This window comes from Marinobacter sp. AN1, from assembly GCF_026013985.1.
Taxonomy (GTDB): domain Bacteria; phylum Pseudomonadota; class Gammaproteobacteria; order Pseudomonadales; family Oleiphilaceae; genus Marinobacter; species Marinobacter segnicrescens.
In genome coordinates this window covers 1,779,066-1,835,764 of sequence record NZ_CP110342.1, presented here as the reverse complement: position 1 = coordinate 1,835,764, position 56,699 = coordinate 1,779,066, and the positions used below count along the sequence as shown (strand labels likewise).

Annotated in this window: 53 protein-coding genes, 3 tRNA genes and 1 pseudogene (2 of these 57 cut by a window edge); 25 read left to right on the top strand and 32 right to left on the bottom strand. The window is 58.0% G+C overall.

The genetic code is table 11. The annotated features are described in order from the left end of the window. Positions 1-937, bottom strand: partial view of a copper resistance system multicopper oxidase gene (locus LJ360_RS08415; RefSeq protein ID WP_264995833.1) — the 5' portion only. It extends 845 nt beyond the left edge of the window; only the first 937 of its 1,782 coding nucleotides appear in the window; the start codon lies at positions 935-937; its stop codon lies beyond the left edge, outside the window. A gap of 89 nt (positions 938-1,026) precedes the next feature. Then, positions 1,027-1,560, bottom strand: a complete 534-nt coding sequence (locus tag LJ360_RS08410; RefSeq protein ID WP_091855151.1) for a plastocyanin/azurin family copper-binding protein — start codon at positions 1,558-1,560, stop codon at positions 1,027-1,029. Positions 1,561-1,763: 203 nt separating this feature from the next. On the opposite strand from LJ360_RS08410, the gene LJ360_RS08405 reads away from it, so the two are divergent. The 3 genes from LJ360_RS08405 to dmeF all read left to right on the top strand — a co-directional run bounded on the left by LJ360_RS08405 (position 1,764) and on the right by dmeF (position 4,829). Continuing rightward, entirely contained in the window at positions 1,764-2,432 is a 669-nt protein-coding gene (locus tag LJ360_RS08405) for a response regulator transcription factor (RefSeq protein ID WP_264995832.1), read from the top strand. Then, entirely contained in the window at positions 2,416-3,780 is a 1,365-nt protein-coding gene (locus tag LJ360_RS08400) for a sensor histidine kinase (protein WP_264995831.1), read from the top strand. Before LJ360_RS08405 ends, LJ360_RS08400 begins: the two co-directional genes overlap by 17 nt. Positions 3,781-3,905: 125 nt before the next feature. Continuing rightward, complete coding sequence (dmeF, locus tag LJ360_RS08395; RefSeq protein WP_264995830.1) at positions 3,906-4,829, top strand: CDF family Co(II)/Ni(II) efflux transporter DmeF; 924 nt, start codon at positions 3,906-3,908, stop codon at positions 4,827-4,829. A 30-nt stretch (positions 4,830-4,859) separates the two neighbouring features. Here dmeF and LJ360_RS08390 read toward each other — a convergent pair whose 3' ends face one another. Continuing rightward, the gene (locus tag LJ360_RS08390) at positions 4,860-5,138 is read right to left on the bottom strand and encodes a metal-sensing transcriptional repressor (protein WP_264995829.1); all 279 of its coding nucleotides are present in this window, start codon (positions 5,136-5,138) and stop codon (positions 4,860-4,862) included. A 513-nt stretch (positions 5,139-5,651) separates the two neighbouring features. Between LJ360_RS08390 and LJ360_RS08385 the strand changes: the two genes are divergently transcribed. From LJ360_RS08385 to LJ360_RS08365, 5 genes are all read left to right on the top strand, one after another. Next, positions 5,652-6,386 carry a HupE/UreJ family protein gene (locus tag LJ360_RS08385; RefSeq protein WP_413774407.1) on the top strand — a complete coding sequence of 245 codons (735 nt, stop codon included), beginning with the start codon at positions 5,652-5,654 and terminating at the stop codon, positions 6,384-6,386. A gap of 15 nt (positions 6,387-6,401) precedes the next feature. Continuing rightward, on the top strand, positions 6,402-7,094 hold the full coding sequence (locus tag LJ360_RS08380) for a hypothetical protein (protein ID WP_264995828.1): 693 nt from the start codon (positions 6,402-6,404) through the stop codon (positions 7,092-7,094). Between the two features lie 728 nt (positions 7,095-7,822). Continuing rightward, positions 7,823-9,466, top strand: coding sequence for an LTA synthase family protein (locus LJ360_RS08375; RefSeq protein ID WP_264995827.1), 1,644 nt, complete (start codon positions 7,823-7,825; stop codon positions 9,464-9,466). A 113-nt stretch (positions 9,467-9,579) separates the two neighbouring features. After that, positions 9,580-10,608, top strand: a complete 1,029-nt coding sequence (locus LJ360_RS08370; RefSeq protein WP_264994463.1) for an IS630 family transposase — start codon at positions 9,580-9,582, stop codon at positions 10,606-10,608. Between the two features lie 114 nt (positions 10,609-10,722). After that, positions 10,723-11,148, top strand: a complete 426-nt coding sequence (locus LJ360_RS08365; protein WP_264995826.1) for a hypothetical protein — start codon at positions 10,723-10,725, stop codon at positions 11,146-11,148. A 6-nt stretch (positions 11,149-11,154) separates the two neighbouring features. Here LJ360_RS08365 and LJ360_RS08360 read toward each other — a convergent pair whose 3' ends face one another. From LJ360_RS08360 to LJ360_RS08330, 7 genes are read right to left on the bottom strand one after another with little or no spacing between them, the layout of a single operon-like run. Further along, on the bottom strand, positions 11,155-12,066 hold the full coding sequence (locus LJ360_RS08360) for a sensor histidine kinase (RefSeq protein WP_264995825.1): 912 nt from the start codon (positions 12,064-12,066) through the stop codon (positions 11,155-11,157). Further along, positions 12,036-12,443, bottom strand: a complete 408-nt coding sequence (locus LJ360_RS08355; RefSeq protein WP_264995824.1) for a hypothetical protein — start codon at positions 12,441-12,443, stop codon at positions 12,036-12,038. Before LJ360_RS08355 ends, LJ360_RS08360 begins: the two co-directional genes overlap by 31 nt. Beyond that, positions 12,440-13,162, bottom strand: coding sequence for a response regulator transcription factor (locus LJ360_RS08350; RefSeq protein ID WP_091855134.1), 723 nt, complete (start codon positions 13,160-13,162; stop codon positions 12,440-12,442). Before LJ360_RS08350 ends, LJ360_RS08355 begins: the two co-directional genes overlap by 4 nt. Next, positions 13,152-13,601, bottom strand: a complete 450-nt coding sequence (locus LJ360_RS08345; protein WP_264995823.1) for a hypothetical protein — start codon at positions 13,599-13,601, stop codon at positions 13,152-13,154. The genes LJ360_RS08350 and LJ360_RS08345 overlap by 11 nt, the downstream gene beginning before the upstream one ends. Positions 13,602-13,621: 20 nt before the next feature. Continuing rightward, positions 13,622-14,647, bottom strand: a complete 1,026-nt coding sequence (locus tag LJ360_RS08340) for an ArnT family glycosyltransferase (RefSeq protein ID WP_264995822.1) — start codon at positions 14,645-14,647, stop codon at positions 13,622-13,624. Further along, a complete protein-coding gene (locus tag LJ360_RS08335) occupies positions 14,631-15,659 on the bottom strand; it encodes a glycosyltransferase family 2 protein (RefSeq protein WP_264995821.1) in 1,029 nt (342 codons plus the stop codon). The genes LJ360_RS08340 and LJ360_RS08335 overlap by 17 nt, the downstream gene beginning before the upstream one ends. Beyond that, the gene (locus LJ360_RS08330; RefSeq protein WP_264995820.1) at positions 15,643-16,206 is read right to left on the bottom strand and encodes a GtrA family protein; all 564 of its coding nucleotides are present in this window, start codon (positions 16,204-16,206) and stop codon (positions 15,643-15,645) included. The genes LJ360_RS08335 and LJ360_RS08330 overlap by 17 nt, the downstream gene beginning before the upstream one ends. A 184-nt stretch (positions 16,207-16,390) precedes the next feature. Between LJ360_RS08330 and LJ360_RS08325 the strand changes: the two genes are divergently transcribed. Beyond that, complete coding sequence (locus LJ360_RS08325; RefSeq protein ID WP_264995819.1) at positions 16,391-17,083, top strand: VIT family protein; 693 nt, start codon at positions 16,391-16,393, stop codon at positions 17,081-17,083. 15 nt (positions 17,084-17,098) lie between these two features. Here LJ360_RS08325 and LJ360_RS08320 read toward each other — a convergent pair whose 3' ends face one another. The 4 genes from LJ360_RS08320 to LJ360_RS08305 all read right to left on the bottom strand — a co-directional run bounded on the left by LJ360_RS08320 (position 17,099) and on the right by LJ360_RS08305 (position 21,631). Continuing rightward, positions 17,099-19,315, bottom strand: coding sequence for a PepSY domain-containing protein (locus LJ360_RS08320; RefSeq protein ID WP_264995818.1), 2,217 nt, complete (start codon positions 19,313-19,315; stop codon positions 17,099-17,101). A gap of 19 nt (positions 19,316-19,334) precedes the next feature. Further along, on the bottom strand, positions 19,335-19,808 hold the full coding sequence (locus tag LJ360_RS08315; RefSeq protein WP_091849731.1) for a DUF2271 domain-containing protein: 474 nt from the start codon (positions 19,806-19,808) through the stop codon (positions 19,335-19,337). A 55-nt stretch (positions 19,809-19,863) separates the two neighbouring features. Then, complete coding sequence (locus LJ360_RS08310; RefSeq protein ID WP_091849729.1) at positions 19,864-20,250, bottom strand: PepSY domain-containing protein; 387 nt, start codon at positions 20,248-20,250, stop codon at positions 19,864-19,866. Between the two features lie 76 nt (positions 20,251-20,326). Next, the gene (locus LJ360_RS08305) at positions 20,327-21,631 is read right to left on the bottom strand and encodes a ferric reductase-like transmembrane domain-containing protein (RefSeq protein ID WP_264995817.1); all 1,305 of its coding nucleotides are present in this window, start codon (positions 21,629-21,631) and stop codon (positions 20,327-20,329) included. A 167-nt stretch (positions 21,632-21,798) separates the two neighbouring features. On the opposite strand from LJ360_RS08305, the gene LJ360_RS08300 reads away from it, so the two are divergent. Further along, on the top strand, positions 21,799-22,464 hold the full coding sequence (locus tag LJ360_RS08300; RefSeq protein WP_091849778.1) for a response regulator transcription factor: 666 nt from the start codon (positions 21,799-21,801) through the stop codon (positions 22,462-22,464). Next, positions 22,454-23,773, top strand: a complete 1,320-nt coding sequence (locus LJ360_RS08295) for an ATP-binding protein (protein WP_091849725.1) — start codon at positions 22,454-22,456, stop codon at positions 23,771-23,773. The genes LJ360_RS08300 and LJ360_RS08295 overlap by 11 nt, the downstream gene beginning before the upstream one ends. 270 nt (positions 23,774-24,043) lie before the next feature. On the opposite strand, the gene LJ360_RS08290 is transcribed toward LJ360_RS08295, so the two are convergent. The 3 genes and pseudogenes from LJ360_RS08290 to LJ360_RS20015 form a co-directional block, all read right to left on the bottom strand. Beyond that, on the bottom strand, positions 24,044-24,937 hold the full coding sequence (locus tag LJ360_RS08290) for an HAD-IC family P-type ATPase (RefSeq protein ID WP_264995816.1): 894 nt from the start codon (positions 24,935-24,937) through the stop codon (positions 24,044-24,046). Beyond that, the gene (locus tag LJ360_RS08285; RefSeq protein ID WP_264995815.1) at positions 24,913-26,109 is read right to left on the bottom strand and encodes an HAD-IC family P-type ATPase; all 1,197 of its coding nucleotides are present in this window, start codon (positions 26,107-26,109) and stop codon (positions 24,913-24,915) included. The genes LJ360_RS08290 and LJ360_RS08285 overlap by 25 nt, the downstream gene beginning before the upstream one ends. Before the next feature lie 27 nt (positions 26,110-26,136). After that, positions 26,137-26,277: pseudogene (locus tag LJ360_RS20015) on the bottom strand (hypothetical protein); the annotation flags it as partial. A gap of 287 nt (positions 26,278-26,564) precedes the next feature. Between LJ360_RS20015 and LJ360_RS08280 the strand changes: the two are divergent. Then, positions 26,565-27,530: a calcium/sodium antiporter gene (locus tag LJ360_RS08280; RefSeq protein ID WP_264995814.1), complete on the top strand. Its 966-nt coding sequence runs from the start codon at positions 26,565-26,567 to the stop codon at positions 27,528-27,530. A 50-nt stretch (positions 27,531-27,580) separates the two neighbouring features. Here the strand turns inward: LJ360_RS08280 and LJ360_RS08275 are convergent, their stop codons facing one another. From LJ360_RS08275 to LJ360_RS08260, 4 genes are all read right to left on the bottom strand, one after another. Next, positions 27,581-29,197, bottom strand: coding sequence for a methyl-accepting chemotaxis protein (locus LJ360_RS08275; protein ID WP_091849717.1), 1,617 nt, complete (start codon positions 29,195-29,197; stop codon positions 27,581-27,583). Positions 29,198-29,306: 109 nt separating this feature from the next. Further along, positions 29,307-29,804: a shikimate kinase gene (locus LJ360_RS08270; RefSeq protein WP_264995813.1), complete on the bottom strand. Its 498-nt coding sequence runs from the start codon at positions 29,802-29,804 to the stop codon at positions 29,307-29,309. A gap of 7 nt (positions 29,805-29,811) precedes the next feature. Further along, positions 29,812-31,035 carry a serine/threonine transporter SstT gene (gene sstT, locus LJ360_RS08265; RefSeq protein ID WP_264995812.1) on the bottom strand — a complete coding sequence of 408 codons (1,224 nt, stop codon included), beginning with the start codon at positions 31,033-31,035 and terminating at the stop codon, positions 29,812-29,814. A 218-nt stretch (positions 31,036-31,253) separates the two neighbouring features. Next, the gene (locus LJ360_RS08260) at positions 31,254-31,853 is read right to left on the bottom strand and encodes an outer membrane beta-barrel protein (protein WP_264995811.1); all 600 of its coding nucleotides are present in this window, start codon (positions 31,851-31,853) and stop codon (positions 31,254-31,256) included. A gap of 145 nt (positions 31,854-31,998) precedes the next feature. On the opposite strand from LJ360_RS08260, the gene LJ360_RS08255 reads away from it, so the two are divergent. Continuing rightward, complete coding sequence (locus LJ360_RS08255; protein ID WP_264995810.1) at positions 31,999-33,405, top strand: amidase; 1,407 nt, start codon at positions 31,999-32,001, stop codon at positions 33,403-33,405. A 60-nt stretch (positions 33,406-33,465) separates the two neighbouring features. On the opposite strand, the gene LJ360_RS08250 is transcribed toward LJ360_RS08255, so the two are convergent. Both LJ360_RS08250 and LJ360_RS08245 read right to left on the bottom strand, forming a co-directional pair. Further along, on the bottom strand, positions 33,466-34,845 hold the full coding sequence (locus tag LJ360_RS08250; RefSeq protein ID WP_264995809.1) for an NAD-dependent succinate-semialdehyde dehydrogenase: 1,380 nt from the start codon (positions 34,843-34,845) through the stop codon (positions 33,466-33,468). A gap of 146 nt (positions 34,846-34,991) precedes the next feature. After that, entirely contained in the window at positions 34,992-35,546 is a 555-nt protein-coding gene (locus tag LJ360_RS08245; RefSeq protein WP_264995808.1) for a DJ-1 family glyoxalase III, read from the bottom strand. 98 nt (positions 35,547-35,644) lie between these two features. Between LJ360_RS08245 and LJ360_RS08240 the strand changes: the two genes are divergently transcribed. Then, entirely contained in the window at positions 35,645-36,466 is an 822-nt protein-coding gene (locus tag LJ360_RS08240) for a zinc-dependent peptidase (RefSeq protein ID WP_264995807.1), read from the top strand. Between the two features lie 75 nt (positions 36,467-36,541). Here the strand turns inward: LJ360_RS08240 and LJ360_RS08235 are convergent, their stop codons facing one another. Together LJ360_RS08235 and LJ360_RS08230 are read right to left on the bottom strand one after the other, a co-directional pair. Continuing rightward, entirely contained in the window at positions 36,542-38,236 is a 1,695-nt protein-coding gene (locus LJ360_RS08235; RefSeq protein WP_264995806.1) for a long-chain-fatty-acid--CoA ligase, read from the bottom strand. Positions 38,237-38,291: 55 nt separating this feature from the next. Next, the gene (locus LJ360_RS08230; RefSeq protein ID WP_264995805.1) at positions 38,292-39,059 is read right to left on the bottom strand and encodes an SDR family NAD(P)-dependent oxidoreductase; all 768 of its coding nucleotides are present in this window, start codon (positions 39,057-39,059) and stop codon (positions 38,292-38,294) included. A gap of 173 nt (positions 39,060-39,232) precedes the next feature. On the opposite strand from LJ360_RS08230, the gene LJ360_RS08225 reads away from it, so the two are divergent. Continuing rightward, on the top strand, positions 39,233-39,880 hold the full coding sequence (locus LJ360_RS08225) for a hypothetical protein (protein WP_264995804.1): 648 nt from the start codon (positions 39,233-39,235) through the stop codon (positions 39,878-39,880). 12 nt (positions 39,881-39,892) lie between these two features. Here the strand turns inward: LJ360_RS08225 and LJ360_RS08220 are convergent, their stop codons facing one another. Further along, positions 39,893-40,519, bottom strand: a complete 627-nt coding sequence (locus LJ360_RS08220; RefSeq protein ID WP_264995803.1) for an L-threonylcarbamoyladenylate synthase — start codon at positions 40,517-40,519, stop codon at positions 39,893-39,895. Beyond that, entirely contained in the window at positions 40,516-40,842 is a 327-nt protein-coding gene (locus LJ360_RS08215; protein ID WP_264995802.1) for a BolA family protein, read from the bottom strand. The genes LJ360_RS08220 and LJ360_RS08215 overlap by 4 nt, the downstream gene beginning before the upstream one ends. Before the next feature lie 152 nt (positions 40,843-40,994). On the opposite strand from LJ360_RS08215, the gene LJ360_RS08210 reads away from it, so the two are divergent. From LJ360_RS08210 to LJ360_RS08195, 4 genes are all read left to right on the top strand, one after another. After that, positions 40,995-43,199 (top strand): DNA topoisomerase 3, encoded by a 2,205-nt coding sequence (locus LJ360_RS08210; protein ID WP_264995801.1) that lies wholly within the window; start codon positions 40,995-40,997, stop codon positions 43,197-43,199. 155 nt (positions 43,200-43,354) lie between these two features. Next, the gene (locus tag LJ360_RS08205) at positions 43,355-44,071 is read left to right on the top strand and encodes a response regulator transcription factor (RefSeq protein ID WP_264995800.1); all 717 of its coding nucleotides are present in this window, start codon (positions 43,355-43,357) and stop codon (positions 44,069-44,071) included. 15 nt (positions 44,072-44,086) lie between these two features. After that, positions 44,087-45,742 carry a FecR domain-containing protein gene (locus tag LJ360_RS08200; RefSeq protein ID WP_264995799.1) on the top strand — a complete coding sequence of 552 codons (1,656 nt, stop codon included), beginning with the start codon at positions 44,087-44,089 and terminating at the stop codon, positions 45,740-45,742. 68 nt (positions 45,743-45,810) lie between these two features. Further along, complete coding sequence (locus LJ360_RS08195; protein ID WP_264995798.1) at positions 45,811-48,414, top strand: CHASE2 domain-containing protein; 2,604 nt, start codon at positions 45,811-45,813, stop codon at positions 48,412-48,414. Here LJ360_RS08195 and LJ360_RS08190 read toward each other — a convergent pair. From LJ360_RS08190 to LJ360_RS08170, 5 genes are all read right to left on the bottom strand, one after another. Next, the gene (locus LJ360_RS08190; protein ID WP_245742508.1) at positions 48,411-48,827 is read right to left on the bottom strand and encodes a fibronectin type III domain-containing protein; all 417 of its coding nucleotides are present in this window, start codon (positions 48,825-48,827) and stop codon (positions 48,411-48,413) included. The two genes, LJ360_RS08195 and LJ360_RS08190, sit on opposite strands and share 4 nt — an antisense overlap. A 204-nt stretch (positions 48,828-49,031) precedes the next feature. Further along, positions 49,032-49,107 (bottom strand) — tRNA-Val (locus tag LJ360_RS08185). Between the two features lie 12 nt (positions 49,108-49,119). Next, positions 49,120-49,196 (bottom strand) — tRNA-Asp (locus LJ360_RS08180). Positions 49,197-49,267: 71 nt separating this feature from the next. After that, positions 49,268-49,343: transfer RNA gene (locus LJ360_RS08175), tRNA-Val, on the bottom strand. Positions 49,344-49,523: 180 nt separating this feature from the next. Next, positions 49,524-50,498, bottom strand: a complete 975-nt coding sequence (locus tag LJ360_RS08170) for a hypothetical protein (RefSeq protein ID WP_264995797.1) — start codon at positions 50,496-50,498, stop codon at positions 49,524-49,526. A 266-nt stretch (positions 50,499-50,764) separates the two neighbouring features. On the opposite strand from LJ360_RS08170, the gene purE reads away from it, so the two are divergent. The 6 genes from purE to LJ360_RS08140 form a co-directional block, all read left to right on the top strand. Then, entirely contained in the window at positions 50,765-51,253 is a 489-nt protein-coding gene (gene purE / locus LJ360_RS08165) for a 5-(carboxyamino)imidazole ribonucleotide mutase (RefSeq protein ID WP_091849684.1), read from the top strand. Positions 51,254-51,309: 56 nt separating this feature from the next. Beyond that, positions 51,310-52,431, top strand: coding sequence for a 5-(carboxyamino)imidazole ribonucleotide synthase (locus LJ360_RS08160; RefSeq protein WP_264995796.1), 1,122 nt, complete (start codon positions 51,310-51,312; stop codon positions 52,429-52,431). A 215-nt stretch (positions 52,432-52,646) separates the two neighbouring features. Next, on the top strand, positions 52,647-53,225 hold the full coding sequence (sodB, locus tag LJ360_RS08155; protein ID WP_091849680.1) for a superoxide dismutase [Fe]: 579 nt from the start codon (positions 52,647-52,649) through the stop codon (positions 53,223-53,225). A gap of 259 nt (positions 53,226-53,484) precedes the next feature. Further along, entirely contained in the window at positions 53,485-55,575 is a 2,091-nt protein-coding gene (locus LJ360_RS08150; RefSeq protein WP_264995795.1) for a putative bifunctional diguanylate cyclase/phosphodiesterase, read from the top strand. 23 nt (positions 55,576-55,598) lie between these two features. After that, a complete protein-coding gene (locus LJ360_RS08145) occupies positions 55,599-56,186 on the top strand; it encodes a LemA family protein (RefSeq protein ID WP_091849676.1) in 588 nt (195 codons plus the stop codon). A gap of 178 nt (positions 56,187-56,364) precedes the next feature. Further along, positions 56,365-56,699: the 5' portion of a M48 family metallopeptidase gene (locus LJ360_RS08140; protein WP_264995794.1), read on the top strand. 1,663 nt of this gene lie beyond the right edge of the window; the window shows 335 of its 1,998 coding nt (coding positions 1-335); its start codon is at positions 56,365-56,367; its stop codon lies off the right edge, out of view.

The window sequence follows — 56,699 nt, the reverse complement described above, 5'->3', positions numbered from 1 at the left end:
AACGTCCCATGGATTCGGCGAAGATGGTGTACGCCTGCTCATCCTTCGGACGTACGATCACGTCGTAGGTTTCCGCTACACCAATCCGGAATTCATCGACACTAACGGGCTGAACGTTGTTGCCATCGGCCTGAACGACGGTCATATCCAGACCAGGAATCCGGATATCAAAGTAGGTCATGGCCGAAGAGTTGATGAATCGCAGCCGGATGCGTTCGCCCGGCTCAAAAAGCCCAGTCCAGTTCTGGTCCGGCCCCTTACCGTTGATCAGACCCGTAAAGCCTTGCAGGTCCTCAACGTCCGCTTTCATCATGCGCATGTCGCCCCAGGCCATCCGGTCTCGGACCGTATTCATCAGGCCATTCTTTGACGCGTCCGAGAAAAACTCGCCCACGGTTTGCTGCTCGCGGTTGTAATAGTCCGGCATCATTTTCAGGTTGCGCATGATGCGGTCACCGGAATGGGGGTGTTTATCAGTCAGCTGTACCACGAATTCACGATCGTAGCGGAACGGCTCACGGCCCTCGGGCTCAATGACAATGGCACCATAGGCCCCGTCTGGCTCCTGAAAACCAGAGTGGCTATGAAACCAGTAGGTGCCTGCTTGCTGGATAGGGAATTCATAGGTGAACGTTTCACCCGGCTTGATGCCAGGGAAACTGATACCTGGCACACCGTCCTGATTGAAAGGCAGGATCAGACCGTGCCAGTGAATGGACGTCATCTCATCCAGGTTGTTGGTCACATTGATCTTGACGGTTTCACCTTCCTTGAAGCGCATCACCGGTCCCGGAGATGCACCGTTATAGCCAATACCTTCTTTCACGAAATCGCCGGTATCAATTTCGACCCGATCAACCGTGAGATCATATTCGCCGGCCATAACCGATGTAGACATCAGCAGGCTTAACAACACCGAACCTAAACGGCTTTTCATGCTTGTTACTCCAAATAGCACTGCACCAAGGACCCCACAGGAGAAATACCTGTAGGCCCTCTGCTTCAACGCTTTACTAGTGAGCTGAGTTACTGAACCTTAACGTCACCGTACATCCCTGCCTGGTAATGACCCGGCACATTGCAGGCGAACTCGATATTGCTGTTATCGGAAAACTTCCAGATGACTTCCTGGCTCTGGCCCGGTTCCAGCAGGACGCTGTTGGGGTCGTCGTGTTTCATGGACTGGCCGTTCCCCATGTCCATTTCCATCATGTCGTGGTTGAGTCTTCCGCCCTGGATGACGCCATGCTCGACCATCATCATCATTTCCTCCTGATGGCCCTCGTGCATCTCTGGGGTGCCGATGTTGAATTCGTGAACGAGGTTCCCTTTGTTCTCCACCATGAACCGCACCGTTTCCCCGGGGCTTACGGTGATTGATTCCGGTTCATAGTAGTTGTCGTACATTTCGACTGTTATGGTTCGGCTGACCGCTGAGGCTTTGCCGGGCTCACCACTCGCAGCGCCGTGACCATGGCCTCCACCATGGGTTCCAGCGGCAAAGGCGGTCGCCGACAATGAGATAGCCGCAGCAGCAACGAGAAATTTTGATATGGTCATATATCTTCTCCCTTGAACAGATTTGGCCCTGGAGGCCGGGTTGTCTCACTCAAAACTTGAGCAATATCCAGAAACGGTTGCTACCATCGCTCAGCAACCTGAATCCATGCTGAAAATCGGAATTATTTTTCGTTCAGGCACGATTCAGCTTGGGCAGCAACACTGACGAGCTTTGAGGCTCAATTTGGGAAGGCAGATCAGGAATGCGATTACTTCTGGTGGAAGATGATCCCCTACTGGCGAACGGGCTAAGCGCCCAGCTGGAAAAGGCCGGTTTCAGCGTGGATACCGCCAGTACCGCACGGGACGCCCGGCAACTCGGGCAGCAGGAAAGCTACCGGGCCGGTATTCTTGACCTGGGCCTGCCCGACGGCAACGGTCTGGACGTACTGAGGCAGTGGCGGACGCATAAGGTCAGCTTCCCGGTGCTGATCCTGACCGCCAGAGGAGACTGGCAGGACAAGGTCAATGGACTGAAGGCCGGCGCCGATGATTACCTCGCGAAACCTTTCCAGACGGAAGAACTGATTGCCCGGCTTCACGCCATCGTCCGTCGAAGCGAAGGCCGAATAATGGACACACTGACAGCGGGCCAATTCGAGCTGGACGAAAATCGTCAGACGTTAAGAGCCGGTGACAACATCGAGCATAGCCTGACCGGTACGGAATTCCGTTTGCTCCGCTGTCTGATGAGTCGTCCCGGGCAGGTTTTCTCGAAAGAACAGCTACTGGACCAGCTATACAGCCTCAACGACACACCCAGCGAGAATGTTATCGAAGCCTACGTGCGGCGTCTCAGGAAGCTGGTGGGTCCGGACACCATAAAGACCCGACGTGGTCAGGGGTACCTGTTCGATGCCGATAGCCGCTAGACCTCGTTCAGTCAGGGGGATGCTCCTGATTCTGCTGCTTCCGGCCGGTATTGGCCTGATGGCGCTGGCCTGGATCATCCATGGGGCCTTGCTGGAGAGGATGTCCACGGACTTTGTAGAAAGCCGCCTGAAAGACGAGGTGGCTTTTCTGGAACACCAGATCCGCCAGTCCGGCGGCCGGATTGACACACTCCAGACCGGCGACTACTTCCAGGAAGTGTTCCACCACGCCTTCGCCATTGCCTCTCCGTCCCGGCAGTCCATTTCACCGGAAACCTGGACTCCGGTGCTGAGGCCGTTGCTCTCGTCCGAGCAGGAGGGAGCCGTAAGAGTCCGGGATGCTGAGGTACCCGCTGCGCCCTCCGAGATGCTTGGCTATCGCCGAGCCTTCACGGTCGACGGAAACTCCTTCGTGGTCATTGTTGCCGAGGATATGGAGGCACTTCAGCAAAGTCAGGCCGAACTCCACACCTGGACTGCCGTCGTCTCGTTTTTACTGGTCATTCTGATGGTCGGAAGCATATGGGTGGGCATCACTCTGGCCCTGCGGCCTGTAGTGGGCCTTCGGGCGAGCCTGAAAAAGCTTCAGTCAGGCGATATCTCCCGTATTAACGCAGACGGCCCGGAGGAGTTCCGGCCCCTCGTTCAGCAACTCAATCAGCTGCTGGATTCACTGGATGACCGGTTGGAGCGCTCCCGTGACGCCCTTGCCAACCTTTCTCACAGCGTGAAAACGCCCATAGCGGCTGTCAGACAGATCCTGGAAGACACCAGCCGCCCGCTCGATGAGAACCTGAGACGGGAAATGGCGTCGCGCCTCGACGACATAGATGCTCAGCTGGAGTCAGAAATGCGGCGAAGCCGGTTTGCAGGTCCACAGGTCGGTCAAAGTGCCTGCCCGGTCAAACAGTCCCGGGACCTGCTGTGGATGCTCGGCCGCCTCTACCCCGATAAATCTTTTGAACTGTCAACGGATCTGCCTGAACACCATCGCTGGCCTGTTGAGGAGCATGATCTGAACGAAATCCTTGGCAACTTGCTGGATAACGCAGGCAAATGGTCATCCCGCTGGGTGGAACTCACGCTGGGTGAAGATCAAGGCCGGTTAAAAATCATCATCAGCGACGACGGGGCCGGCGTCTCAGAAACAGCCCGGTCACAATTGGGCAAGCGCGGACTGAGGCTCGACGAACAAACACCCGGTCATGGACTGGGGCTGGCTATTGTCCACGCGATAGTTGAGCGTTATCAGGGGCAGGTTCATTACACGTCCAGTAAGGCGGGAGGTCTTACTGCTGTTGTTGAAATCCCTGGTTCCGATCGATTCGGCAGCCGATCAGGCAACTGACACCTCAACACCTCACTTGCAGCCGCGATTGCGGTGGCGTAGCATTTACCTATCCCCCCCGGGGGGATGTAAATTAGTTAATCGCTACAAAACCTTCCCTCCGCTTTTTTCTCAGGAAGTCTTCTGTGCATCACGAACGATTGAACCACTGGCAACACGATCACACTTTCGGTCAGGACCTGAAGCGCTCCGGTGAGACCCGAACACTCATTGTGGTTGGCCTGACACTGACAATGATGGTCTGGGAAATCCTGGCGGGGATCGTATATGGCTCAATGGCGTTGCTGGCCGATGGCCTACACATGGGGTCCCACGCGGTTGCTTTGGGCATTGCCGCGTTCGCGTACGCGTATGCCAGGAAAAACGCAGGTAATGCCAGGTTCTCTTTCGGCACGGGGAAGGTCAACGCTTTGGGCGGGTTCACCGGTGCGGTTCTGCTGGCGGTCTTCGCGCTCTACATGGTTATTGAGAGCATTGGGCGTTTTATACAGCCGGTCCCGATTTCATTTAACGGCGCAATTTTCGTGGCCATCATCGGCCTGGGCGTCAACGGGGTATCAGCCTGGATACTCGGGGATGCGGGACATGACCATGGCCACAGCCACGGACATGATCACCACCATCATCACCACGACCACAACCGCCGGGCCGCCTACCTTCATGTGCTGGCCGATGCGCTGACATCCGTGCTGGCTATTATTGCTCTGCTGGCTGGTAAATATGCGGGCTGGAACTGGATGGACCCGATGATGGGTATTATCGGGGCCATTCTGGTGACACGCTGGTCATGGCAGCTGTTGAGAGACACCTCCAAAGTCCTTCTCGACGAGCAGGATCAGGACATGGAAGAAGCCGTCAAGCAGGCGGTTGAAGGCGATGAAACCAAAGTCAGTGATTTACATGTGTGGGCGATCGGCCCAGACATCCATGCGGCGATTGTCTCGGTGGTGTCGCACCAGCCCGACTCACCTTCTGCTTACAAGGAGCGTATTCAGGCCCGTTGCCAGTCCCTGGTCCACGTGACGGTGGAAACTCTTCAGTGTGATTAACGGGAATAGCACCGTTTAGGCCCTAACGGGTTAAAGATACCGGGCGATTGCCTTGAATTCATCGACGCGGCGCTGCTGCTCTGGCTCCAGTTGTCCGATGGCGTCGTCCAGGCAATGCTCAATGTGGTCCTGCACCAGTACGCGCTTGGCTTGCTGAATGGCTTTTTCCACAGCGTGAAGTTGTTGCGCCAGTTCCAGGCAGGGTTTTCCCTGGTCCATCATGCCAATCACGCTCTCGAGATGGCCCCTGGCCCGCTTCAGGCGTTTGATAATGTTTGGGTGCGATTGATGCTTGTGATCATTTACCATGTGTAATTCCTATCCCCCATAGGGGGATGGTATCCTCTGCCTTCGTTGAAATCCAACTACCGATTCGACCCACTGAGATTGATGGTTTCGGACCTCCACCAAAGAAAACTGCTTCCGACGCTCCTCATGCTGTTCGCATTGGCGGGGCTGTCACTTTCGGTGATTGGCGAGTCGTTCTCTCACGGCGTGGCTGAGTTGGCTGGTGATGGGGAGTCTGCACTCACCCACCATTCTGTAAGTCATGACGGGCATGGACACAGCCACGATTTTGACGAAGAGCCAGAGGCGTCGTCACTACACCACGACGCTGGAAACCACACCCATGAGACCGCGGACCAGGTAGGGGTACCACTGGTTTCCCAAAGTCTTACCGTTCTCCGGCAACCGGTGCCGTTTGCTGGTGGATCCCCTCGCAGTTTGCGCTACCGACTGGAACGCCCTCCCAAAGCACTCCTTCACGCTTGATTCTTGCCGCTTTCGCGGCCCGAGAAAACAAATTCGATTGGAGTCTTTATGTTGCCAAGCTTACTTGGCGGCTGCTGCGGTGTGTCCTTCACGGGCCCAGGCAGTCGTCTCTTCTGGATATTTCTGACATTGGGCTTGCTGGGTCTGAGCACGGATGTGTTGGCCCATGCTGTCGCCCAGGGCGATAAGGGGTACATCCAGGAAACTACCGGGATAAACCTTATTGCGTTCATCTATCTGGGGGCCAAGCACATGGTCACCGGCTATGACCACCTGCTGTTCCTGCTGGGTGTTATCTTCTTCCTCTACCGCATGCAACACATCGCAATCTACGTGAGCCTGTTTGCGCTGGGGCACTCCACCACCATGCTGCTGGGCGTCTACTTCAACGTGGGCATCAACAGCTACATCATTGATGCGATCATCGGTCTCTCCATCGTCTACAAGGCTCTGGACAACATCGGGGCCTATCAGCGGTGGTTTGGCTTCCAGCCCAACACCAAGGCCGCCACGCTGATCTTCGGGTTTTTCCATGGCTTCGGCCTGTCCACGAAGATCATCGAATACGACATCTCGCCGGACGGCCTGATCCCGAATCTCCTCGCGTTCAACGTGGGCGTGGAAATCGGACAGCTCATTGCCCTGGCCATGATCCTGATCGTCATCAATTTCTGGCGAAAAACCAACGGCTTCTTCCGCCATGCCTACACCGCCAATGTGGCCATGATGAGCGCAGGCTTCCTGCTCTTTGGCTATCAGCTCACCGGTTACTTTGTCGCCTGATTCTGGAGATTCGCAATGTACAACACTGATATACCCAAACGTGAAGAACTGCCCAGCACTGCCAAGCTGATTCGATCCACCATCATCGCAGCCATTGTCGCTCTGGTACTGCTGGTTACCGTCGTCATGCCAGCAGAGTATGGCATAGACCCCACCGGAGCTGGCCGGGCACTGGGGTTGACCGAAATGGGCGAGATCAAGGAGCAACTGGCTGATGAAGCCGCCGCTGACGAGGAGGCGCAGATGGTTGCCGTGCAATCCCCGAGTGATCAGCAGGAGACCGAAACAGTAAACCCTGAAGAACCCACTCAGGAAAAAGCCTCGGCCCCGGAGCCAGTAACATCGGCCGAGGAAGAGCCACAAGTGTCTGAAGCAGTACAAACAGAAAAACCACAATGGCAGGACGAAGTGCGAGTGGTTCTCACGCCTGGCGAAGGTACTGAGTTCAAGCTCACCATGGAGGAAGGTGCTGTCGCTCGGTTCTCGTGGATATCCGAGGGCGGCCCCATCAACTATGACACCCATGGCGACGGAAGCGGCCAGTCAATTTCCTATGAGAAAGGCCGGGGCGTTCCGGAAGACGAGGGCGAGCTGGAAGCTGCTTTCACCGGTAACCATGGATGGTTCTTCCGCAATCGGAACGACAACGATATCACGCTGGTGCTTCGTACTGACGGGGATTACGGCGAGCTGAAAAAAATGCTGTAATACAGATCACCTGCAAGGGGCCGGCTCTGTGCCAGCCCCTTGCTCATCTGGTTTGGCACTCCGCCACTTCAATGCGTCAACCACAAGATAGCTTCCTACGACAACGGCTCAATTGGGAATCACTCCCAGGTACAGAAAATAGTCTGGGGGTACAAATGGGGGCATATATCAAGACAAAAACATTTAATAAAACATATAAAACAAGTTCTTGCGTATACTTATGAGTCCTGCCGGGGGGTACCATTTACCCTTCCGCATCGACCCAGAAGAAACCTCAACCAGCAGTTTTAAAAAATCTTTATTGAACAACGGCGTCCTTATCAGGCCACACTTCGTCACTGAAAATCTGTGCATTCCGGCCCTCAGATTCTTAACACCCTGTTTACCGACATGCTCAACGTGCTAGTAGGACTTTTGACAAATTCCTGACATTTCCACGACCCCTCCCTGACGAACATCCCTCTATCCTTCACGCCTCCGCTCCAGGCCGATTTCTTCCGCTTTTACTTACGAGTGCAGTCATGACGTCATTGTTCATCAGAAAGCAATCCCTCCCCGCTCATGTATATCGTTGGTTCAATTGGGCGGGAGCCTATGCCCCGATACTGATGCTGTTCTGCTCGGTCCTTATTATCGGGGGGCTATCCCGTGCCCTTTTGGTCGCGTGGCAATTTGATCGAGTCCAGCCAACCCCCGTGTGGCCAGACATTTTTCTTCACGGTCTGCGAGTGGATCTGATCATGGCCGGTATGGTGGTAGCACCATTGGTATTGCTCCTGCCGATTATGGGCCACCGGTACAGCTGGGCACTCTGGAAGCGCCTCACGATGCTCTGGGCACTGGTCGTGGTTTTTGCATTTCTGTTCATGGAACTGGCCACGCCGACCTTCATTGCCGAATACGATTCCCGACCCAACCGGCTCTTTATTGAGTACCTGAACTATCCGCGGGAGATTCTGAGCATGCTCTGGGAGGGCTATCTGCCCACCGTCCTGCTGGGCTCTTTCCTGGTCATGGGGTTGACAGCCCTGTTCGCCTGGCTGATGGGAGCATGGGTACGGCAGGCCCGCCCAGGCAACTATCGTAAAATGTTACTGGTGTGGCCGATAGTGGTGGTCCTGGTGTTCATTAGCATCCGATCCACCACGGGCCATCGCCCCGCCAACCCCGCCATGTTCGCACTAACCTCTGACGCCCTGGTGAACTCGCTGATTCTCAACTCAAGCTGGTCCGTTGCGTTCGCGGTCTACAACCTCAAGCATGAGGCGGACGCCAGTGACCGTTATGGCACTATGGAATTATCCGAGATAGTGGACGAAGTACGCGATGAGCCGTGGCTGCGCAATACGCAGTTCAGTTCCGGGCAATATCCGACATTGCACCACCAGACCCCGGCACGAACCCGGCCGCGACCACTTAACCTGGTGATTGTGCTGGAGGAGAGCCTTGGTGCGACCTTTGTTGAATCCCTGGGTGGCCGACCGGTGACCCCGCGCCTGGAAGCCCTGAAGGGTTCGGGCTGGTGGTTCGAGAACCTTTACGCCACTGGAACAAGATCCGTTCGCGGCATCGAGGCGGTGGTTTCTGGCTTCCTACCCTCGCCGGCACGCAGTGTCGTAAAGCTGTCCCTGTCCCAGACCGGGTTCTTTACGCTCGGGGAATTGTTGAAAAGAGAGGGCTATGACACTGGATTCATATACGGCGGGGAGGCGCATTTCGACAACATGCGCAGCTTCTTTACCGGCAACGGTTTTGACTCCATTGTCGACCAGCAGGATTACGTTGACCCGGTGTTTACTGGCAGTTGGGGAGTCAGCGATGAAGACCTGTTTGAAAAGACCCACCAGGACCTCAAGCAACTCCATGCTTCGGGGAAGCCTTTCTTCCGTCTGGTGTTTTCGTCCTCGAACCACACCCCTTTCGAGTATCCCGACGGACGCATCGATCCCTATGACGCGGAAAAAAACACCGTCAATAACGCTGTCAAATACGCGGACCATGCCCTGGGTGAGTTTATCGAATCCGCCAGGAACAGTGCCTACTGGGAAGATACGCTATTCCTGATCGTTGCCGACCATGACGCAAGGGTGTGGGGTGACGAACTGGTACCCATCAAGAACTTCCAGATTCCGGGCCTGATACTGGGCGCCGATATTGAAAGCAGGCGCATCAGGACAGTTACCAGCCAGATCGACCTTGCGCCGACGCTGCTATCACTCATGGGCATAGCGAGTGAACATCCCCTGGTGGGCCGTGACCTGGCAGCGTTTCCGGACGAGCCCGGGCGGGCAATGATGCAGTTCAACGATTATTATGCATGGATGGACCAAGACTTTAACGTAACTGTGTTAGACCCGATCAGAGGCCTTTAGCTGGTGTTTATTCCAATCAAAGCGAACAGACCACTTACTAATGGGTACAAAAGTAAGCGAACATCATTTATAATGTAGCGGTCGTTTGCCAAGCTTATCGGATATCTACACACATGCGCCACGATGACGGTCGTAAACTTGATCACAAAACATTAGAAGCCATTCGCGTTCGCGCCGTTCAACGAGTCATGGATGGCGAGAGCCCGGAAGTCGTCATCAAAGCGCTTGGCATGAGCCGGGCACGAATTTACGAATGGCTGGCTGCCTACCGAGAGGGTGGCTTTGACGCACTTAAGGCCAAGCAAATTTCTGGTCGCCCCAAAAAGCTGAGCGGCGCTCAGATCCGGGAGCTGTATACCTGGATAACAACCTTTACGCCGGACCAGCTGAAGTTTGATTTTGCCCTGTGGACCCGGGGTCGTGTGCGTGAGCTCATCCGGCAAAAGTTCAACGTCCGGTTAAGCGATGTCTCGGTTGGTCGTCTGCTTCGAAACCTGGGGCTGACGCCCCAGAAACCACTGCATAGGGCTTACCAGCAAAAACCAGAGGCCGTGAAGCAGTGGAAAGAAGAGACCTACCCGGAAATCCGCAAGGAAGCCAAAAAAGTCGGTGCCACCATCTACTTCGGTGATGAAGCCAGTATCCGGTCTGATTATCACAGTGGCACGACCTGGGCGCCCAAGGGTGAAACTCCGATCATCCGCAATACCGGCAGTCGCTTCAGCATCAATCTGATCTCGGCCATCTCACCTCGCGGTGAGCTTCGCTTCAAAACGATTCAGGGCACCATGAACACCGATGCGTTTCTCGGTTTCCTCAAGGCTCTGGTGCAAGACGCTGACAAGCCGGTTTTCCTGATCCTCGATAACCACCCGGTTCACCATGCTCGTCGCGTTCGCGAGTATGTCGAGAGCCTCGACGGCAAGCTCAGGCTGTTCTTCCTGCCGCCGTACTCGCCGGAGCTGAACCCTGATGAGTCTGTTTGGGGCTACATCAAATACCACCACGTCGGTAAAAAGATCATCAACAGTAAAGAACAACTTCGGAGCATTGTTTACCGGCAGCTTCGGCGCTTGCAGAAATTGCCAAAGCTATTGAAATCGTTTTTTGGTCATCCGGACCTGGCTTATATCTCTGGATGATGTTCGCTTACTTTATTTCGGGTTAGTATGTTGACTTGGAACCGCCTGCAAGCCTGGTTGACAAAGCTCTGGCCCATGCCCTCCTGCCATTGAGACTGTACAGTAACCGCTCATATGGACTACCTACCCACCAACAAGGGTCCGATGATGATTAAATTGAATGCCACATTAGCGGTGTTCTTTCTGGGAGTGGCGGTCGTCAGCCAGACCCCGGCGTTCGCCAGTGAGGGTAGTTCAACCAAGGATGCCGAGGAGCAATACCTATACCACCCAAAGCACCAGCAGACTAACTTCGACACGGACGTTACGCCTCTGCACCCTGGTTCGCTACAAGGATTCGACTGCATGGACCAGAACGGCGATGGCTATTTGACGATTAAGGAACTCAGCCGCCGGAATGATTGCGTTGAAGATGCCAGCGATAGAGGCCTGGAGTCTTCAACCCGAACAACGCTGATCCTCGATCACCTGGATGCCGACCGGGACCTGAAGGTGAGCAAACGGGAATTCAGCATCTGGAATGAAATGCAGAAACAGTAAAACTGATCACCCCCGGTTGCCGATCTCAATCATGAACTCGGTGCCCCGGTCATCTGACTGTGTAACCTGGAGCCCCCAGCCGAGCCGTTCACAGACCAACCGGACAATGAGCAAACCGAAGGTTGTATTGTTGAGTTGGTCTGCTCTGGGCAAGCCGCCGCCGGTTGCACGCGAGACCCTCAGTTTTTTTACCACTGCGTCAGGAAGACCTGAACCAAAATCCTTTACCAGAATCCCGTTCGACAGCATATGCACCTCAACAGGTGACCTGGTATGGCGCAGCGCATTCTGCAACAGGTTGCGCATTAGCATACGCACCAATACGGGATAGGTTCTGACTCTCACATCCGGATTATCTTCAAATAGCGTAATGCGCCCAGCCTGGTCGGGATGCCCATGCTCCAGATCGTCAATAGTGGCCCGGACGATCTCACTCACCTTAACCATCCTGGAGCCTTCGCTCGAAGCCTCGCTGCGGGCAAGCTCCAGCAGAACATCCATGTCGTCGCGCATGGTCTGCATGGCCCTGCGCAGGCGGGCCAGGGTCTTCTGATCAGCTTCCGACAGGTTTTGGCGTTGCTCCAGCACATTGAGTGCTCCATTCATCACCGCCAGGGGCGTACGCATTTCATGACTGGCCAGCTTTACAAAGGATTTCTCTCTCTCAATGTGGTGCTCTAGCTCTGAGAGAAAGCGGTTGAAAGCCTCGGCGATGTCGCAAAATTCCTGATCGCGATAACTCGTGTTGATTCGCGGCACCGACGTTCCAGGTACCGCACCCAGCACCTCACGGGTCAATTTTCTGAACGGACGCACCAGATAGCGGGCACTCCCACGAGCAATAAAATAGCCGATCAGGAGCATACCAGCCGCCACGCTGATCAGGATCAGCTGAACCAGGAACTCACGATTCTCCATGATGGTAATATCCTGGGCCAGGAAGAGTTTTCCATTGGGTTCCTCAAGTCGTTCACCGACAATAAGCAGGGTCGTCTCGCCGACTTCGATTTCCCGGGAAATGGCAGGGTGCGTGCTTGGAAATACGTCGGCAGCACCGCCTCAGTCTCTCCCTCAGGCAGGAATACGGCTTCCAGCCGTGCCGTTTTTACAGGCTGGAATTCATCGTTGCGAAGCCGCTCCTTGAAATACTCAGCGTCCGCTTTCAGTTCAAGATCCAGAATGGTGTCTTCTACATCATCGACAAACTGCTCAACAATGAATATGGACACCGCCGCAGTGGCGGCAATAAGTAGAAACAGGGTTCGGGTGAGCCTGGCCGTCAACGAGGACTTCATGATGTCGTCCGGTCGCCATCTTCGGGAGACTCCAGACGATACCCCCGCCCATGAACCGTTTTCACCAATCCGTTGCCAAGGTCTGCCGCCAACGATTTTCGAAGCGTGTAGATATGGGTACGCAGACTGTTACCCTCGGCATCCCCGTAGCGGGCACCCCCCCATAAGGCATCGCTGAGCGCCGTATGACTGAGAAAATTCGGGTAAGCTCGTATCAGCAATTCGAATAACCGGGACGACGTGCCGGAAAGCGTGGTTTTCATTCCACGCAGTTCGACTTCCAGGGTGCCAGGGTTGAACCGGATCTCCCCAGCCTGAAGAACCGGCTTCATCGGTGAATGGCGCCGGTGAAGCGCCTCGATTCTCAACTGGAGTTCCCGCAATTCAAACGGTTTTACGAGATAATCGTCCGCACCGCACTCAAAGCCTTTTTCCTTGTCGTTGAGCGCACTGAGGGAGGTCATCAGAATGATGGGGGTCTGACACTGCAGGTCCTGTCGGATACGACGGCAAACATCGAAGCCATTCACGCCCGGCAGCATCAGGTCGAGTACGATGACGTCGTAGCTCTCGGTGGCCAGTAGGTGTAAGGCAGTCAGACCATCAGCCGCGAAATCAAGCGAATAGCGGTCCTCACCCAGGAACTCGAAAAGATTCTCCGCAAGGTCCACCTGATCTTCCACGACCAGTAGCCTTAGAGGCGGCCTGTTAGCTGTCATTCAATAGGGCTCCATCAGCACTCGACGCCGATTGCAGTTTTCGAACAGGGGTCTCTATAGCGAGTAACTGGTAGCGGCGGTTCCTGAGAACCTTGTCAGCTGACGACGATAGCACCGCGATTTCCCGGTCCGACCAGTCTTCGGGAACAGCTACATAGAATCGTCGTACTCCATCGCGCTGCCGCAGTTCCTTCCAATCGTCCTCCGAAATTTCCATAGCCGTTCCGCGCGAGTAATATCTGGCCGAGAATGGCAGATCATCCAGGTAGAGCAATGGGCTGTCGCCAGGCTCTCTGACCTGCAGGTAATAGCTTACCAGTTCTTTTTCCGTCTTGAACGGTTTCAGGCCTACCGTAGTCAGCCCCACGAAAACAGTCAGCAGCACGGGCACCAATCCCACCAACAGCGGCCTCATTGCGAAAAGTCTTGCGGAATCCATGTCTGAAATCCAACGACCGATCAGCATGGCTGTAAATGGCAAGGATGGCAGCACATAGGTCCAGAGCGTGTTACCCGCGGGGGTAAAAACAGCATTGGCGCCAGCGCACTGACAAAAAGAAAGCAGGAGCCAGGATGTGACAGCGGCAGCCGAATGCGACCTGTCCCTCGACCACCGAGCCAGCCGGCAATCACGCCCACCAGTGCAACAATTCCCCAGGGGAACGATGCCCACAACCAGAACAACCAGATCATACCTTTGGGCTGATCGTGAGCACTGCCGTACAGATCGCCGGTCCATCCGGGATCCAGGAAGCGGCGAATATGCTCCCCTACGATAAAATAATCCAGAAACCCGGGTGTCTTGAGTTCAGCCAGCAGATACCAGGGGCCAGCCAGAAACGCCGTCAGTAAAGCCCCCCTCCACCACGGAAATTTTCGCAGGCTGGCGGCCTCGTGTTTGAAAAGGAGCAACCACAAAACGATTGGAATACCGACCAGTACGACTGCCAGCGGGCCCTTGGACAGTAGCCCGATCACCAGTCCGATGAAGAAAAGCCAGCGCCAGGGGCCGTCCTCTCCCGACATCACCAGACAGAAGCTGACCAGTGTTAGCGTCGTGCCCAGGGCCAGGAACGAATCGGTCATCACGGCACCGGCACTGATGTAGGTCAGCGCCATGGTGGCGAACACCAGGCTACTCCACAGTGCCGCCTGGACATTCCAGAGCTGCTTCGCCAGCCGCCAGACCAGCCAGACCATCGCCAAGGTTGTCAGCCAGGACGGCAGGCGCAATGAAAACTCCGAGAGGCCGAACACCTTGATGGCCAACGCCTGGGCCCAGAAAGACAACGGTGGTTTGCCCCAGAAAGGCACACCCGGCTCAAACCAGGGGGTGATCCAGTCACCGGTTTCGGCCATCAGGCGGGCAATTTCCGCGTAGCGAGGTTCGGTGGTATCGGCAAAAGGGAACAGCGCCATGCCGATAAGGCGGCTGACCAGGACCGCTGCCAACGCCAGGAACCAGATGTCAAATCGCTTTGACATGACGCGCCTCCGCCAGCCGCGTATTTAAGGGCTGACTGACACCAACCGGACTTTCCAGCACCTCCTCGGCCAGGTAGACCGGTCGCTGCTTCGTTTCCAGATAGGTTTTACCGACATACTCCCCGACAATACCGATGCTCAGTAGCTGGATGCCACCGAGAAAGCTGATGATGGCAACCAGTGACGGATAGCCGCTGGTTGCATCGCCCAGCATCATGGCCTTGATCACGATCCAGAGCCCGAACAGGGCTCCAACACTCGCGGCAAACAACCCGATGGCGGTCGCCCAGCGCAATGGTGAGACGGAAAATGAGGTCAGACCCTCCAGCGCCAGGCCAACCAGTCCGGGGTAATCCCACTTCGTTTCTCCGGCAGCCCGGGGTTCCCGGTCATACTGGATGACACGGGTCGGCAGGCCGATCCAGGCAAACAGTCCTTTCATGTACCGGTTACGTTCGTTCAGAGTCAGTATCGCGTCTACGGCCTTACGGCTCATCAACCGGAAATCGCCGGTATCCACGGGAATATCGGTCCGGCTGGTCCGGTTCAGCAACCGGTAAAAGAAGTGCGCGCTCCAGCGTTTGACCACGGTTTCCCCAGCTCTGGAACGACGCTGCATCAACACAACGTCTGCCCCGGACTGCCAGGATTCGATCATGGCGGGGATCTGCTCAGGCGGATCCTGCAGGTCCGCATCGAGAACGATCACCGCGTCGCCCCTGGCATGCTCCAGCCCTGCCGTTACCGCCGCCTCCTTGCCGAAATTCCGACTCAGTTTGACCAGGCGGAGGCCTGGCGTTCGCTTTATCTCATTACGAACATAACCAGCGCTGCCATCCTCACTGCCATCGTCCACGAACACAATTTCGTGACGCAGGTTGACCGCGGCAAGCACGGGCAGTACCCGGTCAAAAAACAGCGGCAGCATGGCTCGCTCGTTATACACAGGTACCACCAGGGAGATAAGGCGGTCATCTGGCGGCACGACGTGGACATCAAGGGATTTGTTCATAAAACACCAGCCTCTTGTAGACGATGTAATTCAGAGCAGCTACGAGACCTGTCGTGACAAGCTGCGAGAGCGTGACCGGCAAGGTAAGAATGTGATGTAGCAGGTAGAAAAAAGCGAGATTGCAAAGCCAGGCGCAAATGCAGGACACCAGGTAGCGCCAGGCGGTCAGGCGGTGAGGGCCTGCATTGCGGAATGCCAGACGACGCTGGAGCCCATAATTCATAACTGCACCGGACAGGCTTCCGCTTGCGGTGGCCAGCATGGCATCAACCCCCGCGCCGGTCAGAGCCGCCATGACAAACCAGTGGAATAGTGTGGCAAGGCCACCGGCAGCAATGAATCCTTGCAACTGAACGGTTAAAAGTTTGCTCATAAGGGAAACAGCCACAATGACAACCGGCAGCTCCGGCCCGACCTGATGAATCGATAGATTAGCCAATCCGGTGTCATGGCTTTGTCGGCGTTTCATCAGGAAAATGTCAAAGCAGTGGATGTATGAGAGAGGTTCGATCTGACTGTTGCGGTGTCTTATGCAATGCTTGGTCAAGATCCCGCTTCACCAGGAATAGTGCGATTGCTCTGGGCACTGCTCACCGGGATAGCTATCTTTTACCTAGTCATGCAAACATGAAGCACCCGGACAGGCTTGAATCATTTACTACTCAAGCTCCGGAACATTGGTAAAACTGATCATCAACCGTCGACTCAGTGAAGATGATGGGATCCCCGCGATGAAACATAAGGAACAGCACAAAACCCACCGGACAGGTTGGCTCCGAGCCGCCGTACTCGGTGCAAATGACGGCATTGTCTCCACCGCGAGCCTTGTTCTTGGCGTTGCTGCCACGGGCGCAAGCGCCGAAAACATCCTGGTTGCCGGTGTCGCGGGGCTCGTCGCCGGTGCCATGTCCATGGCCGCCGGAGAGTATGTCTCGGTCAGCTCTCAGGCCGACACCGAACGCGCTGATTTAAGGCGAGAACAAACGGAGTTGGAGAATAACCCGGAGTCTGAACAGGCAGAATTGACGGCGATATACATCAAGCGCGGGCTGGATGCGGAGCTGGCCTCTACGGTTGCCAGTCAGTTGATGGAACATGATGCGCTTGGCGCACATGCACGGGACGAGCTGGGCATTTCCGAGGCCCTGGCTGCACGCCCGGTGCATGCAGCTTTGGCATCAGCTGGCACCTTTGCCGTGGGCGCTGCCCTGCCCTTGCTGATGGTTCTGATCGTTCCGGCGTCTCTGGTTATGTCGGCGGTCTCAGTCAGTTCACTAATATTTCTGGCGTTACTGGGTTCGTTATCAGCGAAGGCGGGCGGCGCCCCGGCATTTCTGGCCGCCCGACGCGTCACCTTCTGGGGCGCATTGGCCATGGCGCTCACAGCTGGAGTAGGGACGCTCTTCGGGGTGGTTGCTGGTTGAAGAGGAAGGGGCCCTTCAGTAAACATCTTCCAGATATCGACCATCCGCTCTGAGCGCTTCCACATCGGTTGCCAGCGGCTTCAGAATCTCATCAATGACCTGCTTTACCCCTGCGGCCATATCCTTGCCACCGCATACCAGAATCTGGGCACCGGCGTTCACCATCTGGCGCACCGCCGACTCATCCTGTTTTAGCTTATCCTGAACATAAGCCCGTTCGTCCGACCGGGAAAATACCGTATTCAGCGCCGTCAGCCGATGGTCATCCAGATAACGACCCAGTTCCGGCTGGTAGAGAAAATCCGATTGCGAACTACGCCCGCCCCAATACAGGTACATGGGATTGCGACTGGCATTCTTCCTGATAAAACCGGCCAGTGGCCCAATCCCGGCACCGGCGCCAATCAATATCACCGGGTTGCTACCGGTTGCCGGTCGGAAGCCCGGGTTATGGCGAATGAAGCTACTGATTCGATTGCCTGGCTTCAACTCATACAAATAGCCGGAGCAAAGCCCTCGAGGCTGCTTGCGCACGCATATCTCCACAACACCGTCTGTGGCAGAGGAAGCCAATGAGTAAAACCGCGGAGCCTGCCCGTTCGGGGGCACAACGCCGAGCAGGTCACCGGCTTCAAATGAAGGTGCCTTACGGTTGCCGGGCACATACCTTCTCCATCCGCCCTGCTCAACCACTTTGAAACGCAGGATGCTGGTAGGCGCCTCCACAGAGAGGCCATAATCCGCCCGCTCTACTAATTCCAACTCTACCGAGGCTGGCGGCAACGGGTTGTAATCCAACCCAAGCGGTGTCCCGATAGTCTCACCGATTTTGTCTCCCCATTTGCTGAATTGTGAAGTGGAGCACCGATCAATCCGCTCAATGCTGTGCAGACGCTTCAGCCCTTTACCAGCGAGCGCCTTATCCACATCTACCGCAAATTTGCAGAAGTTGGGAAACTGGCGGTCACCAAAGCCCAGTACCGCGAAAGTCAGGGCTTTGCCGGGGCGGAAATTATCAAGCCTGGCCATAAAGCGCCGGGCCGAGGCGGGTGCATCGCCATCACCGTAAGTGGAGGTCAGCACGAAAAGCCTGGAGGCCTGTGGATAATGCTCGGCCAGGGCATTCATCTCACTACAATGCACCTTGAATCCCACCTTGCCCAGACTGGCATGCAGTTCCCGGGCAAAGCCCCGGGTGGTGTTCCCTTCAGAGCCTACCAGGATAACTGTATCCGCCCGGGCGGCACCGATATTGTCAGGCAACTTCCCTGACGAGCGGCGGCGTTGCCACCAGATGGTTATTCCGGTCACCGAAAGTACCGGCACGATCAGTGCGGCAGCCCCGAGAAACAGGCCCAGCCACCATAACCCCTCGCCAGTGTGCAAACTCACAATCCACTGCTGCACCACGCTGCCCTTAGCTAGTGGCTGATACTGCAGCAACTCGCCCGTAGCCTGATCCACAAAACCAGAGCCGCCGGAAGTTGTCAGGGAATAAACATCCTGTGGGTCACCGGGATAGGGAAACACCAGTTCACGAAGTCCGCCAAGATCAACATTACCGAGCGCTTTCAAACTACCCACCGGGGCAGGTTGTCCGCCCGAGACCTCAGCCGGAAACCTCGGCCCGATTTCGGGCGCTTCCGGCAGCAAACCAAAGCGCTGAGCCGACATAAAGGTGCCGGTCAGAGCCGATAACAACAAGCCCAGTACGGCAAACCGGGCTAGCTCGGCATGAATTCGTTTACTGCCAGAGCCGGAAAGCGGCCTTAACAAATTCGCCCAGCCACCGGTACGTCGGGCCAGCAAAAACATTCCTGAAATACACAGAATAAGCATAAAAACAGCGAGTACTCCGGCCATCGCCCTTCCAGCATCATCCAGCATAAACGCGCGATGCAGGTCCTTGACCCAGCCGAAAAAAGCCGAGGACTCGTAGGGTGCAATGCCCTCACCAGTCAGTGGGTTAACCAGGTCCGCACCGGCCTGGCCATCTCGGCTGTAATAAACGATGACGTTGCCGGAAGAGGTCCGGACAATCTGTTCGGTCTGCGGGTAATGGGCAACTATCCGGCCAGCCAGCTCGGCAACACTGACTTGGCCGGCACCTGGAATGACCGCGGAGGCTCTATCGAGCGCAGGTGCCAAAGCCAACACAGCACCCGTAACTGAGAGGACTATCAGAAACAGCCCTGCAAACAGGCCCGGTAAGCCGTGAAACTTGCGCAACATGGTGTTAACTCCTGCCGGCTTATTGAAGATCGTAGGTGAGAGAGCGCACATACCCGCGCCCGGAAACCGGCTTGCCCGAACCTTCCGTGGTCAGAGGGGCCACGACATCTGCCCTGATATCGCGCATATCCTCAACGGCAGAGTCAACCCGGACCTCATAGCCGTTGTCGATCAACGAATCATCCAGGTTCAGTGTAATTTTAAGGGTGCGGCCACTGGTGACACTGGCACCGGTCAGGCCATCATACTCCGCCGGATTTAGTCCACTGCCGCGGGCCCAGCCACCCAAGTGCTTGTAGTATTTTGATTTTTTACCCGAAACCCAAAGGGTGCCCTGGTACTCGCCGGCCGCATCCGTAAGATACAGAGCCAGATAGGCTCCATCGCCGTTGTAACTCTGTAACTCGGTCGTGAATGTCACGTCACGGGCCTGGGCGTAAGCGGGTAAAGCCAGAGCGGTGAAAAGACTGAAAGCCAGAACGAACTTTTTCATAACTTGTCTCCGATAAACCGGCGTAATACTGAAACAAAAGGACAGAATCGCCCCTTTACTCAACGGTGACTGTCGGGCGACCCTTGACGATACCGTTGCCTGGAATTTGTCTTCTGGCGTTGTCCTGACCATTCTTTCCGGACCATTTGCCGGGGTCCTGGTCATCATCGTCTGCTTCTTCGCGTTCCCAGCTCATCATCATCAGTGAAGCAGGGGCGAAAGAAGCCTCTGCCCTAACGCCATTGGAATCAAATCCCTTGACTTCATAGCAGCCGTCATCGACTTTGATTCTGTGCACGGTCCAGCCTTCCGCTTCCAGCTTTTCACGAAGATTTTCACGGGGCTGCCAATTAGCTACGGGGTCATCGCAGTCATCATCGGCCAGAGCAGTGCCGCTCATAAGCAGCAAAGAAAGGCTCAGAACAATGGGTTTGGTTTTCATGGTGTTTCTCCTACCGGTTGCGTTACATTCACTCTACGACGCTAACCTGACAGTACCCTGAACAAACCAGGCCTTATCAGCGGAACTGGAAGGCTTCTTTATGGAAGCGAGTCAGGCGGAAGGGTGCACCCCTCAAGCCTTTTCGGATAGCTTGCCCCAGGCCTGTCGGACCGCAGAACCAGACCTCTGCAGCTGACCTGCTATTGGTGGACAGCTTATCTGCTGACAACGCCTGCCCCTTGCTACTATCGTGAATCTCGAGATTAATGCCGGAAAAGTCACTGCAAAGCACCCGGAGTCGATCCACCATCGGATCCTGGTCTGCGTTGCGCGTGCAGTAATGCAGATCTGCCTCAGGCACGGTGGCGGTGCAGCCGTCCAGCTCATCAAGCCAGGCCAGGAACGGCGTTACCCCGATGCCCCCGGCTATCCAGACCTGGTGGGACTTGCGGTTGCGTCGGTCGAAGTTAAAACGGCCGTAGGGGCCTTCAATCTTCACTGTTTGACCCACGCTGATTTTTTGGCTGAGATTGCGGGTATAGTCACCAAGGGATTTGATAAGAAACGTGACGGTGCCATTTGCCCGATCCGCACTGGCAAGGGTGAACGGGTGCGCCCCCTCCATACTGTCAAAGGTCACAAAAGCAAACTGTCCCGCACGATGTCCGCGCCATGCCGGCCCCATGTGGCAGGTAACCTCGGTAACATCCCGGGCCGGGGTCTTGATCGCTGTGACCCTGCCGCAAAGCTGGCGACGCCGGCCGACTCTACCAGCCAGGGAAAGCCCGCTGGCAATGCTGCCGCCCAGGAGAAGAATAGCCATCAGCACACCGATTGGCTGCTGCCACCATTGCAACGGAGTGAGCCACGCCGCATGGAAAGCAAGTAACAGATAAAGCACTGGTGTGCCGCGATGCAGATAGCGCCAATATTTGTAAGGGAACTTGCGCCACAGGGTAATAACCAGCATTGCAAACAACAGATAAACGGCGAATTCGCCTACCTCTTCCGCGGCATCGCGCATGGCGTCGATAAACCCGGAATAATCCTGGTCGAACTTACCGGCCTCACCGAAAATTGACTCTATGACATCGTCGCCCATTTCAATCAGCCAGTGAGCTGCGGCGAATACCACGGCCAGGATGCCGGCCCATTTGTGAGTCAGGTAGATCTGGTCCAGCCCGCCCAGTGGTCGTTCCAGCCAAACCGGGCGCAGCGCCAGCATCATGGCCAGTGACATGAAGGCAATGGATAACAACCCACTGAGCAGTAAGCCCTGGTCGTAGACCGTCCAAGGGGAGCCGGCTCCCGGGCCCGCAGAGAGATTCCAGGCCCACATGCCTGAAACCAACGCAAGGAAAGGCAAAATTATCCGCATCATGAAATCTCCTGCGACCGACACCTGAAATATTCTGAGCAAGGCTACCCCCCGAACCTGACAGCCAGCTGAACGCCGGCGCAGAGCTATAACAGCCTTTATAGCCATTCAGGCTGTTGTCAGGTTCCGGCTGTAGTATCTTGACCCCAATGCGGGATCAGAGGTGGGTTATGCGGGTACTGTTGGTGGAAGATACGGAGGGATTGGGTGAAGCCGTTCGGGATCAGATCGCAGACGACGGCCACGCGGTGGACTGGGTGCAAACGCTTGGCTTTGCAGAAGCAAGTGTTCAGACCACAACCTACGACCTGATTCTGCTAGACCTAATGTTGCCCGACGGCCATGGTTTCGGCTTTTTACGGAGGCTAAGGGCAGCTGGAATAACAACGCCTGTGATTATTCTTACCGCCAGGGATCAGGTGTCTGACCGAATAGAGGGGCTGAATGCCGGCGCCGACGACTATCTGGTAAAACCCTTTGATCTTTCCGAACTGTCAGCCCGTGTGGCTGCAGTAGCCCGAAGGTACCGGGGTGACCCGAACCCTGTCATACGTTTGGGTGAGCTGGAGGTCGATCTTCGCGACCATCGAATCCATCGCAGCGGACTGCCGATAGAACTCACGGCCCGGGAATGGGCCTTATTCGAGGGCTTTATCCAACGGCCTGGAATGCTACTATCCCGATCGCAACTGGAGGACCGCCTTTACGCCTTCGGAGCCGAGATCGAAAGCAATACGATTGAGGTTTATATCAGTCGCTTGCGAAAAAAACTGGGGCGGGACACGATCGTCACCGTTAGGGGAATGGGCTATCGCCTGGACACTCATGGCCACTAGAAACAGCCTGCAAAAAACTCTCGGTATTGGCCTGACTCTGGGCGTCACCCTGCTCTGGCTGCTGGGCGTTACCGCTTCCGGACTTGTGGCACAGCATGAAATGGATGAGGTCTTTGACAGCGCCCTGGAAGAAACCGCCCAGCGCATACTGCCGTTGGCCGTCACCGACATCCTGAACCGGGAGAATGGCAACGGCAGCCAACGCGCGCCCGCCCTGAAAGATCACGACGAGTATCTGACTTATCTGGTACGAGACGCACAGGGCAATCTCCTGTTGCGCTCCCACGACGCCAACCCTGAGGTTTTTGGCACAACACCCAAAGAGGGGTTTTCAAGCACGCCGACACACCGGCTATATGGCGTGTCGGCGGTCAGTAACACAATCTTTCTGGAAGTGGCTGAACCCCTCGCGCATCGGAGGGAATCTGCACTGGAGGCCGGGCTAGCCTTGCTCTTTCCTCTGATAGTGCTGGTGCCGGTCAGCCTAATGGGTGTCTGGTGGATCGTCCGGCTGTCCCTTCGCAGGGTCGTCGATTTTCAACGAGGCATTGAATCCCGCGGCGCGGGAGATCTTTCCCCTGTTGCAGAGGATAAGTTACCCCGCGAATTTCAACCGATCGCAGTTGCCGTCAACCGGCTGCTCGACCGATTGCACCGTGCGCTTGAGTCAGAACGAAGTTTTACCGCCAACAGTGCCCATGAATTGCGAACTCCACTCGCAACAGCACTCGCCAAAGTGCAGCGACTGAAAATCAGGATATCCGATGATCAAGTCAAAAAGGATGTTACGGAAATTGAAGAGGCTTTGCGTAGCCTGTCGATGTTGTCTGGAAAGCTGCTGGAACTGGCGAAAGCGGAAGGCGGCGGCGCACTTTCACAAAACCAACACGATCTTGTGCCCATACTCGCAATGATTGCCTCGGATCTTGAGGAGCAGGCGCCCGGACGAATCGTGACATCGATGCCGGAAAATGAAGTGAATTCCTTCATTGATCCCGATGCTTTCGCCATTCTTGTACGTAACCTTATCGAGAACGCACTCAAGCATGGCTCCCCGAACGAGCCAGTGGAAGTCAGCCTGTGTGAAGATGGCAGGCTGATCGTGCGAAATGGCGGCCACACAATTTCACCGGAACAGCTCAAGTTGTTGCGGAACCGATTTGAACGCTCGAATACCAATACCTCCGGTTCTGGTCTTGGCCTGGCCATTGCCGACGCGATTGCCGAAGGTGCCGGCATGACCTTGTATTTACGATCGCCGGCAACCGGCCGGCAGGACGGTTTTGAAGCCGAGCTTGTTGCTGAGTGAAACCTTCACTTACTCTCAGCTGTGTGATCTGTCACAACTCAATGTCACGCCAATGCTCAGCCACCTAATAAGCCTTGTGCAAAATAACCGGTAGCAAAAGCCAATCCTTCAGCGGCATTACCCATCAAAGGTGTGCAAGGTCCCGGTCGCGACACTGGTACGCCGTAGACTGCGTTCTTTAGCATGCCGGTAGCTAAAAACACTATCCCCGCCAGGCCAGGACTCGCCATGAATTGTTTTCAATATAGATAAAGAGCTGAGAAGAACAGGTCAGTCCGTTCCATCTCCGCCAAGGCGTGCACTCGCCCATTGATCGTAGACAACCGGGAGAGCAATGAAGACTCCACTTAGTCCAGCAATGAGCCAGTCGTCGAAATGCAATGGGCGCAGTGCCAGTAGCGTCGAAAGCATCGGCACCTGAATGAAAATCAAGGCCGAGAGAAGGGCCCCCGCCATGACTACTGATGCCGCGATACCACGAAACCTGCTCAATGCCGCAGTAAGACCCGCACCAGCGAATATCAGTACGGCGAGTGCCATTGCTCTCGCATGCTCGATGTCGCGCCCTAAACCCAGGCTTCGAGCATAACTCCAGTAGACCAACACCGTGACAAGTAATCCGGTAAAGCCGATGATGACCGTCTGACGAGCATCAAAAAAATGCTTCACGCGTCTTGATGGGTGGGATCGAAGGGAATCATGTTGGGCGGCATTCTGAAAAACCAGTAGCGCCGTCGGGTGAATAATCAACTCAAGCCAGACAATGTGGATCGGCAAGTAGAGAATCGGGAAACCCATCAACGGAATCAACGCGGCAGTCAGAACAAGCGGGATGTGAATCATAAGCAGGTATTGATAACTCTGCTGAAGATTATTGAAGAGCTGCCGCCCCTCCGCGATTGCATCCACAATGGTTCGGAAATTGTCGTCCATCAGCACGATGGAAGCCACTTCCCTCGCTGCGCGTGTCCCCCGCTCCCCCATTGCAATGCCAATATCGGCGCACTTCAGTGCTGGCACGTCGTTCACGCCGTCCCCCGTTACTGCAACGAGTTCTCCCTGGGCTTGCAGATGCTGCACCAATGCGTGCTTTTGTGCTGGAATGGCGCGGGCGACCACATCGACAGCACGTATGCCTGTTACATCGTTGTTCGCCAGGCGCATGCGAGCACCTTGTGACCTTCCGCTGCAAGCTGGCCTACCTGTGTTTGCCAACTGGTCATTTCGGTCGTTGATACAGTACACATGGAAAGCACTGTCTCCGGCGCCCCCTTAACCAGGGCCATTGCCTTGCCCTGTTGCTCAACAACCGTGGTCTCACGTTTCCGAGCCTCTGTGAACGGAAAACTGGCGAGGACTGTTGGCTCATCGTCACAGCCGGAGGCTTGAAACAGGGCATCGTCCAGTGGGTCACCAGAGTCGCGACGTGACGCCAGACAGGCCATCGTCAGCAAACGTTCGCGAGAGCTACCTTCGACCGGGAGCGGATGAGCCAGGGTAAGCTTGCCTTCGGTGAGGGTTCCGGTCTTGTCACAACAGATGGTCGTGACCCTCCCGATGTTTTCAACAGCAACCGCCTGCCTGACAAGGGCCTTACGCTTGGCGAGGCGATAAACGCCAACCCCCAGGAAAAATGTCAGAACAACAGGAAATTCTTCTGGAAGGGCTGCCACTGCCAACGTCACTGCGCTGACAAAGGCGTCGAGCCAACCATGTCCCTGATAAACACGAACAGCCGCCAGGAGTACGCAAAAAGCAATCGAAACGAGCAGCAGGTTTCCTACCAGGCGCGCCACAGCATGCTGTAGCGGTGTGCGCCCATGGCGGCCAGCCAGGGCGGTATGTACGATCTCACCGTATAATGTTTCCCGACCGGTAAATACAACCCGAAGGTAGGCGTTGCCAGTAAGCATACGGGTTCCCGCAAACCCCCAGGCCGAATCATCGAGGGCCATATCCTTACCGGGAACCCAGCTCGAGCAAGCCGCTACCTTGCGCACCGGGTAGGCTTCCCCGGTCAGCGCCGATTCATCAACCTGCGCCGATTCAACAGAGACTAACAGACCATCCGCCGGGAATGGCTGGCCACCGGAGACCTCCACCAGGTCGCCGGGCACCAGCTCCCTCGCGTCGACTACCTCCCTCTGCCCTTGCCGTACAACGGTGGCCCGTGCAGCCAACAGGTCGGCTAGCGTGGCGGTGGAAGCCTGGGTGCGACGGTGCAAGTATGCGTCCATGCAAAGAAAAGGAATCAGCGCAATCGCCAGCACCAGCGATTCAGTACGGCTACCGGTCAGAAAAAAAAGGATGCTCGTGCCCAGCAGAAACCACAGCATCGGATCCCGCAGCGTATCCTTGACCAGGGCTGACCAGCCGCCGCCAGGCGCTTCAACGATTATGTTGGTACCGAATTTCTGTCGATTTTGAAGGACGCCTTGCGCAGAGAGACTTGCTAGCCCTTCGGGCAATGACCCCAGACGGTCTAAAGGGATAATTCTTTTCACGGGCAACCCAAGCGCTGAGCATCTCACCAAGTTTGCTTAACTCATAGTTGGTGCTCTTGATTTGTGCAACCTCCCTGAGAGAAAGGGAGGTGATCCATCGTCTATGTTACCTGCATGGCGCCCGGATTATTGTCGAACTACCCTTTCCAGGGTCTTCTACTCGAAGTCACTTCAGCTGAGTTGATGGCGGCAACTCCGCCCAAATCCGGCATAGGTAAAACTTGCTAATTGCATCTAGCCGGTCAATACCGTGCAATCCACTGCGCTGGACACGGGAGTTCCGAACTATGCTGATTGCCCTGATTGCTGTTGTTGCCGGACTGGTGTTGCTGGTCTGGAGTGCCGGCCGTTTTGTTGGAGGCGCTTCTGCCACGGCCACTCATTTTGGCATGCCGCCACTGTTGATTGGCATGGTGATAGTGGGCTTCGGCACGTCCGCGCCGGAAATGGTGGTGTCTGCCCTTGCCGCATCGCAGGGTAATCCGGGGCTAGCCCTTGGCAACGCCTATGGCTCAAACATCACCAACATTGCGCTGATACTGGGTATCACCGCAATGCTGGCACCTATTGCGGTGCACTCCCAGGTGATGCGCAAAGAACTGCCCATTCTCACAGTTGTGACGTTGTTTGCTGGCTGGCAACTGTTTGATGGCGAGCTCAGTCGCATGGATGCCGCTGTCCTGATCGGGGTATTTTTAGTGCTGATAGGCTGGAGCATCTGGTCTGGTCTTCGAAGCCCTTCTGACTCCATGGCAGCGGACGTCTCAACCGAGCTGGGGGTCCACTCCATGCCGATCCGCAAGGCGTTGATCTGGCTGGTGGCCGGGCTGGTAGTGCTGATCATCAGCTCCCGGATCCTGGTGTGGGGGGCGGTTGACCTGGCCACCGCTTTTGGGGTGAGCGACCTGGTCATTGGCCTGACAATCGTGGCCATAGGCACGTCCCTGCCGGAGCTGGCCTCGTCGATCATCGCGGCCCGCAAGGGTGAGCACGACCTGGCTCTGGGCAATATCCTGGGCTCCAACCTGTTCAACACCCTGGCGGTGGTGGGCATCGCCGGAACGATTTCACCCATGGCCGTCGCCGGCGACGTACTGACCCGGGATCTGCCGGTCATGGTGCTGTTGACCATCGGATTGTTCGTGCTGGGGTATGGCTTTCGTGGACCTGGCCGGATCAACCGGTTTGAGGGGGCGGCGATGCTGGCTGTCTTTATCGGTTATACCGGTTACCTTGCCGCTACCGCTTTCTGATCAAAGGGTCCGGGAGACCGGCCACGCAGGATGCGTGACCGGACCGGAGGTCAGGACTGCGACAACCGGAACTGTTCGATGGTCTTGCGCAGGGTTTCTGCCATGGCCAGCAGGTCACCGGCGATACGGGCAGTTTCCTGGGCGTCACTGGAGGTCTGCTCTGCCGAGCGGCTGATCTCGATCACATTCTGGTTGATGGAGTCCGAGACCTCGCTCTGCTCGTTGGCCGCGTTTTCCATCTGTTCATTCAGACCGGTGATCTCGCGCACCTCGGTGGCAATGGTCTGAAGTTCCTTTTCCACCCGCAGTATGGCGTCAACCTGTTGCTGGGCCATCTCTGAGGCATGGCGCATGGTACCCACGCACTCCACCACTTCCTTCTTGAGCCCTTCAATCGTGCGGCGAATCTCCTCGGTGGAATCCTGGGTACGAGAAGCCAGCGCTCGCACTTCATCCGCCACCACCGAGAAGCCACGGCCCTGCTCCCCTGCCCTGGCGGCTTCAATGGCAGCGTTCAGGGCCAGCAGGTTGGTCTGGTCAGCGATCTCGGAGATCAGTTCCAGGCGGGTGGCCATTTCCGTCGTGCGCTGGTCCAGTTGCCCGATGCGGTGGGCACCTTCCTGTACTTCCGTGTTGAGCAACTCAATACCTTCCACGGCCTTGCGCGCCAGGCCCTCGCCATTCTCGGCAGACCGGGTAGTGTCGGCGGACTTGCGTGCAGTGGAAACGGCGTTTTCGCGGACCTGGACCGCGGAAGCGGCCATCTCCGTGGTGGCACTGGCCACCTGGTCGGTATTGTCTTTCTGGGCCAGCACCTCACGCTCGGTGGTTTCTGCCTTCGCGGCGATGGCACGGGCAGCGGTCTCCACTCGGGCAGCGCTGTCCATAACCGTATTCATGCTCTCGCGAATCTTGCTCACCATGCGGTTGAAGGCACGGGAGACGGAGCCGATCTCATCATTGCGGGTCACCTCAAGCTCCAGCGAGAGATCGGAATTACGGGAAATCTCGTCCATCCGATCGTGCAAGCCCTGGAGCCTCGAAAACACCAGCCGCCCCAGGAAGACGGTGGTAAGCAGGAAGATCACCAGAAAAATCAGTACCTGAATGCCACCGTTCACCATCAACTGCTGCTGCAGTCGTGCGTCACTCGCCGCCAGGGAGTAGTCCACACGAATGGCCCCAAGCACATCCCCTTCCTGCGCCTGGTGGCAACCAAGGCAATTGACACCCTGATAGTTCTCGCTGGCGACCACAGGCTCAATCATGGTGAAAACACGGCCCTGCTCGTTCTCGCTGTACAACTCAACCTTTTCACCGTCCAGCGCGCGCAGATCCTCAGGCTCCCGCCGCTGCTCATCGGAGTTGCCGGCACCGTACATGGCGTTAAGCTGATCACTGCGGATCACCCGCACATCCAGCACATCCTCCGGTGCCGTTACCTTATTGCGGAGCACTTCCCGGTTGCCGATGGTGCCGGTCACCATCATCGTATTCAGGCCGTCGAAATAGGACTTGGCCAGGTTATCTACGTACTTGTGACTGAACTCCTCGAGGTGCGCCTGCTGGGACCAGGAGCTGTAGGCCAGGGTAAACACCAGGATGACGGTAAAGGCGAGGGCCAACGCGGCAAGTAACAGGAAACGGATGGAGTATTGTTTTTTCATGGGGTCCCGGGATCAGTGAGCAACTACAGAATTGACGGCCGTACGGCGGATTACTTTATACCTCTGCGTCAATTTTTTACTGATCTGGGTCAGGTCAGAAACGACTCTCTCAGCTCACTGCCGAAAGCACCGCCTCACACACCTCATCATGAGTAAGGCCCGCCCCATTCACCGTTACATCCGCGTAGCGGGTGTACAGCGCAAAGCGTTCCTCAAACAGCTCGGACAGGGATTGATCAGGCCGTCGGGAAATACCTCGCAGGCTGTAGTCGCCGATGCGCTCGATTACGACATCCAGGGGGATGTCCAGGAAGACCACCGTTCCACTTGCTTTGAGGTGTTTCATGGCAGCGTCGCTGTATACGGCACTGCCGCCGGTGCTGATGACGTGGTTAACGACGGTGAGCTTGAGCAGCACCTGCTCCTCGATCTTTCGCAGAGCCTGGTAGCCGTCCTGGTCGACGATTTCCTGCAGTGTACGCCCCGTCTCCTGCTGGATCAGCAGATCGGTATCCACAAAGCCCAGGCCCAGTCGCTTGGCCACGAGCACACCTACGGTGCTCTTGCCGCTGCCGGGCATGCCGATAAAGACCAGGTTGCGTGCCATCGCCTGATTACCCCTCTTTGCGCTCGGCTGCACGACAGGCGGCAGCGGTGAACAGTACGTCGGTAGACGAATTCAGGGCCGTTTCCGTCGAATCCTGGACAACGCTGATCACAAAGCCAATGGCGACCACCTGCATGGCAACTTCCGTAGAAATACCGAACAGGCTGGTCGCCAGCGGAATCAGCAGCAACGACCCGCCAGCAACACCGGAAACCCCGCATGCCGCCAGGGCTGATACGACGCACAGCAGCAGTGCCGTAGCAAAGTCCACCGGGATGCCCAGTGTATTCGCAGCGGCCAGGGTGATGACGGAAATGGTGATCGCTGCGCCCGCCATATTGATAGTCGCACCCAGCGGGATAGAAATGCTGTAGGTGTCCGGGTCGAGCTTTAGCCGTTCACACAGCTCCATGTTAACTGGAATATTCGCAGCGGAGCTGCGAGTAAAGAACGCTGTGATGGCACTCCCCCTCAAACAGGCAAAGACCAGGGGGAAAGGGTTCTGGCGGGTTTTCAGGAACACGATCAGCGGGTTGGTCACCAATGCCACAAAGAGCATGCAACCGACAATAACGCCCAGCAGCCGGCCGTATTCCAGCAAGGCCCCCATACCTGTCTCAGCCAGCGTGTTGGCCACCAGGCCCAGAATACCCAACGGCGCAAAGCGAATTACAGTATGAACAATACCCGAAACGGCATCTGACAGATCGTTCAGCACCTTGCCGGTGGCCTCATTGGCCTGTCGGAGCATGAAACCTAACCCCACAGCCCAGGCCAGTATGGCAATGAAGTTGCCTTCCATCAGCGCGGTAACCGGGTTAGCGACCATACTCAGCAGCAGGTCCCGCAGGATTTCGAAAATGCTTCCCGGTGGCTCGCCGCTTACCTCCGGCATATCCAGCGTCAGCTCTGTCGGAAAGATAAAACTGGCAACAACCGCAACCAGGGCAGCGATGAGGGTGCCAACGATATATAGCACCAGAACTCCACGGATATGCGTGGGCTGCCCCTTCTCATGGGCCGCTATGGCGGCTGCCACTAGCACGAACACAAGGATAGGAGCGACTGCCTTCAACGCCGAAATAAACAACTGACCCAGGATGGAAAAGGACTTGGCAGTCTCGGGCGAAGTCAGCGCCAGCGCTACCCCGGCAATGATGCCGATCGATATCTGAGGGATCAGGCCCAACTGCAGAAGGGGGCGAAAAAACTTGCTTAACCCGTTGGACACGAATGTCTCCTATTGGTCAGTGACGGGCAACGTCTCCGCCACAGGTAGTTCAGATAGTCTGCCCCTGAAACAAAAAAAGAAAAGCAGATCAGCGATATGCTGATCTGCTTTTCTTTTTATAGTGTTTGGAACAATTTGTACCGAGTATGATACCGCTGCCTGGCTATTGGCCGCAAATTGAGCCGGCTCTCAGCCAGGCGGAGCATGGCGCGGACGGATCAGAACCGGACTTCAGGCCCGAAACTGAAGACCTGGATATCGGTCTCGCCGATGTCGTCGTTGCCAACATCAACGAGGTAATCCCAGTCTGCCCGCAGGCTGATGTCCTGGTTGATATCGTACCGCGCGCCGAGACCTGTGCGCAGAGCGACACCATCTTCTTTGTCGGAATCAGAAATCCGAGCCAATCCATTGGTAGCGCTGACATTGTAATCAATCAGCCAGTACATGGCGCCAGCTTTGGCAAAAACCTGAAATGGTCCTGTTCCGGGGATTCCAAACTGCAACGTGGCATCAGCAAAATGGCCGTTTGCCTCGGCTGCGGCAGTGATGCCTAGCGCACTGACAGAAGCATCCACATCGTCCATATAGCGATATCCGAACTCGATATCCGTATAACCATTGAGCTGAACACCGCCATGGATACGTCCGGTGAACGCCGTGTCATCGCAGGAATCGAGCGCACTGTCGCAAAAGTCTTTCACTTTCGCTTGCCCGAAAGACAGCCCAAAATAACCGGTTCCACCTTCTGTGGCATTGGCCTGGCCAGTAAAGGCGAGCAGTGTCGTGGCAGTAATCAACAGCGTTCTGGTTTTCACGTGTACATCCCTTTAAGGTTGTGGATATTTGAAGGGTCGCGAGTATCAGCAGATAGTTAGCAACCTTCAACCCGGTTTAACGAAGATTTACATTTGGCCCTCCCTGATCGGACCGGTAATAACCCAACAAGCAGAAGGTCAGACAATGCCCCTGAACAATCCCGAATTCGCCACCATGACCGACCTTGCCAAAGCCTACCGGTCCCGCGAACTCTCCCCCGTTGAGGTCACCCGGCTGATGCTGGAGCGGATCGAGAAGCTGGACCCTCACCTGCGCAGCTTTGTCACAGTAACCGCCGACAAGGCCCTGGCGCAGGCCCGGCAGGCAGAGCAGGAAATGGCGCGGGGAGAATTCCGGGGACCAATGCACGGCGTTCCGGTCGGGTTGAAGGACCTGTGCAGGACCGCGGGTATCCGCACCACCTGGGGCACAAAGGTGCTCTCCGACTACATACCTGACGAAGACGCGACCGTGGTGCGCCGACTGGCAGACGCTGGCGCGGTAATGCTTGGAAAACTGCAGATGACAGAAGGAGCCTTTGGAGCCCACCATCCGGACATACCCGCCCCCCTCAATCCCTGGGGCGATGAATACTGGTCCGGCGTGTCGTCCAGTGGTTCCGGGGTCGCTACGGCGGCGGGCCTCTGCTACGGCGCCGTTGGCACGGATACCGGCGGTTCCATCCGCTACCCGTCCGGCGCTAATGGCTTGACCGGACTGAAACCAACCTGGGGCCGGGTCAGCCGACATGGAGTGCTGGCGCTGGCAGACTCCCTGGATCATATCGGCCCCATGACCCGTTCAGCCGCCGACGCCGGTGCCATGCTGGGCGCCATGGCCGGGGAAGATCCCCAGGACCCCACAAGCCTCTCCGCTCCGGTGCCGGATTACCTGGCCGATATCGACAAGGGTTTGCGGGGACTGACGATTGGCATTGCACCTGCTGACATGGACGGGGTGTGCGATGCGGCGACACTCAAGGTCATCGACGAAGCCAGGCGGGTGCTGACCGAACTGGGCGCGAAAGTCACTGAATACCAGGTGCCGCCCAGCTCGGCTGCAATGCGAAACAACTGGGGCCGGTACTGTGCGGTAGAGACAGCCATCGCCCATGAGGCCACCTACCCGTCACGCAAGGACGAATATGGACCCGTGCTTGCGGGACTGATCGAAGCTGGCCGGCGCCTGGGCGCCACCGACCTTATGAAAATGCATCACACCCGACTCATGTTCGCCGGCGATCTGCGCAAACTCTTTGGGTTATTCGATTTACTGCTGGTGCCGGTGCATCCGTTCAGCAATCCCACGATTGAAAGCTATAACAGCCTGCTGCGTGACCCGCAGACCATGAACGAGTCGTTACGCTATACAGCCCCCTACAATATGTCCGGAAGCCCCACTATCACCCTGCCGGGAGGTTTTACCGACACAGTTCTGCCGGTAGGCTTTCAGCTGGTTGGGCGGCACCTGGATGAAGCCTTACTGGTGCGAGCCGGGCATGCCTTCCAGCAGGTCACTGACTGGCACAAACGACACCCCCAGTCGGCCTGACACCCAACAGAAAAACCAGTCGTCACCCCGTTCCTGGCAGGGTGACGACCGGTATCCCCATCATGACTCGGTAATCATCACCGACTTCACATTCACAAACTCATGCATGCCAAAGCCGCCATGTTCCCGGCCATAGCCGCTTTCCTTCACCCCGCCGAACGGCAGGTTGGGCTGGGCCAGGTTGTAGCCGTTGATGTTGACCATGCCGGTATCAAACTCTTCCCTGGCCATTTCGATGGCACGGGCTTCGTTCTGGCTGAAGATACCGCCACCGAGGCCGTAGGGGGAGTCGTTGGCCACTTTCATGGCTTCCTCGGCGTCTTTTACTCTTATCAATGACGCCACCGGGCCGAACAGTTCCTCATCGTAGGCGGGCTGGCCTGGAGCGACGTTTTCCAGCACCGTCGCCGGGTAAAAGCAGCCCTTGCCTTCCGGGATCTCTCCACCCAACAGGCAGGTAGCGCCGTTATCGACGGACTTGCGAACCTGCTCATGCAGGCCATCACGCAGGTCTTTCCTCGCCATCGGTCCCATTACAGTTTCTTTCTGGGTGGGGTCACCGAAAGTGATCTGTTTCATCTGCTCCAGGTAGGCATCCCGGAACTGGTCGTAGATGGCGTCTTCTACAATGAAGCGCTTGGCCGCAACACAGGTCTGACCAGTGTTGTAGACCCGTCCCTGCACGCAGTACTGCACCGCTTTTTTCAGATCTGCATCCGCCAGGATCAGGTAGGCGTCGTTACTGCCCAGCTCCAGCACGGTTTTCTTGAGCACCTTGGCTGCTCGTTGGGCCACCGCACGACCGGCGTTGGGACTGCCAGTCAGGGTCACACCACGAACCAGCGGGTTCTCAATAACATCGTTGGAGACGTCATGGTCGATCAGCAGGGTGCGGAAGGCATTTTCCGGGAAGCCGGCATCGCGATAGAGCTTCTCTACTTCCAGGGCCATGCCCCACACGTTCGGCGCGTGCTTGAGCAGCACGGTGTTGCCGGCAATCAGGTTGGCGGCACTGTAGCGAATCACCTGGTATAGCGGGAAGTTCCAGGGCTGGATACCGTAGATAACCCCCTCCGGCTGAAAGGTCACCAGGGCACGGCCACCGTTCAGTTCCCGCTCCTGGTCGGCCAGTTCTTTCGGGCCCTGCTCGGCGGTGTATTCACAGATGGCGGCACAAAGCTCGCACTCCTGTTTGCCCTGGGCCAGGGTCTTGCCCATTTCCCGGGTCATCAGTCTGGCGTATTCGTCCTTGCGCTCACGGATCAGTTCCGCGGCTTTGCGGAACGCCTTTGCCCGCTCGTCAAAGCTGGTCTTCCGCCAGGTCCCGAAGGCCTCGTGACATTGTTGGACAACCTTTGCAGCCTCGTCCCGGGACATTAGCTGGTAGGTTTCCAGTACCTCATCGGTTGCGGGGTTGACGGTTTGATAGGTGTCAGACATCGCCTTGCCTCCATTTTGGAGAAGTGAAGTTGCGTCCGTTTGACGTCGCCATCGGTGGTACGAAGTCATCCCGAAAATGTAGCAGTCACAATCCCAAAACGAGGCAAAGATTACCGAATCTTATTGTGGCAGCAGTGTTGCTCCATTCAGGGCAACATCATTGGTGCGGCGACCTGGTCACGTACATCCTCGCCACATACGCGGGCCACCAACTCGAGTGCAAACTCCAGGGCAGAACCGGGGCCCTGACTGGTGATGCAGTTGCGATCCACAACCACCCGTTCATCAACCCGTGACTGGTCTGGCAAGGCCTCGCGGAAGCCTGCATGCCCCGTAGCGGCAACCCCGTCCAGCAGGCCGTGGGGCGCCAGTGCCACCGCGGGGGCTGCACAGATGGCGGCGTACCAGAAGCCTGCGTCCCGTTGCTTGCGCAGGCGGTCTATCAACAAGGCACAGTCCGACAGGTTCCGGGCACCGGGCATGCCGCCGGGCAAGGCAATCAGGTCATAATCGTGGTCGACGCAATCCTGTAGCAGGGCGTCAGCCGTAATGCGCGTACGGCGGGACGCTGTGATGGTCTTGTGCTCATGGACGCTGGCCACGGTGACCTCCACATTTGCGCGCCGGAGCACATCAATGATAGTGACGGACTCGATCTCTTCACTGCCATCGGCAATGGGTACCAATGCGGTCTTGTTCATGGAACCTCCGATTAACACTTGTTGGCGACCTGGTTTGGTCACATTACTGTACTATAGCAATAGCATCTCCGACGTCCCGCAAGGATCGGCCATAGCCCATGTCCCCTGCTATCACCTTCGCCCTGTTTGCCCTCGCCGCCATCACCTTTGCCGTGTTCTATCTGTTCTTCTACCGGAACTGGCGGCGGAAACGCGAGTTGAAACGGCCATTCCCCAGGGCCTGGCGCAAGCTGCTCAAATCACAGGTACCCCTCTATCGACGCTTGCCTGCACAATTTAAAAGGGAGCTGGAACAGCGAGTGCAACTGTTCCTGTCCGAGAAGGACTTCTACGGCTGCGACGGGTTCGAAGTGGATGACCGGGTGCGGCTCACAATTGCCGGACACGCCTGCCTGCTGATCCTCGCCCGCTTCTACAGCGACTACGACGAGGTACGGAGCATACTGGTCTACCCCGGCGCCTATTACGTGACCGAACCTCGTCAGAACGGCATGGTGGTGGATATGGAACACCAGGTACGCGCCGGCGAGGCGTCGTCGTTCGGCCAGGTTGTGCTGTCCTGGGATGACTGCGAGCACGCAGCTCGGGCACCGGGCAGTGACCACAACGTGATTCTCCACGAGTTCGCCCACCAGCTGGATTACCTGGATGGCAGTGCCGATGGCGCCCCTCCGCTAGCCGGGGAGCAGGCTCGTCACTGGCAAGAAACCATGAGCGAAGCCTACGAACAGCTGCAACTGTCCGTCGCACGGCACCAGGAAAGCTGGCTCGACCCTTACGGGGCCACTGAACCCGCAGAGTTCTTTGCGGTACTCACGGAAACCTTTTACCAGCAGCCGGCCCACCTGAAGCAACAACAGCCCGGCGTATACCAGGCCCTCTGTAGCTTCTATCGGTTGAACCCGCTGGACTTCCATTAACTGTCACGCGGCGGCCGGAGCCCCGGTAGGATGACTGTCATCCGAGGCAGTCATCCCCTTAAGATACACCTGCGGTCAACGCCCTACTTCAGCATAGAGCTCTTTCTTTGAGAGCTTGCCGACCGGCGTTTTCGGCAGTTCTTCGCGGATTTCCATGCTGTGAATCATCTCGTGCTTGCCCAGACGGGGCTTCAGGAACGCCTTCATCTCGTCCAGGGTGGGTTCCGGCTCGCCGTTCCGCACTGTGATATAGGCCCGGGGACTCTGGCCCCGGTATTCGTCCGGTACGCCAATGACCGACACCTCAGCCACCGCCGGGTGCTCGTAGATGGCCTCTTCGATATTACGCGGATACACGTTGTACCCACTGCAGATGATCATGTCCTTGGTACGGTCGACAATGTAGACGAAACCTTTTTCATCCATCCAGGCCACATCACCGGTTCGGAAGTAGCCTTGGGCTGTCATGGATTCGGCCGTGGCATCGTCTCGCTTCCAGTAGCCTTTCATCACATTCGGGCCCGCGATACACAGTTCGCCCCGTTCACCCTGGGGCATCTCCTGGTCGCTTCCGTCCATGGCGATGATCTTGAGATCGATACCTGGTACCGGCACGCCACAGGCACCCGCCGGGGGGACCATGCCTTCAGGTGTGAATGTGCCCAGGGCGGCGGTTTCTGTCATCCCCCAGCCTTCCTTGACGGAGCAACTGGCGGCTTTCTGGAAGCGCTGCTGGAGTTCTACGGGCAACGGCGCACCACCGGAATTACACAGCTTGAGAGAGCCCAACTGATAATTCCCCAGGTCGGGGCAGGCCAACAGTGCGGAGAGCATGGTGGGAACTGCCGGGAACACCGTAATTTTCTCTTTCTCGATGGTTTCCAGCGCAGCATGGGGGTCGAACTTGAGGTGCTGGTACAAAGTGGCGCCGTTACGCAGGCCAAACAGCATGTTCACCACGATGGAGTAGATATGGAATGGCGGCAAGACCGCCAGGACCCGCTCTTCGCCGGAAGCCACGGTCGTTTTCAGCGCCGAGCCCAGCTGGTCTGCCGCAGCGGCAATATTACCGTGGGTCAGCATGGCCCCTTTCGGTGCACCGGTGGTGCCTCCCGTATATTGCAGCACAGCCAGGCCGTCCAGGTTCTCCGACTCCGGGTAACGCTGCCAGCTACCATCGTTATCCAGCAGTTGGTCAAAGCCCATCACTCGCTCGTCCGCCGGCCACTCGGCCAGTTCACCGGCCTGGCGCAGGTGGTCTCGAACCGCTTCCGGTTGCAGCGCAAAGTCCTCAACCGACCCCACCACCAGTTTCTGCAGCCTGGAGTTGCCGAGGAACCCAGCCATTCTGGGCAACAGGGCTTGCAGGTCCAGGGTCACCATGATGTCTGTTTCACTATCGGCGATCTTGTGCTCAAGGATGCGGTCGGCATCCAGCGGCGAATAGTTCACCACCACACCCCCAGCACGCAGGACACCCAGGAAGCCGATAATGCCATGCGGGGTGTTGGGCAGATACAGGCCAACATGGACACCCGGACCCACACCCAGTTTTTGCAGTCCAGCTGCCATGCGTGAGACCAGCCGGTCCAGCTCGGTGTAGGACAGGTCCCGCCCCATAAAATTGACAGCGACCCGGTCGGGCCATTGTTTCGTGGCGTCCGCCAGCATCTGGTGAACGGCACGGCCGGACAGTTCCGGCTGGTGGGGAATCTCCGGCGGATAGCTTGCGAACCAGGGGGCATCGGGGGCGACAGGGTTGTTTTTCATGGGGACTCCTGAAGTCGGTTGTTATTGTATGGGGGTGTCGGCGGAGGCAAGGGTGTCAGGCACCGAAGGCGGTCCAGCCACCGTCCACCATGATGGTTTCACCGGTAATGTAGGACGATGCTTCGGCCGCCAGGAATATGGCTGTGCCCACCATCTCCTCCGGGCGGGCCATGCGCTTCATGGGGGTACGGGCCGCCACTCGCTCCGCAAAGTCTGCCCGGGTATCGGTGATGGCCTTCACCAGCGGGGTTTCGGTATAGGCCGGCGCCAGGGCATTCACCCTCACGCCCCGTTCCGCCCACTCTACGGCCAGTGTCTTGGTCAGCATGTCGACGCCACCCTTGCTGGCGCAATAGGCGGAAGAGCCGGTAAGCCCGGTCTTGCCGGCAATGGACGAGATGTTGACGATGCTGCCACTGCGCTGGCTGAGCATATGACGGCCGACTGCCTGGGCCATCAGGAAGACCCCGGTCAGATTGATGTTGATGATGGTCTGCCAGTCTTCCAGGGGCAATTCTTCGGCGGGCTTCTTGATGGTGAGCCCGGCATTGTTGATCAACACGTCAATCCGCCCGAATTCGTCGATGGCGGCGTCTACCGTGGCGGAGATCTGGCCCGGGTCGCTGACGTCACAGGGCGCCACCAGCGTGCGTACACCCAGGGCCTCGGCTTCCTTCGCGACCGCTTCCAGCTCATCGCGACTGCGGCTGCACAGCACCAGGTGACTGCCGGCTTCCGCCAGCCCCAGGGCGATGCTGCGACCAATGCCGCGCCCGGCCCCGGTGACCAGGCTGACCTTCCCACTCAAATCGAATAATGACATGGTATTACTGCCTTTTATGGGGTTGTTTTTATTGGGATGACCTAAAGCAAAACATGGGAGAGGACAAAAAGCCAGCGCGAAAATTACCCACTTCCGACGGCATTGGCCCGCTTCCTGCTTAAACCCGGATAACGTGTCATTTTCTGGCCGGTTCAGACCGGAGGTAAGTCTCAATGTCGTTGCTGACATCACTGATCAAGGCGGGCACCCAGTTCCAGCAGGCGGCAACCCGTCGCAACGAAGATGCCCGGCCCGCCGCCCCCGGCAAGGCGGAGCAGCCCCGGGGGGCCGATCACAACGGAACGAATGATGACCGTTTCACCCTAACCGGGGGACAGCCCGGAACCAAGACGGGGCGGCTGTCGGTGACTGAATACCGTCAGCAGGTCGGGCAGGATATTGCCTATGTGAGGGAAACCTTGCGGCACAAGCTTGCCGAATACGGTATGCAGCCCACCACCCAGATTGCCGTGTCCCGCACATCCTCCGGAGAGGTAAGCATACAGGGGCGCATGCCTGAGCAGCCCCGCCAGCGCATCGAGCAGGACCTCAACAACAGCCGGGAATTTCGGGACACCCTCAAGCGCCTTAGCGTCAATGAACCGACCCTGGCGTTCGTGGACACCGCCCTGAAACTGAACCGGGCCTATGGCACCAGCAATACCGTTCTGGACACCCTGGTCAGCGACAATCAGCAGTTCAACGGCCTGCAGGACCTGGTGCACCGCTATGACAGTATTCGCAAGACCTTTGCCAGTAACGACGGCAGAGTATCAGAGACGACCCGGGGCTATGCCTTCCGGCTGAACGCCCGGGCCTGATCCGCGCCTCGGTCAATCGACCCGGAAAGGTTCCGGGTCTCCCTTGCCGACGCGGGTAACCTCTGGCACCGCACCGGTCATGTTGACAACCGTGGTTGGCTCCATGCCACAGAAGCCGCCATCGATGATCAGCTCCAGTTCATGCTCCAGCGCATCCCGGATCTCTTCCGGATCCGTCATCGGGTTTTCCTCCCCCGGCAGGATCAGGGTGCTACTCATGATAGGCTCACCCAGCTCACCCAGCAGCGCCTGGACGATGGCATTGTCCGGCACCCGAAGACCGATGGTACGACGCTTGGGGTGAAGCAGCCGGCGCGGCACCTCACTGGTGGCATCGAGGATGAAGGTGTAAGGGCCGGGGGTGAAGGTCTTGAGCAGCCGGTACTGGGTGTTGTCCACTTTCGCGTAGACGCCGACATCTGAAAGATCCCGGCACACCAGTGTGAAATTGTGCTTGTCATCAAGCTTGCGGATGCGCTTGATGCGATCGGCCGCCTGCTTGTCCCCCAGGTGGCAGCCAATGGCGTAACCGGAATCGGTGGGATAGACGATCACACCACCCTGGCGGAGGATGTCCACTGCCTGCTTGATGAGACGCTTTTGCGGGTTTTCCGGGTGAATCTGGAAAAACTGACTCATGATGCCTGCTCCCTTTTCGAACCACCCATACAGTTGGGTGACGCAGGTACCTGGCCACCGCTGGCCTCCCATTCCCCGGGAGTATAGAGATGCAACGCCAGGGCATGGACACCCCCTTGCATCTCGTCAGCCAGTGCCTGGTAGACGGCCTGGTGACGGCGCACCTTTGACTGGCCTTCAAACTGGTCCGAAATCAGCGTCACCTTGAAGTGTGTTTCGGAGTTCGGCGGCACGCTGTGCATATGGCTTTCGTTTTCCACGGTCAGGTGACCGCCTTCGAAACGTTCGCCCAGTTTCTGTTCAATCGACTGCTGTAATCGCATATCGGTGCCTTTCTGGTTGGAATTGCCTGTTCCTGTTGATGGAATCAACATTCTGACTTGCCATCAGTTTACACCCTGTATGCCGTCTTGACAGGGGCTTCGCCAGACGCCATCTTGCGACTCCCTGACAACCCCGGATGCCGCCACACGCCATGCGCCTCTATATCGCAGAAAAACCCAGCCTGGGCCGCGCCATCGCCGATGCCCTGCCTGGCCCGATACAGAAGGGCCCTGGCTGGCTCAGGTGCGGTGACGGCGAGCAGGCGGTCATCGTCAGCTGGTGCATTGGCCACCTGCTGGAGCCCGCCGAACCGGCCACCTACGATCCGCGCTGGAAATCCTGGCGCATGGCGGATCTTCCGGTCTTCCCGGACCAGTGGCAACTGGCTCCCAGGGACAGTGTGGCAAAGCAGCTTGGGGTGCTGGAGGGCCTGGTTCGCAAGGCTGAGCTCATCTACCACGCCGGCGATCCGGACCGGGAAGGCCAGTTACTTGTGGATGAAGTACTGCGGTACTTCAATGTTCGCTGCCCGGTCCACCGGGTGCTGATAAACGACCTGAACCGGGATGCGGTGCGCAAGGCTTTGGCGGCCCCGCGTGATAACCGGGATTTCCGGCGGCTTTCGCACTCAGCCCTGGCCCGACAGCGCGCTGACTGGCTATACGGCATCAACCTCACCCGCTACTACACCCTGAGTTACCAGCAGCAGGGCGCTGACGGCGTCTATTCAGTGGGTCGGGTGCAGACCCCGGTGCTTGGGCTGGTCGTTCACCGGGACGACACCATCGCCAACTTCGAACCAAAGCCCTGGTACCGGCTAACAATAACCGCACGCCCTTCCGGCGATGAAACCCGGGACCAGGATTTCGAGGCCCGCTGGTTACCATCGGAGAATCAGCAGGAATTCCTGGACGATGAAGACCGGTTACTTGACCGGGAGGTGGCGGAAGACATCGCCAATGCGGTAAATGGCCGCCCCGGTCGTATCACCGCGGCCCGCTTCCGGGACCGGAAGGAAACCGCACCCCTGCCCCTGTCACTCTCTGCGCTGCAAATCGAGGCGGGAAAGGCGTTCGGGATGGGCGCCAAGGCGGTACTGGACACCGCCCAGAGCCTGTACGAAAAGCACCAGCTGATCACCTACCCACGTTCCGATTCCCGCTATCTGCCGGAGGGGCACCTGGAGCAGGCCGCGGGAGTATGCCAGGCCATTGCTAAAGTGGATGACAGCCTTGCCGACGCGGCCAGCGGGGTGAACCTGGATCGCCGCTCGGCGACCTGGAACGACAGCAAGGTGGACGCCCACCACGCCATCATCCCTACACTCCGGGCCCGCCCGGCGGGACAGCTGAGCCAGCAGGAGCGCAACGTCTACAACCTGGTGGCTCGCTATTACCTGATGCAGTTCATGCCCGACGCGGTTCACCGGGAAGGGCGGCTGGACCTGGCCATCAGCGACCACCGTTTCCGCGCCACCGAAACCGCCCTGCTCGAACCCGGCTGGAAATTACTGGAACCCCGGCAACGCTCCTCGAAAACCTCCGCCGAGGCTCCGAAAAAGCCCCTGCCACGGCTTGAGCCGGGTGATGATGTAACCTGTATCGACAGCACCATTAAGGAGCGCCTGACACAGCCACCCCAGCATTTCACCGATGCAACGTTGCTGGCGGCCATGACCAACATTGCCCGCTTCGTCAGCGACCCGCAGTTGCGAAAAACCCTGCGGGAGACCGATGGACTGGGCACCGAAGCCACCCGGGCGGCCATCATCGAAACCCTCTTCCGCCGCGATTACCTGTTCCGGGAAGGTCGCCATATACGTGCCACCGAGAAAGGCCGAAGCCTGATCCATGCATTGCCCGAGGCCATCAGCGAACCGGACATGACCGCCCTGTGGGAAGCGACCCTGGAGCAGATCCGCGCTGGGGACGGTGACCCTCGCCAGTTTCTTGAGGAACTCAAGGGCCAGATCAGAGGTTTTATCCGGCAACCGGCCAGCAGCCCGGTGAAGACGTCCACCGGTACGAGGACAGAAACACTTCCACAGGCCGACTCGGATGGCATCCACTGCCCGAAGTGCCGCGCGCCCATGCGCATCCGCGAGGGCAAGTTTGGCCGCTTCCATGCCTGCACCCGTTTCCCGGATTGCAACGGTACCCGCCCGCTGGAAGACAGCGCCCCCCAGGACGGCACAAGTCAGCGCCCCTGGCCCTGCCCCGCCTGCTACGCGCCCCTCGTGCGCAGAAAAAGTCACCGCGGTTGGTTCTGGGGCTGCAGTAATTTCCCTTCCTGCCGACAAACAGTGAACGACGACAACGGCATCCCGGTGGCGGTCAGGCGTCCGCCGGCCCGGTAATGGCTCCTCACTTCCGGCAGACCGGTGTAAGAGTTACCTAAATCAAACACAATGACACTGAAGTGTGCGCAGAGATTTGACACAATATTGTGATATAAACGGTCGTTTAAGTGACACCCGCACCATGCGGCTTGGCATTCCCCAGGAGACAGACCATGCGAATAGCCCTGCTTGAAGACGAGCATGAACAGGCTCAGCATGTACAACAGATTCTGGCTGACCAGGGCCATCCCTGTGACAGTTTCCCTACTGGCCAGGCGTTTATCAGCGCAGCCCTGCACCGCAGCTATGACCTGATGATCCTGGACTGGCAGATCCCCGACATGACCGGACTGGACGTGCTGCGGGACATCCGCTCCCAGCTCAACTGGCCAGTTCCCGTGGTATTCCTGACCCAGCGGGACAGTGAGCAGGACATCGTGCAGGCCCTGGACGCCGGCGCCGATGACTACCTGGCCAAGCCCGCTCGGCCTGCAGAACTGATCGCCCGCATCAACGCCCTTGCCCGTCGCTCCAACCCCGACGCCGACAAGGAAGAGCTGCACTACGGACCGTTCATGGTCAATACCAGCCGTCGCACCATCACCTTGCACGGCGAGTTGCTCACCCTGACCGACAAGGATTTCGACCTGACCCTGTTCCTGTTCCAGAACCAGGGCCGGTTACTGACCCGTGAAATGCTCCTGGAACGGGTCTGGGGGCTGACCCGGGATATCAACACTCGCACAGTCGATACCCACATGAGCCGACTTCGCCGCAGGCTGGGACTGAACCCTGACAATGGTTTCAGGATCAAGACTATCTATCAGCGGGGCTACCGCCTTGAATCCATGGCCGAAGCCACCGCCGAAGAAGAACCCACTACCGCCTGATACAGGAAGCTGCTGTTGCATTCCGTAGCCGAAATGATTCGACGAGTTCGCGCGGCCCTGGCCATGGTGTGTGCCATGGCATTGCTGTCAGCCGCGATGCCTGCAGTGGTAAGCGCCGAGCTTGCCGTCACCAAAGGCTCTTCGGCCCGGGCCCCGGGTGTCGTCAGCGGCAGCAGTGAGTGGACCTACACGCTGAAACCCGGTGAGAGCTTTGACCGGGTGGCCCGCGAGCTGCTCCGGGCCGACGTGTCCGGCCGCCAGCTGGCCAGCTACAACGGCGCATCCTCATCCAGCCACTTCCGGCAAGGCGACCGCGTACGTATCCCTATTGCCTGGCTGCGCCAGCAGCCAGAGCCTGTGCGGGTGATCGCCGTCAGCGGCCATGCCCAGGTGCGCTCGTCCAGTGGTGGCTCGCTGCGCCGGCTTGGCGGCGGCGACATCATCCGGGCCGGCGACACCATCATTACCCGCGATGGTGTGGTTAGCGTAGAGCTGGCAGATGGCTCCAGCGTTCGCATCAACCCGTCCAGCTCCGTTGTGTTCAACCGCCTTACTCGCTATGGCCGGACCGGCATGACCGATACCCGCATGCGCCTTGAGCGAGGTGGACTCAGTAATCGGGTCAATCCCCTGATCGAGGAGGGGGCCAGGTTCGAGATTGAAACCCCTTCGGCCATTGCCGCTGTCAGGGGTACGGCATTCTCCCTGCAAACCGACCGTCAGGGTAGCCATTTGCAGGTTACCGAAGGTCGGGTGGAGTTTGGCCGGCCCGGTGCCACCCGGGAAATTCCGGCTGGCTTTGCCGCCTCTGTGAGCAGTTCCGGCCCCACCGACCTTGTGATTCGCCGACTACCACCGGCACCAAAGCTCGCTGAACTGCCCGGCACCCTCACTAGCCTGCCCGGCACCATTAGCTGGCAACCCGGCAGTGGCGACCGGTACCAGGTCGATATTGTGGACGATGAATCCGGACAATGGGTTCGCCGTGAACAGGTCCGCGGTAACCAGCTGACCCTGACCGACCTGGATAACGGTAACTATCGCCTGGAAATAGCCTCTCTCTCAGCAGGAGGCACCCAGGGCATGCCCGCCAGCGCAAACCTGCAGGTGGACCTTTCTGCACGCGCCGCTGAGCTGGTCGAACCCGCGGCAAATGCCCGGCTCGATACCGACCTGCCCCGCTTTCGGTGGCGCTACCAGGGCGACAGCGAACGGGCGCGTGTGGAAATAGCGCAGGACCCTGACTTTACCAACCTGGCGGCCAGCAGCGACTGGAGCCAGCGAGAAATCGCCACGCCTGACCGCTCCCTGGACGCCGGCGCCTATTACTGGCGTGTGGTCACTGAGGCAGGTGGTAGCTCTGTCGCCACCAGCGAAGCCCGGGCACTGACGATCAATGGAACCCTGGAGCCGGTTCGGGTACTCAGCGCCAATTACATGGATCGGCAAGTGCGCATTTTCTGGGAAACCATCGACCAGGCTTCAGGCTATCTGTTACAGCTCTCTGAAGACCCCGCGTTCGAAGACGTAATCAAGGAGGCCACCGTGGACGACACCACCGCAGCCTTGCGCCTGATTCCCGGAAGGAGGTATTTTGTCCGGCTACGGGCGGTGTCCGAAGGTCCAATGGCGGGCCGGTGGGGCCCTGGCAGAGAATTATATGTAGAATAAGGCGACTGTCTGACGGGACTTCCGGAAACTGGCAGTGCCCGAATCCACCACGCACCACAGCAGGCCCCATGAAGAGGGATTGGTTTATCACCAGACATTCAGCCTGGACGCTAGCCCTGCCCCTCATCGGCATCCTGCTGCTGCTCCAGCTGAGCACCCTGCCCCAGCGGCTCGACAACTGGCTGTATGACACGCTGGTGACCGCCTTCCCCCCCGCCAGCTCCGAAGATGTGGTCATCGTCGCCATTGACGAGAACAGCCTGTCAGAAATCGGCCCCTGGCCCTGGCCCCGGGCAGTACACGCCCGTCTGATCCGTAACCTGACAGCGGCCGGCGCGAACCGCATCGTGATGGATATCCTCTTTCCGGAACCAACAACGGATGACCCGGTGCTGGCTGACGCCATGCGCGAGCACGGTGGTGTCATTCTGCCGCTTTACCTTGCACCGGGCAGTCAATCAGACCTTTTCCGGGAGCAACTGCCCACTCCAACCCTGGCCACTGCCGCCTTTGCTCTCGGCCACGCCCATGTTGAACTGGACTCCGATGGTATCGCCCGCGGGCTGTATCTCTATAATGGCCTTGGCAACAGTCTCTGGCCAGCCATGGCATTACAGGCAGGAGCCAGTGAACCATCCCGGGGGCCCACGGCCTTCCCGGAACAACAGGCACCCCCATACGTTAACGTACGCCGTGAGTTCAGGCGGGTCCCACTGGCCGGTCGAAGCGGGGCCTATACCACCCTGTCGTACAGTGACTTGCTGGACAACCCTGCCGGCCACCCCTGGCTGGACGGCAAGACCGTATTGGTTGGCGCCACTGCCGCAGGCTTCGGCGACGTGTTGCCGACCCCATTCTCCGGACTGGCCCAGCCCATGTCCGGGGTTGAATTCCATGCCAACGCCCTGGCTGCTGCTCAGCGCGGGGAGCTCATCAGGGAGGCGCCCCGATACTGGATGGCAGGGCTGTCACTGCTGACCGTACTGATGGTGGTTCTGGTACTGCCCCGGTTGCGCCCCAGCGGCACCTTCGTGTTTTCCTGCCTGATGTTCACGGCCATTGTCACCGGGGCAGTAACAACCCTGCTTGTGCTGAACCTCTGGGTACCCATAGCCCATGCCCTGCTGGTAGTGGTCATCGCATTCCCGCTCTGGAGTGCACGCCGGCTGTCGCTGGCCAACCACTTCCTCAATCAGCAGATAGACCAACTGGAACGGGGTAACCTGCTCCACCTGCCAGCTACCTGGAGCCGCAGCCCGCGGCAGATCCTCGCCAACCTGCGGGCGCTGCTGACCCCGGACGGCTGGCTGTTAATGGAAGACAACCAAGTGCTGGAGCAACACAACCTGCGCCCTGAAGATCGTCATCCGGGCTGGCAAGGCTCGCCCGGCACCTGGCACCACGACCAGGGCGTCAGCCGGCTTACGTTGACCCGGGGAGATAACCGGTATCGCCTCGCCTTGCTGCTGCCACCCGGCCTTGCCGGCGCCGCGGCAGAACGTTATCTGGGACGACTCACCCTCCAGGCACCGGATCGGGAACCGGTAGCGGTGATCCGTGAGAACCTTTCCACACGGATTAACCGCGCACAGGAAGCGACCCAGAAACTCAATCATATACAGGGTTTTATCTGGCGCAGCTTCGAACACATGCCCGACGGCATTATTGTGACCGACCCGCTGGGCCTGATCCTGTTCGCTAACAGCCACGTTCCCCGCTGGTTCAACGAGCCCCAGCCAAGCCTGCAGAGTATGTCACTGGCAACGCTGCTTCAGGGCCACGACCCCCGCAGCCCCGGCTGGGCTGAAACCCTGGCTGACACCCTGACCCAGCAACAAAGCCGTACCGTGGATCTGCGCCTGCACGGGAGGGACTTCCTGATCCACTTTGCGCCCTTCCTGCTGCCGGACAGCAACCAGAACGGCATTATTGCCAATATCTCTGACATTTCCGAACTGCGTGAACAGCAGCGCCAGCACCGGGAGGCCATCGACTTTATCTCCCACGATGTCCGCTCCCCGCTGGTTTCCCAGCTGGCATTGATCGAACAACTGAAGCGTCGCCCCGGTGAAGTCCAGGTTGAGCAACTGGACCAGCTCCGCAAGCTGGCCCGTCGCAGTTACCATCTCGCGGAAGAATTCGTACAGCTGGCCCGGGCGGAACAGCTAACCGAAACGCGGTTCTACGACTGTGAGTTCCTGTCGATTGTCGAGAACGCCCGTGACAGTGTCAGTGAGCAGGCGCTGGAGAAGAGCATCAAGCTGGTCCTGCTGGGGAACGATGACCTGTGGCTCAGAGGCAATGCGGAGCTTCTGGAAAGGGCGGTCATCAACCTGCTGACCAATGCGGTCCAGTACTCGGAACCGGGTACTGCAGTGACCATGCAGGTATTCCGCGCCGGCCACCAGGCCTGCCTGACCGTGACCGACGAGGGGCCAGGAATCGCAGCCTCAGAACTGCCAACACTGTTCGATCGCTTCCAGCGCCAGAAAAGCAGCGAACTCGCTGGCAAGCACGGCGTCGGTCTAGGGCTGTCTTTCGTAAGCGTCGTGGTGGAAAAGCACAAGGGCGAGATTGCCGTTGAATCGAAGGAAGGCGAGGGATCGGCCTTCACGCTCAAATTACCGGTGGCCGATCATCCCGACGAAAGCCGGGATGGCAGAGGGGATTAGAGAGTCCGTGACACCGGTGCACTGGGCGCGCTGATCAGACCGTTACTGTCAACCGTTTGCACAGCGAAGTACCAGGTGCCGGATGACAGTCCGTTGACATTGTAGCCACATTCAAGCACCTCACAATCAACCACTGCCTGCTGGTCCAACTCCGACGGACTCTGCCCATACCGTACGATGTAGCCATCGATATCGGTCTGGTAGCTGAGCTGCTCGCCGTTAACCCGCTGTGCGGGTGCCAGCCAGCTAAGATACACCGCCTCGCCACCGGAGCTGTTGGCCTCCGCGACATAGGATTCGTTAGCCGTTCCGGAACTGGCGCTGGAGCCGCCGCCCCCGCACCCGGCCAGTACGATTACACTAAATAAAGCGGCAAAGGCAGCCCCTGAAAATCCCGGACTGGCTGAATGCATCTATACGGCTCCGTCTACTGCTGGTTGATTTTTCATTATTTTACAAAATGATTGCGGCTGACTTTGTGAACAAAGTCGTCGTTCAGGTCATCAATGACGGAAAAATTGTAAGATCCAGTAACGAGGGGTAACGACGAGTAAGCCAGAAACGCGAACAACCCGGTCACGGGCGCCACGAAATCCGAGAATAAGAAGCAGTAAAAATGGTGGGTGGTGCAGGGATCGAACCTGCGACCCTCGCCTTGTAAGGGCGATGCTCTCCCAGCTGAGCTAACCACCCGGGAAGGAAAAATGGCGGAGCGGACGGGACTCGAACCCGCGACCCCCGGCGTGACAGGCCGGTATTCTAACCAGCTGAACTACCGCTCCGCATCGTCAACAAAAAGACCGGTGCCTTTCTGCCAACCACTGCTGACCGGGGTGAGCCAGCAGTCCGGAAATGGTGGGTGGTGCAGGGATCGAACCTGCGACCCTCGCCTTGTAAGGGCGATGCTCTCCCAGCTGAGCTAACCACCCATCTCCGGGTCACCCGGTTGACGTTGCCGGCGTGTCGCCGTGTTCATCAACCAAGTGAGACGCGCATTTTAAGTATTTCTGAGGCGGTGTCAAATGTTTCCGGGAAATTTCCATGAATTTTTTCCACCACCTCTGAAGCCGTCTAATTTCCAACCAATTCCGTGATTTACACGAACTCCTCTATTGTGCCCTGAGCTGGTCAACCTGCTGTTGCAAACGGACGAGCCGCGACGTCAGCTGGGCCCGGGAAGCGTCCACCGATTCCAGCGTCTGTTCCGCCTCACTGAGCCGGCTGCGAGTGGCCGACAACTGCCGGCTGAGCTCAGCCACCCGACCGTCCCCGGACTCCAGGGACTGTATGCGACTTTCCAGCCCCTCAATGGTCAGGGACTGTTCCTGGCGGAACCGGGTCAATTGCTGACTCACCCGTTCATCGACGCCTTCCATGTCATTCGCCAGAGAGGCTACCCGCTGCTGAACATCACCGATGTCCTGTTCCACGGCTTCCACCGACGTCGCAAGCTCCCCCTGGCGTTGCCCGGCCTGTTCCACCGTGGCGCTGAGACTATCGAGTTCATCCGTCACCGTGACGACCGACGCCTCGGTATCGGACAAGCCGGTGGCCAGGGTTTCCAGGCGCCCGCTCAATGCTTCCTGCTGCTCCCCAAGCGCCTCGATCCGGGGCCGGTTCTTGTCATTGGCCAGAACCCAGAGTTTGCGAATTTCGTCATTGACCTCTCCCAGTGTCTGGCCAACCTCTGTCAATCGCTCCTCCATGGACGACCCCGTCTCCTCCAGGTTCTCCCCGGTCTCGGACAGGTCCCCCTCGAACCGCGCCAGCGCCAGCTTGCTTTGCCGGCTCCAGTAATCGGCCTCTTCCAATTGATTTTCCATTGCAGAAAGCTTCTGCTGCATATGCCAGCCAAACCAGCCGGCAACACCGGCACTGACCAACAACAGCAACACCAGTAACCAGGTGACCCCACGGCCGGAACCGCCGGAGCCTTCGACCTTGCGAGGCGGTGGAGGGGTGCCACCATTACGTCCACCCTTGGGGTGCTTACCCTCCCCTGGCGGAACTGTCGCCTTGCCACCCTTCCCGGTAATCGGCTCCCGGGCGCGAAGCTCATCTTCATCGGGGCGAATCGAATCCATAACGTCTCCTGGATCAGTCAACTGCACGCATGCTGGAAACATAACTATACAATGGCGTGTGATCATATCGGCTCCCGTGCACCATGACCAACCGGCCAGCAACATCGAAACCTGTCGGATCGGTTTGCATGGCGAACAGTCAGATCCTAAAATGGCGGGCTTTCCCGACGACGGGCCTGGCCCACTCCGGCAACGCACCTGGCAAGCCAGCCGGATAAAAAGCCAGCATACCCGCTGCCGACACCTTCATTGCCGGGGACACCACTATGCAACCGCTGGTAGGCATCATCATGGGCTCCAAATCGGACTGGCCCACCATGGAACATGCCGCCCAAATGCTCGACAAACTGGGCGTCAGCTATGAGACCCGGGTGGTTTCCGCCCATCGCACACCGGACCTGCTGTTTGACTACGCCAAGAGCGCGTCGGACCGTGGCCTGAAAGTGATCATCGCGGGCGCTGGCGGTGCCGCCCACCTGCCCGGTATGGTGGCGTCCCAGACATCGTTACCCGTCCTGGGCGTACCCGTACAGTCAAAGGCCCTGAACGGCCTGGACTCCCTGCTGTCCATCGTCCAGATGCCAGGAGGGGTCGCGGTAGGCACCCTGGCCATCGGCAACGCCGGCGCCACCAACGCCGGACTGCTGGCGGCACAGATCATCGGCAGCTTTGATAACCAGGTCCGTCAAGCGGTGGATGCTTTCAGGGCAACCCAGACCGAGACAGTCCTGGACAACCCGGACCCGAGACCCTGACCAGGCCAACTTCGCTACCCGAACTCCGAAGCGTTAACGTTACCAGGAGAAACCGAATGAGAATTGGCGTACTAGGCGCAGGCCAACTGGGAAGAATGCTCGCACTGGCCGGCTACCCACTGGCCAAGACCTTTACCTTCTACGACATGTCCGGCAATCCAAGCGCCGGGGTTGGTGACGTCATCATCGACAAGGAAGGCAGCAACCTGGATGAGTTCCTGGCCAGGGTGGACGTGGTCACCTACGAATTCGAACACCTGCCCGTAGCAATTGCCGAAAGGATCGCTGAGAGCAAGCCGGTACACCCGGTACCCCGCGCCCTTCAGGTTTGCCAGAACCGGGAAGCTGAAAAGACGTTGTTCGGCAACCTGGGCATACCCACCCCCCAGTGGCGTATGGCCGACAGCGCGGACGCCCTGCGCCAGGCAGCGGAAAGGCTTGGCTGTCCGGTCGTCGCCAAGTCCAATACCGAAGGCTACGACGGCAAGGGCCAGGCTGTCCTGCGTAGCCCGGAAGACGCCGAACAGGCCTGGAATGCCATCGGACACGACCGCCTGATGGTGGAAAAGTTTGTCGAGTTCACTCGGGAAGTCTCGATCATCGCCGTACGTGGCACCGACGGTGACGTCGCTTTTTACCCCATTGCGGAAAATGTCCACCATGAGGGCATCCTGCGGTACTCCATCGCACCGGCACCGAGCCTGAGCCGTGAACTGGAAGAAAAGGCCGACGGCTACATCCGCGCCTTGCTCAATGAGCTGGATTACGTCGGCGTACTGGCACTTGAGTTGTTTGAAACCGCAGATGGGCTTGTCGCCAACGAAATGGCCCCCCGTGTCCATAACTCGGGCCACTGGACCATGGAAGGCGCCATGACCAGCCAGTTCGAGAACCATATCCGCGCGGTTGCCGGCCATCCACTTGGCAATACCGCCGCACGGGGCCTCAGCTGTATGGTGAACATCATCGGCGAACACGGAGAAATCAACCGCATACTCGAGCTGCCATACGCCCACCTGCACCTCTACGCCAAGGAAGAGCGCCCGGGGCGCAAGCTTGGCCACGTCAACGTGCTGGCAGACAGTTATGAAGAGCTCAAATGGCGGGTACGCAACGTCGCCCAGTTCCTGCCCGGCAGCCCGGAACTGGACTGCTCACTGACCCGGAGTGCCGTGTAAACCCGGACCATCGTTAATCCGGGGCCGGCGCGCCCGCGTAAAGTTTTAGCCGGCTGCCCTTGAAAAAATCAAGCAGGCCCGATACTTGATGGTTGCAGAGTTACAAACAAGTGCTGTTGTAACGCAGTATCACTGCAACACCAACGCGCTATAAACGCTCATCGGGGGTATCAACGACCCCTGAAATACTGAGAGAAACCAGGGAGAACGACCTCATGGCTTTTGAACTTCCCGCACTTCCATATGCCAAGAACGCACTGGAACCGCACATCTCCGAAGAAACTCTGGAATACCATTACGGCAAGCACCACAACACCTACGTCACCAAGCTCAATGGCCTGGTTGAAGGTACTGATGATGCCAACAAGTCCCTGGAAGACATCATCAAGAGCGCCAGCGGCCCGCTGTTCAATAACGCCGCTCAGGTCTGGAACCATACCTTCTACTGGCACTGCCTGAGCCCCAACGGCGGTGGTGAGCCCACCGGAGCAGCCAAGGAAGCTATCGAGAAAGCTTTTGGCTCCTTCGAAGACTTCAAGAAAGAGTTTAACGACAAGGCCGCCAACAACTTCGGTTCAGGCTGGACCTGGCTGGTAAAGAAGGCCGACGGCTCAGTAGCCATCGCCAACACCAGCAACGCTGAAACTCCGCTGACCGGCCCGGACAAGCCAGTCCTGACTGTGGATGTGTGGGAGCACGCCTACTACATCGACTACCGCAACAGCCGTCCCAACTACCTGGAAGCCTTCTGGAACCTGGTAAACTGGGATTTCGTGAACGAAAACCTGGCCTGATCCTGCCGTTTTCGGTATCACCGGTGCCTGACCAGCGGCACCCCGGAAAGCCCGCCACCGTGCGGGCTTTTTGTTTAAGCGACACCAGAACCGAGCATCCTGTCCCCTCCTTAACAAATTGAAACACCACCTACTGCACTATTCTGAAAAAATGGTTATCTGGTCAGTGCAAACAACGAGATCTGGTCCATACTGAATCATTAGTGTGCTGTATCAAAAAAACAACGGAACCAGGCGAACTCATCACAATGCGACAACGATGACCGAAGACTTTCAACTGGAACGACGACTCGGCTCCCGCATGCTCCGCTGGGTGCTGTCTGCTGCCATCCTGGCCGGTATCCTGCTGAGCGTGGTGCAGATAATCACTGACGCCCGCCGGGTGTCCGCGGAAGTGGACCGTCATGCCGAGCAAACGATAGAGCTTGTCCGGGATGCTGCCACCCAGGCGATCTTCAGCCTCGATGAAGCCCTGGGAAACCAGGTTGTCTCCGGGCTCTTGGGCCAGGACGAATTGCAGAAAGCGACGATCCGGCATCCGGAAGGGGAAGTACTGGCCGGTCATCAACGACCACTGAGTGAGTCCCCCTGGCGCCGCCTCACTGACTGGATCTTCGGTGAAACCCGTGTCTATACCGCAGACCTCCAACGCAGCGACCTGTCGCAGGCCATGCGCCCGGTTATCTACGGCGAACTGGAACTCACCTATGACACCGCACCTGCTGCCAAGGCCTGGGTAGAACGCTCGGCGCTGACCTTACTTGTCGGTATTATTCGCGCGATCATCGTCGGGCTGGTGCTCTTTACGGTGGTCTACTGGCTGATTACGAAACCCCTGCAGAACCTGGTCCGGTCATTGGTCCACGTTGATCCAGTACACCCGGACCGGCACTTGCTGCAACGGCCGAGAAGTCACCAGGGCGATGAACTGGACATCCTCGTGCGTGCCATCAATCACCTCCTGGTCGCCATCGAAGACACCCACCGAAAACACCAGGATGCGGAAAACAGGGCTAACAGGCTGACCCGCTACGACCAGCTAACCGGCCTGCCGAGCCGGGAAACTATCCTCTCGTCACTGACGAACGCCCTGGACGAATGCAAAAGAAACCGGGACAACCTGACGGTGTACTGCTGCGGCATCGATGATTTCAAATCCATCAACGAACAACTCGGCTATAAAACCGGCGACCAGATACTGCAGGTGCTGGCAGAGCGCCTGAACGAGCAATCCACTCACCAAAGGATACTCGCCGGCCGACTTAACGGTGACCAGTTCGTCGTCATCGCCAACCCGGTAGAAGACCAGTATGAAGCCGCCGAACTGTCTGAATGCCTGCTACAACTGTTCAGGGAGCCGATCCAGGTTAACAGCAGCACCCTCGACATCACCGCTACCATCGGTGTCGCCATGTACCCGGCCGATGCCGACGAAGCCGGCCACCTGCTGCAGCACGCTGAACACACCATGACCCTGGCCAAGGCCGAGGCAAACAATCACAGCCGCTTTTACATCGCCAGTGTCGACCAGGAAATCCGCGCCCGCAAACAACTGGAGAAAGACCTGGCCCAGGCACTTGGCCGGGGCGAATTCCACCTGGTGTACCAGCCCCAGATCAGCCTTCAGAGCAACCGCATCATCGGTGCAGAAGCACTACTCCGGTGGTCCCACCCAGACCGTGGCATGGTGCCGCCCGACCATTTCATCCCGGTGGCCGAACTCAACGGTACCATTGTTGAAATCGGGCAATGGGTACTCGACGAATCCTGCCGCCAAGCAGCTGCCTGGGCCGCCAGCGGCATGCCCCTGCGCATTGCCGTCAACCTGTCAGCGGTGCAGCTCCGCCAGCCCGACATCGTCGGCACCATCCTGGCCACCCTGGGCCGCCACGAAATTCCCCCGGGCCGGCTGGAGCTGGAAATCACCGAAACCGGTTTCATGGAAAACCTGGAAGACGCCGTCGAGAAACTTCGACAGCTCAACGGGGCCGGAATCAGCATCGCTGTAGACGACTTCGGCACCGGCTACTCGTCGCTCACCTACCTCAAGCGCATGCCGGTCCAGCATATCAAGATCGACAAACAGTTCGTCCAGGACCTGCTCACCAACGACGACGACACCCGCATCGCCAACACCATCATCGATCTTGGCAAGAGCCTCAACCTGTCGGTTATCGCTGAGGGCGTCGAAACCCACGAACAGGAATTCTACCTTCGCCAGCGCGGCTGCCAGATTGCACAGGGTTACCACTTCAGCCGCCCACTGACGCCGGAAGCTTTTCGGGAATTTGTGGCGCAATTCCACGGCAAACTTGAGGAAAACGTGGACAATCCGCAATATAACCGCTGAATCCAACCAGGAACGGACCCACTATGACCTCCACCCTCATCGGCCTCGCCGTAATCGCCGTTGTCGTTATCTACATCATCGCCATCTACAACCAGCTGGTCTCCTACCGCAACCAGTTCAAAAACGGCTTCGCCCAGATCGATGTCCAGCTACAACGTCGCCACGACCTCATCCCCAATCTCGTAGAATCAGCCAAGGCCTACATGAGCCACGAACGGGGCACCCTTACTGAAGTCATGGAAGCCCGAAATGGCGCTGTGAACGCCCAGAAGGACGCCGCGACGGATCCCGGCGAAGCGGGCAAGATGAAAAAGCTCGGCATGGCAGAAGGCCTGCTGGACAAGGCCCTGGCCAACTTCTATGCGGTGGCGGAGAACTATCCGGACCTCAAGGCCAACGAAACCGTCCAGCAACTGATGGAAGAGCTTTCCAGTACCGAAAATCGCGTTGCCTTCGCCCGCCAGGCCTATAACGACAGCGTGATGAGCTACAACATCCACCGGGAGAAGTTCCCCAACAACATCGTAGCCGGGTTGTTCTCGTTCAAGCCTACGGCGCAATTGGAGCTGGAGACCCTCGAGGCGCGGACCGCACCAAAGGTTTCGTTTTAATGGAAGCCTGCACCACAGCATGAGGACAGGGCCCCGGTATCGCTTTCCCGGACCTTCAAAAACAGGGACGTTTTTGAAGAGCCTCCATGGATGGATTCACGGCGTGTCCGGGAAAGCGATACCGGGGCCCTGGCCCGCCACCCAAGCCCGCCAGTTTGTCTTCCCCGGAATGTAAGATATGGCCAAAAAAGGATTCTTCGAACGCCAGGCCAACGCCAAACGCAATACCGCCTTACTGGTCTTCCTGTTCGCCATAGCCGTCACCCTCATCGCCCTGGCCGTCTGCGTGGTAGGCTACTTCGTCACCCGCAGCGAAACCACCAGCCTGCCCTTCCACCAGTGGCTGATGAGCTACCACGGGCTCATGACCGCCACCGTCGTCGTCCTGCTTATAACGGGCGCCTCCGCCATCCGCTGGATCGACCTGGCCGGAGGCGGGGACCGCGTCGCCAACATGGTCGGAGCAAGGCTACTCGATCCAGCCAGCCAGGACTCCGACGAACGCCGCTACCG

Excerpts from the sequence above, each read along its gene's own strand:
- LJ360_RS08410 (WP_091855151.1), bottom strand. The coding sequence starts at position 1,560 with ATGACCATATCAAAATTTCTCGTTGCTGCTGCGGCTATCTCATTGTCG.
- LJ360_RS08405 (WP_264995832.1), top strand. The coding sequence starts at position 1,764 with ATGCGATTACTTCTGGTGGAAGATGATCCCCTACTGGCGAACGGGCTA.
- LJ360_RS08400 (WP_264995831.1), top strand. The coding sequence starts at position 2,416 with ATGCCGATAGCCGCTAGACCTCGTTCAGTCAGGGGGATGCTCCTGATT.
- LJ360_RS08390 (WP_264995829.1), bottom strand. The coding sequence starts at position 5,138 with ATGGTAAATGATCACAAGCATCAATCGCACCCAAACATTATCAAACGC.
- LJ360_RS08385 (WP_413774407.1), top strand. The coding sequence starts at position 5,652 with ATGTTGCCAAGCTTACTTGGCGGCTGCTGCGGTGTGTCCTTCACGGGC.
- LJ360_RS08380 (WP_264995828.1), top strand. The coding sequence starts at position 6,402 with ATGTACAACACTGATATACCCAAACGTGAAGAACTGCCCAGCACTGCC.
- LJ360_RS08370 (WP_264994463.1), top strand. The coding sequence starts at position 9,580 with ATGCGCCACGATGACGGTCGTAAACTTGATCACAAAACATTAGAAGCC.
- LJ360_RS08365 (WP_264995826.1), top strand. The coding sequence starts at position 10,723 with ATGGACTACCTACCCACCAACAAGGGTCCGATGATGATTAAATTGAAT.
- LJ360_RS08360 (WP_264995825.1), bottom strand. The coding sequence starts at position 12,066 with ATGGAGAATCGTGAGTTCCTGGTTCAGCTGATCCTGATCAGCGTGGCG.
- LJ360_RS08355 (WP_264995824.1), bottom strand. The coding sequence starts at position 12,443 with ATGAAGTCCTCGTTGACGGCCAGGCTCACCCGAACCCTGTTTCTACTT.
- LJ360_RS08350 (WP_091855134.1), bottom strand. The coding sequence starts at position 13,162 with ATGACAGCTAACAGGCCGCCTCTAAGGCTACTGGTCGTGGAAGATCAG.
- LJ360_RS08345 (WP_264995823.1), bottom strand. The coding sequence starts at position 13,601 with ATGGATTCCGCAAGACTTTTCGCAATGAGGCCGCTGTTGGTGGGATTG.
- LJ360_RS08340 (WP_264995822.1), bottom strand. The coding sequence starts at position 14,647 with ATGTCAAAGCGATTTGACATCTGGTTCCTGGCGTTGGCAGCGGTCCTG.
- LJ360_RS08335 (WP_264995821.1), bottom strand. The coding sequence starts at position 15,659 with ATGAACAAATCCCTTGATGTCCACGTCGTGCCGCCAGATGACCGCCTT.
- LJ360_RS08325 (WP_264995819.1), top strand. The coding sequence starts at position 16,391 with ATGAAACATAAGGAACAGCACAAAACCCACCGGACAGGTTGGCTCCGA.
- LJ360_RS08320 (WP_264995818.1), bottom strand. The coding sequence starts at position 19,315 with ATGTTGCGCAAGTTTCACGGCTTACCGGGCCTGTTTGCAGGGCTGTTT.
- LJ360_RS08315 (WP_091849731.1), bottom strand. The coding sequence starts at position 19,808 with ATGAAAAAGTTCGTTCTGGCTTTCAGTCTTTTCACCGCTCTGGCTTTA.
- LJ360_RS08310 (WP_091849729.1), bottom strand. The coding sequence starts at position 20,250 with ATGAAAACCAAACCCATTGTTCTGAGCCTTTCTTTGCTGCTTATGAGC.
- LJ360_RS08305 (WP_264995817.1), bottom strand. The coding sequence starts at position 21,631 with ATGATGCGGATAATTTTGCCTTTCCTTGCGTTGGTTTCAGGCATGTGG.
- LJ360_RS08300 (WP_091849778.1), top strand. The coding sequence starts at position 21,799 with ATGCGGGTACTGTTGGTGGAAGATACGGAGGGATTGGGTGAAGCCGTT.
- LJ360_RS08295 (WP_091849725.1), top strand. The coding sequence starts at position 22,454 with ATGGCCACTAGAAACAGCCTGCAAAAAACTCTCGGTATTGGCCTGACT.
- LJ360_RS08290 (WP_264995816.1), bottom strand. The coding sequence starts at position 24,937 with ATGCGCCTGGCGAACAACGATGTAACAGGCATACGTGCTGTCGATGTG.
- LJ360_RS08285 (WP_264995815.1), bottom strand. The coding sequence starts at position 26,109 with ATGCTGTGGTTTCTGCTGGGCACGAGCATCCTTTTTTTTCTGACCGGT.
- LJ360_RS08280 (WP_264995814.1), top strand. The coding sequence starts at position 26,565 with ATGCTGATTGCCCTGATTGCTGTTGTTGCCGGACTGGTGTTGCTGGTC.
- LJ360_RS08275 (WP_091849717.1), bottom strand. The coding sequence starts at position 29,197 with ATGAAAAAACAATACTCCATCCGTTTCCTGTTACTTGCCGCGTTGGCC.
- LJ360_RS08270 (WP_264995813.1), bottom strand. The coding sequence starts at position 29,804 with ATGGCACGCAACCTGGTCTTTATCGGCATGCCCGGCAGCGGCAAGAGC.
- LJ360_RS08255 (WP_264995810.1), top strand. The coding sequence starts at position 31,999 with ATGCCCCTGAACAATCCCGAATTCGCCACCATGACCGACCTTGCCAAA.
- LJ360_RS08250 (WP_264995809.1), bottom strand. The coding sequence starts at position 34,845 with ATGTCTGACACCTATCAAACCGTCAACCCCGCAACCGATGAGGTACTG.
- LJ360_RS08245 (WP_264995808.1), bottom strand. The coding sequence starts at position 35,546 with ATGAACAAGACCGCATTGGTACCCATTGCCGATGGCAGTGAAGAGATC.
- LJ360_RS08240 (WP_264995807.1), top strand. The coding sequence starts at position 35,645 with ATGTCCCCTGCTATCACCTTCGCCCTGTTTGCCCTCGCCGCCATCACC.
- LJ360_RS08235 (WP_264995806.1), bottom strand. The coding sequence starts at position 38,236 with ATGAAAAACAACCCTGTCGCCCCCGATGCCCCCTGGTTCGCAAGCTAT.
- LJ360_RS08230 (WP_264995805.1), bottom strand. The coding sequence starts at position 39,059 with ATGTCATTATTCGATTTGAGTGGGAAGGTCAGCCTGGTCACCGGGGCC.
- LJ360_RS08225 (WP_264995804.1), top strand. The coding sequence starts at position 39,233 with ATGTCGTTGCTGACATCACTGATCAAGGCGGGCACCCAGTTCCAGCAG.
- LJ360_RS08220 (WP_264995803.1), bottom strand. The coding sequence starts at position 40,519 with ATGAGTCAGTTTTTCCAGATTCACCCGGAAAACCCGCAAAAGCGTCTC.
- LJ360_RS08215 (WP_264995802.1), bottom strand. The coding sequence starts at position 40,842 with ATGCGATTACAGCAGTCGATTGAACAGAAACTGGGCGAACGTTTCGAA.
- LJ360_RS08210 (WP_264995801.1), top strand. The coding sequence starts at position 40,995 with ATGCGCCTCTATATCGCAGAAAAACCCAGCCTGGGCCGCGCCATCGCC.
- LJ360_RS08205 (WP_264995800.1), top strand. The coding sequence starts at position 43,355 with ATGCGAATAGCCCTGCTTGAAGACGAGCATGAACAGGCTCAGCATGTA.
- LJ360_RS08195 (WP_264995798.1), top strand. The coding sequence starts at position 45,811 with ATGAAGAGGGATTGGTTTATCACCAGACATTCAGCCTGGACGCTAGCC.
- LJ360_RS08190 (WP_245742508.1), bottom strand. The coding sequence starts at position 48,827 with ATGCATTCAGCCAGTCCGGGATTTTCAGGGGCTGCCTTTGCCGCTTTA.
- LJ360_RS08170 (WP_264995797.1), bottom strand. The coding sequence starts at position 50,498 with ATGGATTCGATTCGCCCCGATGAAGATGAGCTTCGCGCCCGGGAGCCG.
- purE (WP_091849684.1), top strand. The coding sequence starts at position 50,765 with ATGCAACCGCTGGTAGGCATCATCATGGGCTCCAAATCGGACTGGCCC.
- LJ360_RS08160 (WP_264995796.1), top strand. The coding sequence starts at position 51,310 with ATGAGAATTGGCGTACTAGGCGCAGGCCAACTGGGAAGAATGCTCGCA.
- sodB (WP_091849680.1), top strand. The coding sequence starts at position 52,647 with ATGGCTTTTGAACTTCCCGCACTTCCATATGCCAAGAACGCACTGGAA.
- LJ360_RS08150 (WP_264995795.1), top strand. The coding sequence starts at position 53,485 with ATGACCGAAGACTTTCAACTGGAACGACGACTCGGCTCCCGCATGCTC.
- LJ360_RS08145 (WP_091849676.1), top strand. The coding sequence starts at position 55,599 with ATGACCTCCACCCTCATCGGCCTCGCCGTAATCGCCGTTGTCGTTATC.